Consider the following 54,927-nt stretch of genomic DNA (forward strand, 5'->3'; position numbering starts at 1 on the left):
TGCCGCCATAATGCGATCGCAGAACACCGCCACAGAGCGATCATCTCTACATTTCGCGGCGGTCGGTGTCGCTCATGCGTGTACCGGTGAACGATCCCCTTTCGGGACGATCCGGAGCGTCCTCGCAACGCTGCGCGTTCGTCGTGTTGCAACTCCTCGTCGTGCAGACATGTACAGAGTGGGGGGCGAGGGGGTGCACGTGGAGAAGGACGATCGCGACGTCTTCGAGGAGCTGTTCGCGGCGAACTTCGACGACCTGATCCGCTATGTCCGGCGTCGCGCCCCAGAGCAACTTGTGGACGACGTGGTGGCCGAAACGTTCCTCATCGCGTGGCGCCGGCGCGGGGACCTTCCCGCGCATCCGCGTCCCTGGCTCTTCGCCACGGCCTCGAACGTTCTGCGCAACGCCGTCCGGCGGGAGGCGCGCGAGCATCTTGTCGCTGAGCGCGTCTGGCTACCGGGCGCAGCCGATGCCGACAGCTCCGCCGAGATCGATGCGCTCCACGCGCTGCGATCGATGTCCGAGGCAGACCAGGAGGTGCTCGCCCTGCACGTCTGGGAGGACCTCTCGGACGCGGAGGCGGCGAAAGTGCTCGGGTGCAGTCGTGCCGCATTCTCGATGCGCCTGTCGCGGGCGAAGAAGAGGTACGCGGCGATCCTCGACCCGACCCGGCCGAGCCGCGCGCGGCTCACCGCGCTCCCCACGGAAGGTCTCTCATGACGCCCACCGACGAACTGCACGCCCTCAAGCGGGCCGACCCCGCACGCCGAGGAGACGACTCGGCCGACGCGGAGCGACTCCACGAACGCATCCTCGTCAGCATCGAGTCCGAGACAACACCCCACGAGAGCCCGAGGACGGATATCCGCCGGCGGCTGATCGTGGGCGTGTGCGCGCTCGGGTTCGCTGCGTCTCTCATCGCCGTCGCGGCGATCGCCGGTCGTCCAGCGGCTCCCGTCAGCACGGTGGCGCTGAGCGCAGGGGGGATCTCCCCTTCGGGCCTGGCGAGCTGGACGCCTGAACCGGAGGCAGGCGCACGCAGCTCCTCCGTCCTTGAAAACTGCATCGACACCCTCGACGCCAACTCGAACACCTCCGAGCCAGCTGACGTCGTGTCGGCGGACACACGGGGCACCGTCGAATCAGTGCTCGTCGAGAGCGGTCCCTACGTGGCCTGGTGCGTTGGAGAAAGCGCCACCATCCCGATGTATTTGCTGCTCGACGGCCCCGGCAACGCCACACAGGCTCCTTCATCCGACTCGGTCACACTCTTCGCGTCAGGAGGGCACCTCTCACCGGACGGTTACGGCTTCGCCGCGGGCGAGGTCGGTCAGGACGTCGCCAGCGTCACGCTGACCGAGGACGGTCATGAGGTCGCGGCGACCATCTCTAACGGGTGGTGGTCCGCCTGGTGGCCTAGTACCGACGACACCCTTCTCCTCGATGGACGCATCACCATCGAGAACGCGGATGGCGGAACGACGACGATCGGCGCTCAGACGCTCCAATGAGCCACCCCCTGACGGAACGGCGCACCCACGAGGTCACGCCCTACTCTCTCTTCATGGAGTCAGGAGTGCTGGTGCGGAGGGCGTCACCAGAGGACGTGAGGGCGATCGCTCGCGTTCACGTGCAGTCGTGGAAGGAGACCTACCGCGGCGTGATGAGCGACGCCGTGCTCGACGACCCCGCACTACTCGGCCAGCGTGAATACTTCTGGACGGCCGCGCTCACCGACCCGTTGTACGCGGGAAACAGGATCGCCATCGCGGAGCTCGAGGGCGCTGTTGTCGGTGTAGCGATGGCTGGACCCGCGCTCGACCGATTTTCCGGCGTGGCCGAGCAGCTGTACCTTCTCTACACGCTCTCCGAGGTGTATGGCCGAGGAGGCGGCGCGGCGCTCCTCGAGGCCGTCCTTGACCCGGACGTGAGTACAGGGCTCTGGGTGGCTGACCCCAACCCTCGGGCGCAGGCCTTCTATCGCCGGCACGGGTTCATCGCCGGCGACGCGAAGATCGAGGACGGCGTACGGGAAGTGTGGATGACCCGCCAGCGAGCAGCTGCCGCCGCCTACTGAGCGGTGGCGCGTCGGCGCCGACGTCGATCAAGTGCTCCGCGAGGCCGAGAAGATCACCTGATTCGCCAGAGCAGCTGACGACGCTGCACAAATTTCCAGTGGCCCCCTAACGCCCGAAGGACGGTCCGTTTGTGGAACAGTTCGGCGGCGTTCGCGTCGGCTGTGCAGGGGACCTTGAACATCTGAATGCCCACGGTCGTCTGCACGAGTGCCGGGATGGCGCGAAGCGATGTGCATGCGTCCGCGAGTAACGACAGCGCTCGGTGTCGCGTCTGCGTGTACCGGTGAACGATCCCCATACGGACAGCAGGGCCGACACGCGCGTGAGGACGACGCCGACCGAGCGCGTCGAGTAGTCCCGCCGATGTCAGGAGGGGTCGCGGTCTCCGCGCACTGTGAGGAACCAGGCGGTGTCGTTGTCCGCGTTCGATGCGGTGGCGTTGACACTCGATATCGGCTTCTCGCCGAGCGACGCGGGATCGATCTCGTGTGGGCCGTCGGCGCAGTCGATCGCGTCGAGGGTGGTCGTCGTCCTCGTCGCCGGTCCCCCAGCCGTGGAAAGCGATCCGATTTCGAGGTCGATCACTCCTTCGCCGAGGCAGTCGAAGGTGATCGCGGTCGGCAGCGCCGGCCTCTCGAGGGTGACGTCGACGCGGCCGCCGTCATCGTCGGCCGCGACGTTCAGCGAGAGGACCGCTACGACGTCGCGATCCGTTGCCACGTCCGCTTGGCGCCCTTCGCGCCACTGCGTGATGCGAGGATCTTCGCCTGGTACCGGTGTGCAGCCGGCGAGAGCCGCCACAAGAACAAGGCCAGCTGCTGTGTGGATGGGGCGGTGCCTCATTGCTCCACAGTAGAGGCACAGGACGCTGAAGAAGACCCATCATTACAGCGCCAGCGCTCCTCTCCTTCGCAGCGCGATACGGTGTGCTGACGAGGCACAGGGGGATGCGGTGGAATCGACGACGCGCCTGAGGCGGGTGGCCGGAGCGGCAGTGGCTGCGCTCACGATGACGCTCATGGCCGGGTGCTCCGGCCCCGACACCGAGGCGTACACCGATTTCGAGCGGGCGCAGGACGAGCGGGACACTCTTCCCGACGTCGGCACCGTAGGAGACGGCTACGACCCCGCCTCGATCCGTTACGTCGGGTCAGCCGACGGACTGGATGTCTGGATCGGGTCGCAGACCACGACCGGAGGCCGGTGCGTCATCGTGGACGGAGACGGCGACAACGAAGACGGAAGCGGCTGCGGGGATGAGCTGTCGCTGGGCGGAGCATGGGCCGTCCAGATCCACACCGACGGCGCCGGTCCAGACGACACCACTGGCCTCGATTGGACGAGCCTCGGCGAGAACGTGTCCATCCGCCGGTACTGATCACCCTGTTCCTCACGTCGACCGCGCGGACGAACATAAGAGAACGACCCCTACCGGCCGCCCGGTCGACCATCCCCTTACGGGACGGCCAGTAGGCCGACTCTCTCCCCGACAGAATCGTGCATCCGTGTCGCGCCATCAGGGGTGCAGGGTTGAGCCAGACTGGCCGAGTGTCAGCACTGCGCCAATGGGCGCCACTCCCCTTCGTCGCAGTCGCCATCATCACGACGGTGATCCTCACCGCTCTCCACCTGGTCGAGCTGTATGTGCTGACTACCCAGCAGCTCGCGCAGGACGGGACTGGGCAAAATTCCGCAGGAACAGTCGCGTTCTTCGCGGTCTACCTCATTCCGTCCGCCCTGATCGAAGGTGTGCTCATCGGGCTGGCCGCGTTCGCTGTCGCTCGGCTCCTGAAGCGCGGCCACCGAGTCTCGCAACGCGCGATCGCACCGCTCGTCGGCGTGGTCGCGGCGGTCGTCGCCCTCTGCCTGATGGTGGTGCCGTTGATCGGATACGCCACAGGTGGGCTTCTCCAGCTGGGCGCCGGGATCGCGGCCCTCCTCTCGGGCGAAGCTGGAAGCGGACCGGCGAATCTGATCGCAGCCATCGCGCTCGCCCTCCTCCTCTACGTCGGAGCCTTCACCCTGAGCGCACGCCGCCTCTTCAATACCGCTGCGGCCGGGGACCCTCACGCCCGCTGACATCTACAGCTCCTCGGATGATCCCGCTGGAAGATCCCCGAATGGGACGACTACGGATTATGCAGTCGGTGGAGATACTCCGTGACGCAGAGTATGTTTCGGGCATGGAAGAGATACGGGAGCCGCGGGTGTGGATCATGACGGTCCTGGCCAACGGACGAGCGCACGGCTACGGCATCGTGTCGGCGGTGCGCGAGCTCTCCGACGGCGCGATGACGATGAAGATCCCGACCCTCTACGCCGCCCTGGACCGTCTCGAGCGCCAGGGCCTTGTCGCCGCGGATGGTGACGAGGAGGTCAATGGGCGGCGGCGCCGATACTTCCGGCTGACCGACGCCGGTGCCGCTCGTCTCGCGGTCGACGCTGAACGCTTGGCGCAGCTCGAGCGCGCCGCGTCCAGCGCCGCACGCCGCCTCGGCCGGATCGCGCCAGCATGAGCGGGTCCGGCCTCGACGGCTACCGGCGGGCGCTGCGCTGGTACCCGGCAGCATGGCGAGAAGCTAACGCTGAAAGCGTGGTCGGCGCTTTCCTTGACCGGGACGACGCGACCGGAGCAACCGGACCGACACCACGTGACCGGGCCGAGCTCGCCCGAGCCGGCATCCGCGAGACCCTGACCGCCACGAGTCGGCCCGGACGACGCGCAAGCAGCGCGATAGGCATCGCGTTTGTCCTCGCCGCCTGGTCCTACGGATCGGTTGTCATTGAGGTCGGCGGGCGGGTCATGACCCTCGCGAGCGGCGGCAACGTTGACGCGATGGGACGCAGCTACGGAGCCCCCGTCCTCCTCGCGGCGGCACTCGTCGCTCTGGCCTGGCTATGCACGGCTATCACCGCATCGCGGAGCGGCCGACCACTCCTCGCCGCCGTCATCGGACTCTGCGGTCTCGGAGCCGCATGGACCACCTTCCACCTGTCGTGGTCGAGCCTCGTCCCGCCGCTCGAGCTCGGATCACCCCTCCTCACGATGGGGGTACTCAGCGTCACGGCTCTAACGGCAGCAGTCCTCGCTACCGTCTCGGCAGTGCGCGCCGGACTCCTCCAGAAGCCTGCGTCTTGGATCATCGGCGTGGCCGCCGCAGTCCATGTCGCCGGCGCGGCGCTTCTTGCGGCGCTCGACCGCCCGCTCACCGTCCCGGAGGTCCTTCTCGTCGTCGTGTGCGCACTTTTGACGCCGGCATACCTCGCTGTCACCGGCGTCGGCTTCGTATTCCTGAGCACAGGCACCACTCGCCAGCGGCGAGCATCACGACAAAGCGCCCGCACTACTCCCGAAGCGGCGGGGTCGAGGCAACTGCTGTGTCCAGCGACCGGTGACCCATCCCCTTACGGAACACGACCGCGCTCTATTTCCGAGGCTCGGCTACCGACGTCGAAACGCTGCATACAGCGCGCCGGCGATGATCAGAACACCGATTCCAACGAGGACCCAGGTACGAGGATCCTCATGGACGCTGGTGCAGACGCCCGGCGAGTTCACGTACTCCGCGCAGCTCCCCGACCGATCACCGGCAAGAAGGACCACCGCGATTAGAGCGACGAACGCAACCGCGAGCCACCACCACCGCACGCGCCGCCGAACCAGGGCACCCATGACGAGACTGTACGACGGCAGCGCTTCGTCGCGGGGGCTGCCAGGTCTCGATCGTCGTGATTGCCCGCCGCTCCCCCTCTCATCGGGGCCGACCGCCCCGATGCCAGCAGGCCAGAGGAGCGTCCGAGTGCCCCGGAGCGAGAGCGACCCGCTCAACCATCCCCTACCGGACGCTCGCTGGACCAGCCCTATACGAGACGACCGCACCTTGCCGGTGAGCAACGGAGGCCCAGGCGCTGGGTAGGCCAAGCTGCGGTCATGGCACCTGAGCTCGGGACCGGTCAAGACGACGCGAACAAGTACCAACCGTCGGATAAGCGGCGGACGTGGCGGTCTTGGTGGACCGTCGTGGCATTGAGCTGCGCCGCAGTCGCGTGCCCGCTGATCGGGTTTGCGCTCGGAGAGCCGGCGCGTGACTGGGTCAGGTTTCTAGGCTTGCTGCTGCTGTTCGCCGCGATCATGCTCGGTGGGTGGCTGGCGAACGAGGCGCGGCCACGAAATTAGCGACCGGCCAACGCTCCCCAAACGGGACGATGGGCTTGGGGGTGCGTCCGGGCCGAGCGAGAGCAAGGTGCGACGATGTGCTCATGGACGAAGCGGCGACGGTTGAGCGCGCTGACCAGCTATGGCAAGCGGGCCGCCGAGCGGCTGCTCTTGAACTCCTGAAGGCTCAGGTACGCCGCTCCCCCTCCGATACGGCGGTGCGGCTCGCGCTGATCGCGAGATACCGCGAACTCGGCGCTCCCGATCAAGCAGGACGCTGGGGACTCGCTTTGGATGGCGAGACTACGGACTTCGAGCGAGACAGGGCTGCTCGCCTGCTGGCAGGGGCGGGCCTTCGCGATCGCGATCTGCCCGACTTCCTCTCTCTGCCGTCTCGCGACCTTCCCCAAGAAGCCCTCGAGCTGCTCGCTCTGGTCGAGCACTATCGCGCGCGGTTCAATGAAGAACACCCCTACCAAGAGCCGCCGCCGCGAGACCGGCTCGAATTCGCTGCGTTCGTCCTCTGGCTCGCCGCAGTCGGCCTGGCCGTCGTTGCCTCGATGATCGTGTGGGGTGGCGCAGTGCTCGACACGCAGATGACCGCCTTCGCTCGATGGTCAGGTGTCGTCTGCGTCGGCATCGCGGCCCTTGGCTTCGTTGCACAGGGATGGCGGTATCTGCGCTCAGGGTCCCGCGTGCTCGGCTGGACCTGGCTCGTAGCAGCCGCGATCATCGCGATCGAACTCGCCGTCCTACTCCCGGCCGCGGCCCAGAACGCCGGAGAGCTTCTGTTCACCTGGGAGAAGTGAACCAACCGCACCACGCCAGGAACGCAACCACTGAGACACGCGGCGGCAGCGCTGAAGAGCGACCCGTTCAGCCATCCCCATACGGGACGGCGCCTCAAGGCGACGATGCGACGATGACAAGCCTGCGCCTCGTGCGGTTCCGGAGAAACTTGGGCGTCCCATCATCGTTTTGCGATCGGCCGGACATGTACGGAGTAAGGCGCGGAACTCGCCGGTGGACGAAGGGGAATCGTCATGGGGACTCGACTGGATGATCAGCTCGACAGCAGCGCACCGCCGGCTGTCGTCGGAGAGAGTGCGCACGCGGCGACGCGCGCGCTTGCTCGAGAGATCTCCGGATCGCAGGGCCGGCGGGTTCCGCGCCGAGGAGTTCTGATCGCAGGCGGGTTCCTCTCGCTCGCGCTGCTCGGCGGAGCATCAGCGGCAGTCGCGAGTCCGGAGGTGCGTCTTGCCCTCGGGTGGGTCCCCGATCGAACCATCGCCCTCACCTTCGCGCCACTGGACGGTACCGCCACTCAGAGCTGCACCGCGTACTTCCACGTCCAGACGGACGGCGGAACGCCGAGCGCCGCCTCCCTCGTCCGAGCACGCACCTTCATCGCGAACGTCGACACCGACTCCATCCAAATGGATGAGGAGATGCTGAAGTTCCAGCGGGAGAGCTTCGACGGCGTGGAACCTCGCCCCACGGACGTGAACCTCCAGATAAGCGCCTACGCATACGCTCTCGGCACCGCAATGGCGGACGACCTTCAGGCGAACGGCTACACCGAGGACAGCTACCTCATCTCGATGAGGACCGACACTGACTGCGGCGACGGGATCATGCAGTGACCCTGGCGAGCGACCGCCTCCGGACGCGATTCGAGGAGCTGGTCGAACTCAACGGCGACGCGCTCCTACGCTACTTCCTCCGTCGAACGGATTCGAAGGAGGACGCCGCCGATCTGCTCAACGAGACTCTGCTCACCGTCTGGAAGCGGGTCCGCGCGATCCCCGCCCCGGACGACGGGGCACGGATGTGGATGTTCGGTGTGGCGCGGAACGTGCTCTCGAATCACCGCCGAGGACAGGTTCGCCACCGGCTGCTCAGCGAGAAGCTGGCGCAGGACCTCCTTACGACACCAACACCGCCGGCAACGGAGGACGCGGTAGCCGTGCGAGACGCGATCGAACGGCTGCCGGCCGAGCTAGCCGATCTCGTTCAGCTGGTGCACTGGGACGGATTCTCCATCGCAGAAACCGCAGTCCTCGCGAACATCCCAGCCGCCACGGCTTGGGCACGGTACGCGCGAGCGCGACTCCTCCTCCGAACTCATCTCGCAGGTCCCGAAGGGCCGGAAACCGACATCGCCGTCTCCGCGTCCCTCCCGTCGCTCTGAACCATCCCCACACGGGACACCGGCGCGCACAAAGGCCGCGTCGACGTCCTCGAGACCCCGGGCGGCGGCGCGACCTTGCGCGTCGCCCCACCGCTCGCGGTCGTCACTGAGGTGTGAAGCCCTACACAGCGAAGCGCCGGCACGGCTCACGGCTAGGTTGGTCCATCCGGATGCGACGAATGTCAGTCGCGGTGACAGCGCTCGTGGTCCTAGCGGTAGTAGCGCTGATCAGCGCCTGGAGCATCCTGTGGGAGAGCACGATCTCTTCAGCGCGGTGCACAGTGACTCCGGAGCGACCGCTGGACCATCCCCATACGGGTACCTAGCCGCACAACACGGGGAGGCGTGGCTTGTTTCGTAGGCTGAGCGCATGAGGTCAGCACTTCGGAGCGCAGCCGGCGGCGCCGTCATGCTGATGGCCCTCGCCGGAGGTCTGGTCTCGCTCGGTTCCGGGTGGATCATCGATGGACGTGAGCCTCCAGCCGTTCAGTGCGAGAGCGGCCCGTACCCGCGAACAGGCGGACCGTTCCACGAAACGACCCGTATCACCGGATCGGTGACGATCTTGCCCCTCGGGGTGGACTGCACCTACGACGTCGACGGAGACGAGGTCGGCCCGCAGACTGTCCGGCACCCGAACATGCCCGCCACTGCAGGTTTCCTGGGCAGTGCGCTCACTTCCGCTGCTGGAGCAGCGCTCCTCGTCGTCCGGACCGGTCGGGCAGGACCCGTCTCTGCCGACTGATGCGCCCGATCCCGGCGACTCGCTCAGCCACCCCCATACGGGACAGTCCGCAACACAGTGGTGTCGCTGATCGAAGGTCGACGGGAAGTGTGGCTCAGAGGACGACCACGAACGATCGTGCAAAGGTCGAGGGATGGGCGATGAAGAACTGAACGGATCCATGAGAGAGGCTGACTCGAGCTTCGGACACGTCGGCGGCCGAGAGGCCCGGGAAAGTGATCGACCGGGGGTGACATCCAGGGTTTGGAGCGAGTTCGACGTCCTCGTTGAGGCGATCGCCATCATGACCAACTGGCGAAAGCGATCCTCGTACCGATGCACTGCTACCCGCCAGGAGCGCGGTCGTATCGAGACGTATCAGCTCGAATTTTGGCCCGGGCAGGCGTCGTACCTGTGCGTTGATGACCGGACTGGCGTGATCGACTCGCTCAACACGACGACCGACCGGTACATCGCAGCAGGCGACCCCCGGGACCTGACGACGAACCAGCTGATGCCAGAACCTCTCGCCGCTCGCCTGGGGTTTCCCCTGAACCTGCCCGTCTGGGGCCGGCCAAACGACGCCTACCGAATGGTCGGGGCGACCCGAGCGGACCATGAAACCGTGATCCGGCTTCAGCACCAGGCCGATGCCCATTTACTCGGAACCATGACAGTAGACCGTGAGAAGCGGCTCGTCACTCGTCTCGATACCGTGACTGAGGTCTGCCGCGACGAGAACATCGAGGTCGGCACGAGAGCCCTCACCGACCTCTAACGAGCTGCACCGAACTTCTTCACGGTCTACTCACGGCAGCGACCTCGCGCACGCGCTGCTGCGCATGCCCTGTCACAGCGGCCCTGCGCCTCCCAATCGGCCACTACACCCGCAGCGCTCGCGCCCAGGAGCGGGGACGCCGGGAAGCATGAGAGGGTCTCCCCTGACGGGCCGTCTCGCCGTCTGTCGCCCTCGTGAAGGGTCGCCGCCCGTCGCGGACCACTTCCCGGTCATCCAGACTGAGCGACGTGACCGACCAGCGAAACGCCACGGGCTTGAAGCCCCTGGCTGATGCCGAATTCTGGCCCATCATCGATGTGCTCGGCGGCCGGTACCAGCTCCGGACGATCGCGGCCGCGGAACGAGAACTGAGCCGACGGCCGGAGCTCGAGATCCTGCGGTGGGCGGAAACCGCAGCGCTCAAAGCTCTCCAGCTGGACAGCGCGATCGACTTCGGGAAGGACACGTTCTGGGCGCTTGGAGCGGTCATCGGCAAGGGCAGGGAGATCTTCAAAGCGGTCCTTCGAGACGCCGACGCCTACGAACCGAAGTGGATCAATGACAACTCGCAGAGCGTGCTCTTCATCGGCGGCGGCGCGATCGAACGCCACGGCGCTGACCCGCGCGTCATCACGTCCTTCACCCCTCGGCACGCGGTACTCGTGAAGGAGCTGTACCCAGCAGGTCCTCGGGAGTGACGCATAATCGGCGGGTGGCTGCGGAAGAGTGGTTCTCGAACGAGGAGTCGCCGGTGATGAGCGCCTTCCTCGGCGCGTTCGTGGCGCGTCTGAGGCTGCGCGCGGCCGGGTGGAACACGGACGTACGACCGGCCGACACCACCTTCGACGCCTCCCTCGATGAGGTCTGGTGCGGGATCCAGGTTCCCGGCTTGTCCGGGGACTTCACCGCTCTGTGGCTGGAATGCACGGAGGACGACCACGGCACGCCCAAGCTGGAGGGGTCGTGGGGTGTCCGCGATCTCGTCGCTGACGACTACGGCAGCGACCCGATCCGCGACCTCACCGTGCGCGGTGCCTCGATTGCGCCGGAGACGCTGGCTGATCTTGCCGCGCAGTGGTGTGAACGCCACCTCCGGATGGACATCAGCCGCGAAGAGTGGAAGCACCGTCGCTGGACCCGCCACGACGACTTCGGCCGCGTACCCCACGCGCGGCGACGTGGCATCCCGCTGCGCACGGTACTCGAGCGATCGAACGGCCGCGCGACGGGCCTTCACCTGAAAACTCACAAGCCCGCCTGACGACGTGGAAGGCGCCCGCGGCCTCCACATCTCGCTTGCCGCGTCAGCGGAATGTCCGGCTGATCGCGCTGCCCGTCTGGAACACGGTGATCCACGCGAAGAATCTCTGAAGGGGACGCAGCGGGAACGCGACGAGCCTCCGCCAGCCCGTCACTAGAGACCACGATCTGACGATCCGGACTCGAGCGCCGCCGGTCGTGCTCACCACGGTGAAATCGGTCAGAAGCGAGCTGCTGTGCGGAACATCGGGATACGCGAAGCTCCACGCGATCCGGTCCGGTCGGTGCGCTGCGACGAGTTCGATCCTGCGGCGGCTGAATTGGGGCTTCACCTTCATCGGCTTTCCGTCAGGAAGACGTCCGCGTGCGCGGCCGTGCCAGACCGCGCCGGGCGCGACGTCCTGGTCCGCACGATCGATCGATCCGACGATCATCTCCCAGTCGGGGACGCGTGCCGGGTCGGCGAGGAACTCCCACACCTCCTCGATCGGTGCTGGAACGAACGTCTCCGTCGACGCCGATACCCGCCCCTTCATCGTCGTCACGGTTCGTCCGACAGGCGCGTCGAACCGGTCGAGCTGCTCGAGCACGGCCCCGGGTGACGTCCCCAGGCGCCTGAGGATGTCGGCGATCAGTCCGCTCGGCTCGGACACGAGGTCTCGGAGCACGGCGGCGGCGTCACCGCCCTTCTTCCTTCCGCTGGAGCGAGTGATGAGGTCCATCGCGCGCCTGCTCCACTCGTACCCGGCCGTCTCATGGAACACGATCCGTCCGGTGTCGGGGAACGACGCTCGGATACCGAGGGAGGCCAGCTGGGCCGCATGCTGCTCCTCCACGGCGCGGCGGGCGGCGTCCAGGTCGATGCCCATGCCGCGCAGGGCTTCTCCGGCGGGTTGGTCGTTGATGACCAGGGCCAGGAACAGATGCTCGAGGTCGGCTACGCGGAGCCCGGCTCGGGAGGCTTCCTCCATAGCCGCGAGGGAGAGGGACTGAGTGGTCTGAGCGACGCGAGCGAGCTTGCTCATGCGTTCCTCCTGTGGATCGGGATCGTGGGGTCGACTCGTCTGGAGTGCTTCTTGTGGACGGCCTGCCGGGTGACCCCGAGCGCGTCGGCGATGTCCTGCCACGTCATACCCGCCCGCAGCGCGGCCTCGACCTGCTGAAGCTCCAAGGTGTCCGCCAGCACACGCAACGTCGCCACGGCTCGCAGCCCCGCTCTCGGGTCGCTGGTGTCGGCCGCCACTGCCGCGATCTGTGAGGACTTCATGCTGTCAACCTAGGTTGCTGACTTCGGCCTTGTCAACGTGGGTTGCACAAGGCTGTGCTCCGCCTTCTTCTTCGTCACCTTCGTGGTCGCCGTCGCCGTCGACCTGATCACGGGCCTCCCCGCAGAGGGTGAGGAGCGCGGAGGGCCGCAGAGAGCAGCGGAGCACCCGGTGGCCGGCGCTCGCCCCTGCGGCCGCTGCCGTGGAGACGACCCGCCGGAACGAGCCTTCACAGAACGCTCGCCTCGGCTCAGACTGGTGCGAGGACGCCGGTCACGCCCGCTCGACCACCGCTCCTCGGCGCGGTCCTCACCGAGAGGGCTGCCACGGGGAGCGCTCCGCGGAGGCGTGCCGTCTCCTGCAGAGGATCCGTCGAACCGACCCGGCCCGGAGAACACGGGTCGGACGAACCTGGAGGCGCGATGAAGGTCATGCTCGTGATGCGGTCCGACGGCAGCTACGCCGGAGGCGGTGCCCCCGAGGACTACGCGGCGTGGGAGGACTACGAAGCGGCACTGAAGGCGGACGGCGTTCTCGTCGAATCGGCCCGCTTCGCCGGCGGGGGCGTCTCCGTCGGGACCGATCTGTCCGCGGCGGGCGAGGAGCGCGGCGGTTCGTCCCCTTCGCGAGCGGAGGGTCCGTCCACCCTCGTCGGGTACTACCTCCTCGACTGCTCGGATCAGGACGACGCCGTCCGGTACGCCCTCCGCGCCCCCCTCTACGGCTCGGTCGAGGTGCACGAGCTCGCCCAGTACTGAGCTCGGGACCCGCCGTCGGTCGAGCACCCGTCCTCCACGAGGATCGGGACGCGCTCGGCTGCGAGTCGGTCCTGATCCTCTCGCGCCCGCCCCTGCCAGCAGGCCTCGACGCTCCGCCGTCCGAACTGGACGCGCCATCCGTGGCGAGCCGAAGTGCCTACGGCCCCTCGAGCCGCTGCGGTCCTCGGGGAACGACGGCGCCGGCACGGGGTGCTCGAGTCAGCGTCCCGAACGCGCCGGACGCGAGAAGTACAGCCACACCACGAGGGCTGCCCCCCACAGCAGGAACAGCGGATCCCACAGCAGCGCGTGACCGATCATGGCCGACTCGTCGTAGCCGCCGTCGAGTCGGATGATCCCGAGGAGGACCGCCCCGCTCGCCGCGACGTCGACCCCGCCGTAGAGAATCAGGAACACGCCCCCGACCCGGCTGACGCCCCGCCAGATCCGCACCCCCGGAATGCGTCCGTAGGCCGCGGCGACCGGCACAGTAGCGGCGGTCGCCTTCACGAGGCCGATCAGGCCGAGCAGCACTGCGGCTCCGACCGGCGACCGCTCCACCGCATCGACCGCCCACTGGCCGACGGTCGGCAGGAGGAATCGACCGCCGAACGCCCAGTAGAGGCTCGCGGCCGCGTGCAGCAGACCCGCGAGGCACGCGACGGCGAGGCCGACCCGTGCGATCGGTCGATCCCGGGACCCGGGAGGCTGGACAGTCACACCGAGAGGATGCAGCACGGACGAGAACGGGGTCCACGCCGCGCGTCCCTCTCTACCCCGACCACCGTCCGCGCTACCGGGGCGCGTCAGGCGGACTCGCGGAGCACCAGCTGGTGGCGGACGGTGCGTTGGACGTCCGGGCCGCCCGGGGGAGCTCGTCGGCGATCATGGCGAACGCGAGGTCGAGGGCGTGCCGCGCGAGCTCGTCGAGGTCGACGGCGAGGGTCGTCAGCGTCGGTGCGAGCAGCCGCCCGATCGAGAGGCCGTCGATGCCGACCACCCGGACGTCGCCGGGCACGTCGACGCCCGCCCGGCGGCAGGCGGAGAGCACGCCGAGCGCGCAGAGGTCGTTGAACGCGACGATCGCGTCGGCGACCCGCGGCCGGGCGATGATCCGCTCGGTCGCGTCCGCGGCCGCCTGGGCGGTAGCGCCCTCAGCGCGCACCACGGAGGCCTCGAGTCCGTGCGCGGCGAAGGCCCGGATCAGCAGCTCCGCTCGCCGGCTCGGCCGGCCATCCTGGGAGACGTCGACGACCACCGGATGCCGGACTCCCGCTCCGGCCAGATGATCGGCCAGCGCCTCGACCGCGTCGGAGTGGTCGAGCAGCACCGCGGCCCGCAGCGGGTCGCCGGTCGGGTCCAGCTCGACGACCGGCACGGAGCCGAGCCGCTCGATCCACTCCGCAGCACGATCGCCGGAGAAGCCGATCACCGCGTCGGTCTGCGCGCCCAGCGCCTGGACCATCCGGTCGGAGTCGGCGGCGAGACCCACGTCCGCGAGCGGTGCAGCGGTGGTCGTCGGCCTCGCGTCCTCGTCGTCGCAGAACGAGGCGATCTCGACGGCGTTGATCGCAGACCTCGAGCACCGGAACGCTCAGAGCCTGGTCGAGGGATCGCCGCAGCTCACCGGCCTCGGTGTCCCGGAGTCGACCTCGACGCCGAAGCGACTTGCTCTGGTCCTGGAGGACGACGCCCGACTGCGCGTTCAGCGGGACCACTACCTCGAGCTAGGGGAATCCTTCACCGCGTTCGAGACCGACGTGGCGCTGAACTCCGTGCAGATCACGGGCGACTCGGCCACGGTGACGTTCACCGGGAGCACCACCCTTCGGCGGAGTCCGTACGAGACAGGAGAAGCTGCTCCGGAGGACGCCTACTCCTTCCCTCAGGAGGCGACGCTACGGCTGCGCGCGGGCACCTGGTCAGTCGACACCCTCACCCACGAGACGGCGCACACCCCGGCAGATCTCCCGGAAACCGTCGCACCGGACGCCTCCCCCGCCAGCTGACGGTGCGTCCCCTTGGGTCGGATCGATCCGACCGCTCTCCGCCCACGCTGAGCGGCAGCCACCGCCATCGAGCGAGAGAGGGCGTGCTGAGGCGCATCGCTACGACCAGGAGAACGAAGGTCGCGAGGGCGACGGAGACACCCTGAGTGACGTGGAGGGGAGGGCGCGAAAGGATGGGCGCATGTCGACGAAGATCGAAGCAGCCCACCGCAAGCTCGTCGAGGCGCTCGAGAAGCACGCCGAGCTCTCCACCGGAAAGAAGAGCCGACGCGGCCGGATCGAAAGCGCCGCGGCCGACGTGAAGAGCGCTGCATCGAGGTACGCGGCTCTCGTGTCCTCGCGCACCGGCACGCAGAGTCCGTTCAGCGACATAGCGGACCCACGCCTGGACCGTCCCACGATCGCCTCACTCACGGCGGAGCGCGACGCGCTCATCCTCCGGCTGGCCCGGACTCCGCTCACGGCGTCCGACCTTCACGTGCCGCTCCCCGCAGTGGACCCGTCCTAGACACGTCTCACTGACGCGCGACTCGCTGGGGTGCTGAACGGTTCCGATTCATGGCGTGTTCACCGACGTGCCGGATCCTGATGCTCATGGATGCACGGGAACTGGCCTGGGGAATTCTGGCGTGGCCGGCCGTTGCGGTCCTCGCGCTGCTGCGAACCGCGGGCAGCTGGGATGTATCGGGCGGGTCCGCGGCAGGGCTCATCGCGGGCACGGCAGCTGCGTTCACTGTCGCGGGCGCACTCCTGTGGCTTCCCTCGAGTCTCTGGCTCGACCGGCGGACACGCCGCACCCCGCGCGTCGGGCAGGCGGCCGCGTTCCTGGGTCTGGGACTCGTGATCGGCGCCGCCGCCTCCACCGCACTGGTACTCGCGTCGGGAAACGCGACCTGGCCCTCCTCCGCGGGCCTCATCACGGAATACGCAGTCACGGCAGGCATCGCCTCCCTCCTCGGCCGGCTCCTCGCCACCACCCTTCGCGCGAAGAAGCTGCGGATCGTTCCGACGGCGGCGAATCGCGTGAACCGGTGAACGATCCGGGTCGTCGATCGATCAGCGTGCCAGCAGCAGTCCGATCGACCCGATGACGACCGGCACCACTGCAACGGCCAGGAAGAGGTAGGACAGCACGAGTCCCACCGCCGACTCCCAGCGAGGACCGTCGTGCCGTCGAGCCTGATGACCGACGACGACGCCGGCCAGCGGGAGAACGTACTGCAGCGTGGTCGCGACCCCGATGACCAGGGGATCGCCCCGCCACAGGTGAGCCGTCGCCAGGTATTCGATCGCGCACGACACGACGGCGAGAACGCCCAGCACGAACGCAGCCCGCGTCCACCACTGCACGAATCACTCCTCGCGCACGCCCGCCTCTCGGACCATGTGCCGGTTCGAACTCGGCGCGGTTCGACGAGCAGCGGGACGATCCGAGTCCGCATCTCCGGTCGCCGGGCCCCCCTCCTGCTCCTCGAGCAGGGGCCCGAGGGCGCGGTCGGCCGGGTCCGTGGGATGCACGACGTCAGCGACTCGCGCACCGCGTGTCACTCCTCACGGGATGATCCGACTTCGGCACGCCTCCGACCTGTTTTGTATACCGTCGGTGGCGGATGGCGTGAGTTCTTGCCTGGCTCGGTGAGCCGATCAGTACAGAGGGGGAGGTTGTAGCATCGTGGAAACCTGCACGAAATCGAGTCTGGGATACAAAAGAGGAGTCCTCGCGGTGACCATCACTCTGGAGCCGCACCACCCCTCGCCCTGCTGGGAGCTACACATGTCAGCTGTATCCCGCACCACCGCTCCGCCCGCTTCAGGCCACACGGTCGCCTCGGTCCTCGATTCCATCGGCTTCACCCGCGCGCAGTTCTGGATCTTCCTGCTGATCCTCGCCGGGGAGTTCTTCAACACCCTCGAGCAGAACTCGGTGGGCGCCATGGGCAGCCACATCAAGGAGACGCTGCAGATCGGCGACATCCAGCTCACGACGATCAACACCGCCACGGTCATCGGCGGACTGATCGGCCGAGTGCTGGCCGGCTACCTCGCCGACCGCTACGGCCGCCGGTTCTCGCTCAGCCTGAACCTGCTGATCTACACGCTCGGCGGACTGCTCAGCGCCGTCGCGATGAACTACGAGATGCTGCTCGTCAGCCGCCTGATCGTCGGAATCGGGATCGGCGGCGAGTTCATGATCGGCCTGGTCATGCTCTCCGAGATGGTCTCCACCCGCTTCCGCGGGACCGCGATCGGCGCCGTCAACGTCGGCGCCGGTGGCCTGGGCAACTTCCTCTCCTACGGCCTGTTCCTGCTGCTGCTCGGACCGCTGGAGACCCCGCTCGGCGGACCCGACTCGGTGTGGCGCTGGTCGTTCGTGATCCTCGCCGTCCCCGCGCTGCTGGTCGTCTTCTACCGCCGCAAGCTACCGGAGACGCCGCGCTGGCTGCTCTCGCAGGGCCGCACGGAGGAGGCGAACCGCTCGCTCGCGATCCTCGCCTCGAACTCGCTCACCCCCACCACCGACCGCCCGCCCGTCGAGCTGTCGCCGGACGACCTGCCGCCCGTGCGGATGTCCGCCTCCCCCGCCGCGGTGTTCAGCCGCCCGGTCATCCGCCGCACCGCCGCACTCGGCGTCGCGTCCTGGATGGCCTTCGGCTCGCAGGTCACGCTGAACTTCCTGATGCCGACCCTGCTGGTCGAGCGCGGCTATTCCGTCTCGGAGAGCCTGCTCTACACGATGATCATGAACATCGGCTCGCTCCTCGGAGCGACGACCGCGGCCCTCATCGCCGGTCGCGTCGGCCGCCGCACCGCCGTCGGCGCCGCGGGAGTCCTCGGCTGCCTCACCGCGCTCGCCTTCGCCGGCTTCGGCAACGGCACCGGGGCGATCCTGATCCTCGGCGCGCTCTTCCAGTTCTTCACGATGGTCACCAACACGACCCTCGCCACCTGGACCGCCGAGATCTTCCCGACCGCGATCCGCGCCTCCGGAGCCTCGATCGTCAACGGCATCGGCAACATCGCCGGAGCGGTCATGCCGTTCCTCGCCGTCGCGCTCTACGGCTCGTTCGCCTTCGCCGGCGTCTTCGGCCTCGCCGCCGTGATGTACGCGGTGCTCGTCGTCGCCTCCCGCTTCGCCCCGGAGACCCGCGGACGCTCGCTCGAGGACGTCAACGAGAACGCGATCGCCGCCGCCGCCCACTGACCCACCCACGCCCCCGGCGCTCCGGCGCCGGGGGCGTGACCATCCACCTGACAGCACCACAAGGAGCACCATGGACACCCTCACCGTCTCGGCCACCGCCAACGGACTCAACTACCTCCCCGAGTACGTCGCCGACGTCGGCGGCCTGTTCGCCGAGCGCGGCCTCGCCGTCACCGCCACCGCCTGCGACCCCTGGACCGGCGTCCTCGACAACCTCGACTCCTGCGCCGCCGACCTCGCCCTCGGCGGGCTCTGGGTCCCCGGGATGTACGCCGGCACCAGCCGCGAGCTGACCGTCGTCGGCCAGCTCAACCACCGCTTCCCGATGACGATCGTCGCCCGCGACGGCTCCGGACCGGTCGGGCTCGACTGGCTGGCCGGCAAGGTCGTGCTCGCCCCCGGCGCCGGCGGCAGCGCGCCGTTCGAGTTCACCGCCGGGCTGATCCGCGAGGCCGGGCTCGACGTCTCCGCCACCCGCTGGGCGCGCGATCTGTCCACGGCGATGATGCTCGAGCTCTACCGCGACGGCCTCGGCGACGCGATCGTGCTCGACCTGCTCTCGGCGAAGGAGCTCGTCGCGGCCGGAGGCGGGCAGATCGTCTTCCGCCACCTCGACGCGGGCGTGATGCCCAACAGCGTCTACTACACCCGCACCGACCGGGTCGAGGAGCTCGCCGACCGCACCGAGCGCTTCGTCGACGCCATCGAGACGGCGATGCAGAAGATCACGGCGGGCGAGGCCGGCGCCGAGATCGACGCGGTGCTCGCCGCACGCTGGCCCGACCGCGATCCGGTGCTCCTGCACGAGGCCGCCGACGAGATGGCCGCCGGCGGGGTCTGGGACACGACCGTGATCGACGAGGCCGCGTCCGACCGCTGGATGCGGATCCTCGCCGAGGCCGGGCTCGTCACCAGCGCCCCCTCCCTCGCAGAGCTCACCGGACGCGCGACAGTCGGCGCGCGCTGATGACGCTCGTCCTCGCCTCCGAGCAGATCGCCGCGCTGCTCCCCGACGTCGACGTGCTCGGCGCGGTCGAGCAGGTGTTCGCGGACCTCGGCTCCGGTGCGCTGCACCAGGGCGCGCCGACGGCCCTCGCGGGCGAGGACGACGGGCTGATCCTGCCGATGGCGGTCCGCTCCGACACCCTGGGCCTCGCGGCCGTGAAGCTGATGGCCGACCTGCCCGGCAACGCCGCGCGCGGGCTCCCGACGCAGCGCTCGACCATCCTGGTCACCTCCCTCGTGACAGGAGAGTGCGTCGCCGTCCTGGACGGAGCGCTGATCACCCGGGCCCGCACCGCCGCCGCCTCCGCGGTCGCCACCCGGCACCTCGCCCGGGCGGACAGCCGGGTGCTCGGACTGATCGGCGCCGGCAACCTCGCCGTCGCCCACGTCCGCGCGCTCCGGGCGGTGCGCGACCTGGACGAGATCGTCGTCTGGTCACGGTCGGACGCGACGCTCGACCGGTTCGAGGAGACGGTCGGGCATCCGGTGACCCGCGCTGCGGATCCGCGGGCCGTCGCCGAGCGCTCGGACGTGCTCTGCACGCTGACGCCGTCGGTCGAGCCGATCGTGCGCGGCGCCTGGCTGCACGCCGGCCAGCACGTGAACGCCGTCGGCGCCCGTCCGCGGCCGGAGCACCGCGAGCTCGACGCCGCGGCGATGACGATCGGCACGCTCGTCGTCGACAGCGCTGCCACGGCGCGGGCGAAGTCGGGGGACCTCGTCCTCGCGATCGCGGAGGGCGCGCTCGACGCGGCGGCCGGGCTGCTCGAGCTCGGCGACGTCGTGGCCGGCACCGCTCCCGGCCGCGTCTGCACGGAGGAGATCACCGTCTTCGACTCCGTCGGCCTCGCCGCGCAGGACCTCGCGGTCGCCGCCGCGCTGATCGATCTGGGGCGGCTGCGGGACGCGGGCAGCGAGATCCGGCTCTCCGGGGTCCCCGCGGCGGCGGGCCGCTGATGCGCATCGCCGTCGTCAACTGCAACACGACCGAGTCGATGACCGAGACGGCCGCCGCCCGCGCCCGGCTCGCCGTCGGGCCGGGCACCGAGATCGTCGCGATCACGCCGAGCTGGGGCGTCGCGTCGGCCGAGGGCTGGTACGACAGCTTCCTCAGCGCCGCGGCCGTCCTGCACACCCTCGAGCGGCTGCCGGCCGGCATCGACGGCGTCGTGATGGCCGGGTTCGGCGAGCACGGCCGCGAGGGCGCGCGCGAGCTGCTCGACGTCCCCGTCGTCGACATCACCGAGGCGTCCGCGCACCTCGCGATGCTGCTCGGCCGCCGCTACGGGGTCGTCACCACGGTCCGGCGCGCGGTCGGCCAGATCGAGGACAGCCTCACCACCGCCGGCCTGATCGCGCACTGCGCCGCGATCGAGGACACGGGCCTCGGCGTGCTCGAGCTGGAGGAGGATCCGCAGGCGACCCTCGACGCGTTCGTCGCCGCCGGCGAGCGCGCGATCGCCCGCGGCGCCGAGGTCGTCTGCCTGGGCTGCGCGGGCATGGCGGGGCTCGAGGAGCACGTCGGCGCGCGCCTGCCCGTGCCGGTCGTCGACGGCGTCGCGGCGGCGGCCGCGCTCGTCGAGACCCTCGTCCGGCAGCGGCTCGGCACCAGCCGGATCGACAGCTACGCCCGCCCGCTGCCGAAGGAGCGCAGCTGGCCCGGCTGAACGGCGGAGAGCGGCCGAGCGTGTTGAATGGTCGCACCGGCGTCGCGAGGAGGACCGTCATGACACTCGTCAGCACCGAGGAGTCGCTCGCGAGCCAGACCTACCGCGCGCTGCGCCGGGAGATCATCCTCGGCCACTACCCGCAGGGGTCTCGGCTCGTCGAGGCCTCGCTGGCCACCGAGCTGCACGTGTCGCGACTACCGGTGCGCGAAGCCGTGCCGCAGCTCGCGAACGAGGGCTTCGTGCGGATGCTGCCCCGCCGCTCCACCCGGGTCGCCCAGTGGAGTGTGGAGGACGTCGTCGAGCTCTTCGACGTCCGGCTCAGCCTCGAGACGCTCGCCGCGCGACTGGCCGCGCAGGCCGTCGCCGCCGGGGCGTCGCTGCAGCCGCTGCTCGAGGCGATCGACGCCGAGCACCGCGCCCTCGACAGCGAGGACTGGCTGGAGGTCGCCGAGACCTCGACCGTCGTGCACGAGGCGATCGTCGAGGTCGCCGGCAGCGCGCTGCTCACCTCGCTGATGCGCGCCGTCACCGGCCGGATGACCTGGCTGTTCTATCTCACCAGCGCCCGCGACCAGCGCCAGCAGTCCGACGAGCACCACGGCCTGCTCGACGCGATCCGCTCGGGCAACGACCGCCTCGCCGAGTCGATCGCTTTCACCCACATCGAGAAGGGCCGGGCGCCGTCGCTCGCGATGATCGCTGGACGGCAGCGACCGATGTGAGGAGGCGCTCCAGCGACCGGTGAACGATTCCCGGACGGAACGCCGGAGGCGATGCGGATGAGGCGAAGCGCGCGATCGCTCGGTAGCGCGCTCGCCACGCTCACGGAATGGTCGGCCTCTCTCCGTGGCACCGGCGAGCCGACGCTCGCTTCGATCGCGACCCTGCGCGGAGCGACGGCCGCTCTCTTCTTCGGGCTGGTCGAGCCCAGAGACGTGATGGCTCTGGCGGCGGGGTAGGTGTCGTCATCTGGATCGTCGTTGCCGCTGTCGGTGGGTACGTCGCTCCGCGGAGGCTCTCGGTCGGCCTGTCCTCGTCGCGTGGCTTCCAGCTGTGGTGAGCGCCCTCTCGTGATCCACGGCGAGAGGGGACGGGACATCAACGAGATGAGGCACGGCGTCGGCTCAGCGCCCAGACGAGCGCGCCCGCGAGGAGCACCGCGCAGGTCAGCCCGGCGACGTGCAGGACGAGCGACGGCACTCCGTTCTCGGGGAGCAGGAACCCGTAGGGCACCCATCCGTCGGTCGCTCCGCGGACGAGCACGACGACGACCCAGACGATCGGGTAGGGCAGGACCACCCACAGCCGGCGCCACGAGAGCGGTCCGTGATCGTTGACGACGATCCAGTCGAGGAGGACGAGCGCGGGGAGCACCACGTGCAGGACGGCGCTGACCCAGGGCGGGGCCGTCCCAGTACCGGGGACGAGGGTGTTGTAGATCACGGCGACGACGATCAGGTAGGCCGTCGCCGCGCCGCGGACGTAGCTCAGCCACACCGGCGTCGGACGGCGGGCGAGCGCGACCGATCCCGCGACGATCAGCACCGCGCTCGCGAGGAGGCTGGTCTGGTTCGTGAAGTAGCCGAAGTAGTCGAACGGATTCGGGTCGCCGGCCGCGATGCTCAGCGCGTAGGTGTGGAGGATCACCGCGATCGCGGCTGCGCCGACGGCGATGCGAGCAGCGCCCACGAGTGGGCGGGTCGATGCCGGGGAATTCATCAGGTCAGCCTAGGAGCCGTCGGGCTTCCTGATGACCGGCGACAGACACTCCCCTTTCGGAACGGCGCTGAGCATTTCAGGCGGAGACGCGACCACGAGGAAAGCGGTGACGTCGCTTAGCCTGAGCCGGTGGGGACGTTCTCGAAGGTGCGCAGCACGGTCGCGGTCGCGGCATGCCTGCTAGTCGTGACGGGATGCACGGCGCAGCCTGCACCATCGACTCCGCCTCCGGCGACGAACACGGACGACGGCTTCACCTCCCCGCTGACCGGCGATCTAGGCGTAGCGACGTTCACCGGGAGCGACGGGACAACCGGCGCCGTCCAGTTGAGCGCGGCGGACGGCCGGCTGGCCCTGGCATCCGACGAGCTCGTCATCCCCGCCGCGTCTTCCGGTTCCGCAGCGGTCATGGGGGCGCTCGATCCGATCGACGCGGATACCACCTGTTTCGACGTCGATTTCCCGATGCGTCTCGCGGACGCGGAGTCCGGGAAGCCCTATAAGGCGTGGCGGAACCTCGCAGAGTTCCGCGGCGACCCGACAGCGATCGATCAACTCGTTCTCACGACACGACCGCAGGACGACCCCGACTGCTCGACCAGAATCCTCGCCATCGCTGACGTCCAGTGGAACGTGCAGCCGCAGCGCAGCACCCTCGTCGCCCGGGACGCCGGCCCGCGTGCAGCAGCGCGTGGCGAGGTGTCATCCACGGACGGAAAGCCGACGTCGTACGCGGTCGCTCGCAACGACCTCGCAGAGGACGTCGCGGCACGATTCGACATGACGGCCGACGACCTGTTCTACCTCAACCCGTTCCGGTTCCCCTCGGACGAGATCCTCCGCGTCGGTGAGGACCTGAATCTCACCGTTGCCGCCCGATGACCGCGAGCCACTCGGTCGCCCTCGACGGAGGAGCGTGATGCTCGCCGTATCGGCCACGGCGCTCTTCCTGCCCCAGCTGCGGATACTGTCGCGGCCCGTCATCAGCTAGGGGAACCCGTGTTACTCGTGCTCCTCGCCGGCGCTCCCGCCGTGATCGGAATCCTGTGGCTCGTCACCCTCTCAGGCGACGGGTCCCAAGAAAAGGTGCGACGGGACACCTGCATCGGAGCCCTTGTCGTCAGCGTGCTGTTCATCGTCGGAGCCGTCGCCTACTGGTTCGTGCCGGTGGAGACGAGCAACGATGCTCAGGGGTCGTTCGGCGGTTCCGCCTTCGCCGTCGCCGCGCTGATCGTCAGCGGCATCATCGGCCTCATCCTCTGGCTCACGATGCCAAGAGGGACAAGGGTGGAGCGCGACTGACGCCCGGTCGCTGCTCGGACGACGATCCGATCGGGAGGAGTTCACGCCACCGGCCCCGCAGAGAACCGTCGACAGGGCGATGAGAATCGCGCCCTGCGTAGGCTGAGCGACAGATCGACGGACGGAGCAGCAGGAACCATGACAGACACGAACGCGATCGGCCGGCTATCGGCCACGGTCGCTGTGAGCGGGCTCGTTCTCGCCCTGGCCGGCTGCACGGCACCCCTCGATGGAACCTCCGTCACCAGCCCTTCGATGACGTCCACCGCTTCCAGCCTCCCAACGGGCAGCCCTACGGACGGCTCCGATACAACGGGCTCTCCCGCCGCACAGTCACTTCTGGAGCAGCTGCCCATCCGCACCTCGCTCGAGAGCGTGTCCAACGATGCGAGCGGTGATCTCCTGATCGAGGAGCGAGAGGACGGGACGGTGTGGCTGTCCCTCAGCGGGCTGAGCCTGACCGGAGCAGTGGAGCCGCGAGTCCTTCTCGCAAGCGCTCCACTCGAAGACAATGACGGCGAGTTGAGGTTCCCTGCGGACGCCGGAAGCGAGGTCGGCTCGCTGACAGCGGATGCCGACCAGGAATTGCAGATCATCGATCCCGACACGATCGGCAGTATCGAGAGCGTCCTGATCCTGGGTGTCGGTGATCCCGGCACCCGCCAGCTCGCAGCCGCTCGACTGTCGCCCTCCAGCACGGAACAGTGACGCCGCAGCGCCGCGAACGGAAGGCACCGCCAGGTACCGGCACCGGCCTCCGCGTGGAAAGCACGCTCGCCGCGCTCCCCTACGAGCTGTCCCGCGACATGAGCAGCTCCCGCAAGAACGAGCAGCACCCATTCGACCCGCCCCTTCGGCCGGCGGGGCACGGGGGAACGCCGGGTGCCTGATCCCCGCGCAGTCATTCTGGTGCCCTTGGCCATCGTCTGGTTCTTCGTGACCTACTGGCCGATCGTCTCCGTGGTGTTCGTCGTCCTCTTCGTCATCGTCGGGTTCGTGGTCCTCATGCGCCGTGAGGCGCGACGTGACGAAGGCTAGGATCTGCGCGACACGCTCCCGAAGGTCGCTGCGCTGGAATTTCGTATCCGTCGGCGTGGTGCAGTCCGCGCCGCACAGCCGTGGCCCTCACGCCACTCGTCCTCGCCCTCGTCGGCGTCGCGGTCGGCCTCGCCGTTGCGCCAGACGTCCCCGCGGGCTGGGTCGTCCTCGGGGTGACAGCGGCTGTCGTGGGATCGGCGATCCTCGGGTCCGCCGTCTTCCTCTTCGTCGACCGGAAGCGGCAGCCGCCCTCGCCTGTCGATCACGAGGAGAGCTAGACGGCATGATCGGCACATGGCCCGGAGATCGACTCAAGTCCTCATCGGAGGATTCGCTGTTCTGCTGGCGCTGGGCGCAGCAGGATCCGCCCTCGCCCTCGCGAACGCTACTGCGGAGCCGTACTACCCGAAAGAGGGTCTGAACGAGGAGTACGCCGAGACGCTGGTGCGGGACCTGACGACGGACGATCCGCAGACCGCGGTCATGGCTCACTTCCCAGCATCGAACCCGAACTCCGTCGCGGAGCTCGTCGCCGAGTGCTCCCCGGTCGCACAAGCTCAAGCCCAACCGACCGTCTACTCCGACGTCGTCCCGGTCAACGCGAGGGTGATCCTCGATGCACCCGGGCTCGCGCGCTGCGACATGTACCTCTCCTGGTCCGAGAGCCACGGCGAAGCGTGGTCAGTTCACCTCACGGACCCGCCGCCGCAGGACCCGCTTGCGACACCGATCCGCACACCGGAGACCTAGCCGCCCACCGTGAGGCGCCACTGTCGCGCTGTCCCGGTGGGATGATCGGCGCATGGCGCCGATTCTGAGGGAAGTGCATCTCTGGCCGCACACGGGTCACCCGGATGTCCGATGGTCTCCACCGCGCCCCCCGGACGAATCGGGCTGGCCCCTGCTCGAGATGGACGCCATTCTTCGAGGGTCGAGGAAGATCTCCGAACCGCTCGGAGAACGCCTGGCGGAGCAGCGCATAGAGATGCCGCGGGCGAGCATCCGACTTCTCCCAGGAGGAGCATCCGCGAGTACCGATCTCGAGGTCGAGATCTCTCGCATCGTGATCGACGGTGAGAACTCGGTCCACTTCGCGGTACCGGCGGGATTCCACAACCTCGATGTGCGGGCGCGGGACGAACTGGTGCTGACGATGTGGACGGAGACGCTGCGAAGGCTGGTGAGCAACCAGGGCGGCGATCCGGCCGCGGTGAGTCGAGCGACTGACGCTCTGAAAGGAATCGACTACGAGGAACCGCGTCGCGGGCCCTGGAAGCAGAACCCGGCTCGATCGCATCGCATGCGGCTGATCGGCGTACTCAAGGACGACGGCTACTTCCGTCTCCGTGTCGAAGTCGAGCACCTGGACGGAGGTCGGCCGCCGGTGCTGTCCGAGCCGATAGTCGGCGACTCCACCTTCTGGTCGTTCGATCGCGCTGCACGAGACCTGCGGTGGACGTCGAGCTCCTCCGTTGAAGGCGTATCGATTCCCGGCATCCTGCTCGGCGACCGAGGACGGTTCACCCTCGACGTCGCCACCGGTGCGGTCCACCAGAGCAGAGGGTTCACGACGGCGCTGCCGATCGAGTCGACCGGTCCCGCCGTCGGGGCGGGCTTCCGTTTCATCGAGCAGCCCGCTGACGACGTCTACGTCGGGTGGGGAGGAGGAGGCCCGGTGAACGATGTTCCCGCGGAATATCTCGCCGAGGTCGACCGGCTTGCTGACCGGCTCTGCTCACCCGAGTGGAAACGGTGGTGGCGCCTAGTCGGCGTGGACCACGTGAGTGGGTACGTCAACTACGAGCCACCGCGCGAGACGCCGATCGTCCGACTCGTGAACACAACACTGACAATGATCGTCAGGCGTTCTGTCGCAAAGATTCCTACCGGACCGAAAGCAGAACAGCTAGCTCGGCAAGACCTAGAAGCCGCGCTCACCCGTCTGGCCGCACGCCAGAACGTCGAGCTTCCTCCGCTCTGAACCAGACGCGAGTCATGCGCATACACCTCCACCTCAGAGGCCGAGCACAGCTGGGCGCTGCACACCCACAGCTACTGGAGACGTCGACCGGGACCGCCGCGTCTCGTGACCGATCAACCATCCCCGTACTGAACGCCGATCCATCATCTTCTCGTTCCTCTACCGTGCGGTGATCACCGCACCGCGCATCCCGAGCGCCTGGAGGTCGACCCCCGTCGAGGAGGCCGTCGCCTCTCCGGTATCGCCGTCGTAGACGACGGTGTAGACGTCCCACTTGTTAGCCGGAAACCCGTAGGGCGCGTCGTTCACGACAGGGGCGTGGACGCTCAGAGCCCACATCAGCGCCTCCGGTGAGATTCGAGTGTCGCCGCCGAGTCCCGGGGCGCAGGAGGACAGCTCCGCATACGTCGCCCGCACCGCGTAGATCGGGTACTGCTTCTTCTCCTCCGCGCTGAGCGTCGAGAGGCGACTTCCGGCGCCGTCGGCCAGGTCGAGCGCCGGGTTCGTCAGCTGCTGGACGTCGATCATCGGCCCGTAGGCGGTGTCATCAGTCGGGGGGCACGTCGGGGCCTCCGTCAGGAGTGACGACGGCTGGGGGTCCCGAGTCGAGGCCGGTGCCGCCTGCGTCTCAGTCGAGGTGGGCGTCGTACTCGCGGTTGCGTCGATGGTGACGGGGCCGGAGCGGATGCGCAGCGTGGTCGTGGTCTGCGTGAGGCTCACGTCCTCGGCGCCCAGCACGTCCACCAGCCACTGCTCGCCGTCAGTGCAGGCGACGAACGTCGTCGCAGGGCCTGCGGTGACGACCCAGACGGAAGGCTGCAGGCCGGCCGCTTGCAGATCGTAGGTGAGCCCGTTGCAGGGCTCGTTCACGCTGAGCTTCGATCGGCCGTCGATGCTGACGATGTGGAAACCGACCGGATGATCGAGCACCCATCCGCCTGATCCTTGATCACCGATGACCGCGGTGCTCTCGTAGGTGAGATTCGTCACGTCTTCGGCTCGCAGCTGCTCACCCGGGACCTGCGATGACGGCGGTGCGCCGGACACGGTGGCGCTCGTCGCGCATCCGCCGAGAAGGAGCGCCCCGGAGAGGCAGAGGATGCTGATGGGAAGGGGTCTCGCACGTCTGGTGATCACTGGTCGACTCCGTCCTGGTTCATGGGCAGGTCGGTGCAGTCGACCGGGGTGCTCATCCCCGTGAATATCCGGATCCCCCCGCCCTCCTGACACACCTGGGTTCCGGCGAGGGAGAACAGTGCAGCGTCCGTCCCGTCTGTGATGCCGTCGGTACCCGACCCCAGGAGTGCAGCGCATGCCGCGGCGAGTGACTCGATGGGCTCTTCTGCCGTCGTTCGGATCTCGCCCGACAGTGCGACGCCCTGCCCGTCCTGTTCCCAGCAGGTGACGGGCGCCGCGACCGGAGTGCCGCGGTCCGTCGTCACCGCAGTGACGACTGTCGCGCTGAGGACCGCGCCCGCGATGCCGGCGAGCGTCACCGCCGCGGCCTGGCCGAAACGTCGGCGGCGGCGGATCCGTTGCGCGAGGCGTGCGCTGATGCGCTCGAGCTGCTCATCGCTCAGGTCACGACTGTCCATGGTCCTCTGTCCGTTCCGTCAGGGTTCTCGTCAGGGAGGCCCTCACGCGCGAGAGCCGGTTGCGGACCGTCCCGTGGGACAGGCCGAGGGAGGCGGCGGCATCGCTGTAGCTGAGGTCGTCCTCGATGCACGCCGTCCAGATCGCGCGGTCGGTCGCACTCATCTGCTCGACCAGACGCCGCACGTCGAGCAGCCGGTCGCTCGTCTCCGCGTCGACGCCGCGAGAAGCGGTGTCGTCGGAGAGGGGCTGGTGGCGCCGGCGCTGCTCGCGGCGGTTGGTCGAGGAGCTGAGATTCCGCGCCGTCACCAGAAGCCACGGCAGCACCGACTCCCCCGCGATGCGCACGCTCGAGCGGCGCTTCCAGAGCAGGAGGAAGCTCTCCTGAACGACGTCCTCCGCCTGGCCGGCGTCCACGAGGAAGCTCCTCGCAGCCCGATGGACCGCGCGGCCGTGCATCCTGAAGAGAGCGTCCAACCCCGAAGGGTCACCGCCGCGCAGACGATCCACCAGCGTCGCCTCAGCAGCACCGACCATCCGACATCACCCCCTCAGTAGTGAATGCCCTCAGAGCACGGATTCGTCTCAGGCGTCACGGACGAACATCACCAGTCCCGCACTGCGCCTGTGAAGGATGCCCATAGGGGATGTCTCACTCACGCGAGGAGATGATGCAAGGAGCGCCCGGGTCCAGGTCGCTTCGGGCCGGTACGGTGACCGCGTGGACGACGACGACGAACGTCAGAACCTTGAGACACGGACCGAGATCGTCAGCGCCTTCATCAGAGCTGTCGAGAACCCCGAGAAGCTGTTCCGGGTGTGCGCGACCGTGTCGGGAGGTCGCGACGACGAGAGGGCAGCCGTCGCCGCAGAGTTCGAGGTCAGCGACGTGGTGGCCGACGCGATCCTCGACCTGCAGGTGAGGCGCTTCACGCCGAGGTCGATCGAGCAGATGCGGAACGAGCTGGCCGACTACGACCGTCGACTGGCCGAACTCGACCGCCCGTAGGACGATCCCGACACGGGACGCGTACAACGTTCTCGGGTTCGCGAGACTGGACCGGTGTCGACGCAGAAGAAGATCCGTGACGTCCTGCTCTCAGCGTGGGCGGGGGACGAGGCCGTTCGGATCTGGCGCGGCTCGAAGAGGGACGAGACGATCGAAGGGTTCGTCGTCGGAGTCGGTCGCACGTGGGCGCTCGTCACACCGATCACGACCGGAGGCTTCTTCGACGGCTATGCCGCGATCCTCCTGACCGACATCACTCGCGCCCGTCCCTACGACACGTGGGAGCACCGCTTCTCTCGAACACAGCCCGAGTGGCCGCCGAGGCCGCCGGCAGGCAGGCCGACGATCGATCTCGACAGCACCTCGGGCATGCTGGCGACCTTCCTCCGACCGGGTGTCGGGCTCTCCCTCGAACGCAGGAAACCTCGGGGCCCGCTCTGGGTGGGCGTGCCGAACGAGCTCACCCGGAGATGGTTCTACCTCTGGGAAGTCGACCCGAAGGCCGTCTGGCTCCCCGCGCCGCTGGGCTACAGACCTCGAACCATCACACTGGTCAAGACCGGCGACCGCTACCTCCGCGGACTGACCGTCGTCGCGGACCCTCCTCCGTCCGAGGACCTCCCCCACCACTGGACCGCCCGTTCGACAGCCGGGAGACGGCAGCAGTGAGGCGCGGCCCGCTCAGCCGTCCTGCCCGAGTCGGGCCGCCGGGGAAAGGATCGGTCGCCGAGACATCGAGAACCGGACGAGATCCGAGAGCCGACGCGGACTACGGGAGCTGTGGGGGCGCGACAGTTCGAGGAATCCACCGAGGGCACCTTCGAGGTAGACGATGCGCGTGCCGGCTCGGGCGCCACCGGTCATCCGGTGAGGTGTCCCGACCGGTCTCCAGCCGTGTCCAGCGCAGAGCTCGAGCACACGATCGAGGTCTGAGACCGTCAGCGCGATGTGCACCGTGCCGACCTGTGCGGGCGAGCCGGCGGACTCGAGCGGTCGAGGCGGGTCGTACTGCAGCAGCTCCACCCGGTGGGGGCCGAGGGTCACCGTCGCTGCGCGGAACGTCTCGCGGGCGAGCGTCTTCAACCGGGTCGAGCAGCTCACCGCCTCCGGGGTCATCACCGGGTTCTCGGCCCTGGTCGATCCCGGCAAGGTGGGGCTCGACGTCTGCGCCCTGGTGTTCGTGACGGTGCACCCGCAGTCGTGGCACCGGTTCCGCGAGGGCATCCTCCAGATGCCCGATGTCGAGTACTGCTGCATCACGACCGGCGAGCACGACGCGATGCTCCTGGTCCGCTCGCTCGACATCGGCGGCGTGCACGACTTCGTCACCGGCGTGGTCGCGGCCCGGCCCGAGGTGAAGTCGGTGGTCTCGGTCGTCGTGCTCGACGAGGTGGTGCGCAAGGCCTACCTGCTGCCCTCCGACATCCCCGACCGCTCCGGATCGACGAACCGGCTCGGCATGACGCGGTTCACCACCGCGGGGAACGGCCGCGACGCGGCGCGCTGAGCGTCAGACCTCGACGCAGATGCTGACGTGGTCGTCGCCGTCGATCTCGAACTGACCGACGTCGCTCGGATCGAGCCGAAGGCCCTCCGGCGTGGAGCGGGCGACTCCACGGACAGGACGTCGTCCGGTGTCTGCGAGGCGTCCGGACCTCCCCGGCCGCCTCGATGCTCCAGCGATTCGTCCGCGATCGGATTCTTTCGCGTACTCTCAAAACCCGTACGGGGAATGAATCGGGGCTCATTCGCAGCCGATTCGTATTCAGCATCTTGGGGGCGCAATGGATCCGCAGCAATCGGTGAAGAGTGATCGCGCCCTGTGCGCCCACGCGAGGAGCGACGGATGACGGGCTCAAGCACGGCAGGCGCCGTGGTGAAGCGCCCCGAGTCGCGAGAGTGGATCGATTTCGCCAAGGGCGTCGCGATCAGCCTCGTCGTGCTCTACCACTCGTCGCTGTTCCTGGGATTCTTCGACCTCGCGGGGTACGTCCCGAAGCTCCGCACCGTGCTGCTCTACTTCCCCATGCCCGTGTTCTTCTTCATCGCGGGCCTCACGGCCGCCCGGATGCTGACGTGGACGTTCGCCGAACTGTGGCGCCGCCGGGTGCTCGCGCTGGTGTACCTCTACCTGCTGTGGTCGTTCATCCGGGTCGCCTTCTACCTCGTCGTCCCGTTCTCACGGTCGGAGGCGACCTCGCCGACGGACCCGCTCAACGTGCTGGTGCTCCCCATCCTGCCGTCGAGCAGCTACTGGTTCATCTGGGCTCTCGCGATCTTCAGCATCCTCGCCTGGCTGATCCGCAAGGTGCCCCGGTGGATCCAGCTCTCCGTGGCCGGACTGCTCGCCGTCGCGGCGACGACCACCGGCCTGCTGGACACCGACAACATCGGCTGGGACCGGGTCCTCCAGAACTTCCTCTTCTTCCTCGTGGCGATGTTCATCCCCCGCACGTTCTACCGCTTCGCCGCTCGCGTGAAGCTCTGGCAGGCGCTCGCGCTCGCGGTGTCCTACCTCGGCATCATCGCGGTGATCGTCGTTTTCGACGCGAACCGCATTCCGGGCGTCATCCTGATAGCCAGTTCGGTCGCGATCATCGCGGGCATCGCCGGCTCCCAGTACCTCGTCAAGGTCCGCGCACTGAAGATCTTCGTCACCATGGGGCAGCAGAGCTTCCAGATCTATCTCCTGCACCTCTTCGTGATCGCTGTCGTCGTCGCGTTCGTCCCCCTGCTCGGCGAGACGAATGTCCCACCCCTCCCGGCGACGGTCTTCCCGGTCGCCCTGACGGTGTTCTCCCTCTGGGCGTCGCTGTTCCTCTTCCAGTCGCTGCGCCGCTTCTCCTGGTTGTGGGTGAGCCCGTTCAGCACCGGCAAGTCCCAGAAGAAGCGCCTCGCCGCCAAGACTGCGAGATCAGCCGGGGTCCAGCCCACCGCGGTCGAGTCCGCAGCTCCTCTCACCTCGGCCGACGAGCCCGCTGACGCAGGGAGTGCGGGCAGACCCGAGAAGGACTGACCGGCGAGCACCTTCCGGGCGACTCCCCGGGCGGCCCTTCTGCAGGCCCGAGTCGTCTCGGGCGCTGGTGAGTCCGCGTCAGACCGGGCCGGCCCGCGCTGCTCGGTCTCGGGCGAGCCGAGGGAGCAGTCGGACGAGGACGACCATGCCGACGAGTTCCACGAGAGTCTGCGTGACGACGACGACCGGCGCGAGCGCGAGCGGCGCCGGGAGCGCGAGTGCGAGGGGCAGCACGACGAGCGAGTTGCGGGTCGCGCCGCTGAACACGAGGGCGCGCGTCGCGGGCACGTCGAGTCGGAAGACGCGTCCAGCACCCAGCCCCAGAGCGGTCATGACCACGAGGAATCCGGCGTAGAGCGGCACGAGGACGAGAAGCCGGCCGGCCGAGGCGCCCACGGCGCCGGCCTGGGAGGCGACGACGGTGAAGAGCGTGGCCGTCATCAGCGGCACCATGAGCCCGAGCATCGTGGACTCGACGATCCGTCCGGCTCTGTGTCGGCGCGCCAGGGCCTGCACCAGACCGGCCGCGGACAACGGCACCACGATCAGCAGCAGGAACGCCCGCACGAACGGACCGGCGTCGACCACCGCCACCCCCGCAGGACCGATGACGAGCAGCAGATAGACGGGGAGGAGGAGGATCTGCGCGAGCATCAGCAGCGGTGCGGCGGCGAGCAGTCGGTCGGACGCTCCTCCGGCGAGGCCGGCGAACACGATCACGTAGTCGATGCACGGCGTCAGGAGCACCAGCAGGACCCCGAACAGCAGCACCGGAGTGTCGGCGACGAATCGGGACAGCCCGTAGGCGACGAGCGGCACGACGACGAAGTTCAGCACCCCGACCGCGGCGAGGAAGCGGCCGTCGCGCAGAGACCGTCCGATCGCGGCGAACGGGACCCCGAGGAACGTGGCGAACAGCAGCAGCGCGAGCACCGGTTCGATCGCGACATCGAGGTGGTGCGCGGCGGGCAGCAGCAGTCCGAGAGCGGCGCCGGCGGCGATCGCGGCGAGGTAGAGCGGGATCTGGCTGTGCTCGAGCCAGGCGACAAGCGCTCTCACGACAGCAGGCCGGCGAGAAGGAGGGGCACGGGTGCAACGGTAGAGGCTCGCCGCCCGGCTCACCGCCGTGGCCGAGACCACCCGCGAACTGCCGGCGCTGACCTGATCGCGCGTCGAGCGGAAGCACCGCCGCACAGTGAGTCCGCTGACGACCGCGACCTGGCGCGCCCGGGCGGATGATGGTCGGGTGAACCGCACCGATCGTCTCTACGGGCTCGTCGAGGAGCTGCGGGCGGTCTCGCCCCGGCCGCGGAGCGCGCGCCGTCTCGGCGAGCGGTTCGAGGTGTCGGTGCGGACCATCGAGCGGGACCTGTCCGCGCTGCAGCAGGCGGGTCTGCCGATCTGGGCGGAGCCCGGCCGCACGGGCGGCTACGTCATCGACGCGTCGGCGACCCTCGGTCCGGCCGGGTTCACGCTGGAGGAGGCCGTCGCCGTGCTGATCGGCCTCAGCGCGCTGCGGCGCAGTCCGTTCCGGCAGGCGGCCCGGACCGCCGCCCGGAAGACGCTCGCGGTCCTGCCCGACGACGTGGCCGCCCGCGCCGGCGCGGTCGCCTCCCGGGTGCACTTCCTCGAGAGCGAGGAGGAGGCGCCCGTCCCGGCGGAGTTCGCGACGGCCCTCCGAGCGGATCGTGTCGTCCGGCTCCGCTACCGCGACAGCAGCGGTGCGGAGTCGGTCCGCGACGTCGAACCGCTGGGCTCGATCGGGAAGGAGGAGCACTGGTACCTGATCGCGTGGTGCCGGCTGCGCGAGGGGGTCCGGGCGTTCCGCGGCGACCGGATGCTGTCGGTCGAGGTGACCGACGAGCGGCCTCCGCAGCGCACCCTCCGAGCCGAGGACCTCGCGCTCCAGTACGGACGACTGCGGTCCGTCGTCGACGACTGACCCGCTCCGGGGACGCCGACGACCGCCGCGGACCTCGCGGAGACGAGGACGATCTGCGGAAACACCGACAGGACGGTGTCGCGACGACCGGCGAGCCTGGTGCCTCCACCTCGTCCCCGCCCCTGAAGGAGCCCCATGCCGTTCACCTCCCTCCGCCTCGTCACCGACGACCTCGACGGCCTCGTCGCCTTCTACGAGCAGGTCATCGGCCGTCCGGCCGAGCGCCCGGCGCCGGTCTTCGCGCAGTTCACCGGAGCGGGCGCGACCCTCGCGATCGCCCACACCACGACCGTCGGGATGCTCGACGGCGCCGTCGTCCCCGCGTCGAACCGCTCCGCGCTGCTCGAGTTCGAGGTGCCCGACGTCGACCGCGCCTTCGCCGAGCTCGCACCCCGGAGCGAGGACGTGGTGCTCCCGCCGAGCACCATGCCGTGGGGCAACCGCTCCGCCCTCGTCCGCGACCCGGACGGGAACGTCGTCAACCTGTTCAGCAGGCCCGCAGGCTGACCGGTCGCGTTCCGTCGGCCGCGCCCGCTGGGCCCTGCCCGAGTGGCGGCCCGACGACCGGAGTGGGTCGCGACGCGTTTCAGAGAGCCGTTCCCCGCCGGGACGGCGTCATGACGCGCTGCCGGGCGCTGCGAGCTCGCCCGTGAGGTACTGCGCTCGACCGAAGCCGAAGGACCAGTCCGCCGCGGTGTTCTCGACGAAGCCGACGACGAGGTCGGCGCCGTCGACGCCGATCTCCTCCAGCGCGGCGGCGAGTGCGGCGAAGAACGTCTGCTTCTCGTCCGTGGTGCGTCCGGTCTGAGTGAAGATCTGGATGACCACGACCTGCTCGGACCTCTCGATGCCGAGACCGACGTCGAGGGCGGTGAGCCGGCCGGGCTTGTGCTCGGTGACGATCTGGAAGCGGTCGCGCTCCGGGAGGCCGTAGACCTCGACGAGGGTGCGCATCAGCGCGTCGCCGAGTGCGGTGATCTGCTGGTCGGAGCGGCCCTCGATCAGGTCGATGCGGATGAGCGGCATGGTGATTCCTTCGGGTCCGGGGAGGTCGTCGCACCGTAGCGTGCGGCCTGCGCCGACCTCTGCCCCTCCCCTGCGTCTCCTCTCAGCCGGGCGGCGTCGGAAGGATCGGGCAGCCTCTCCTTGCTGGCGCGTCAGCGGGGCTGGTGCTTGCATGGCCCTCATGTCGACCCCGTCCGCGCCTCCGCCCTCCTCGCCCCGCGCGGAACCTCACGACGGTGCGATCTCGGGGCGGCTGAACTGGTTGCGGGCGGGCGTGCTCGGCGCGAACGACGGAATCGTCTCGGTCGCCGCTCTCGTCGTGGGCGTCGCCGGCGCCACGACCGCCACGGCACCGATCCTGACGGCGGGCGTCGCAGGGGTCGTCGGCGGTGCGATCTCGATGGCGCTGGGCGAGTACGTGTCGGTGAGCAGCCAGAGCGACAGTCAGCGTGCACTGATCGAGAAGGAGCGCGTCGAGCTGGCAGAGGATCCCGCCGGGGAGCTCGAGGAGCTCGCCTCTCTCTACCAGGCGCGGGGCCTGACCCCGGAGACCGCGCATCGGGTCGCCCGCGAGCTGAGCGAGAACGACGCTCTGACCGCGCATCTGGACGTGGAACTGGGCCTGAGCGAGGAGGCGGTCGCCAGTCCGCTCGCCGCCGCCGGCGCCTCGGCACTGTCGTTCCTCCTCGGCGCCGCGCTGCCGCTGCTGGCGATCCTGCTTCCTTCGCCGGAACAGAGGGTTCCGGTGACCTTCGCTGTGGTGCTGATCGCCCTCGCCGCGACGGGGTTCATCAGCGCCCGGGTCGGCGGCAGCCGGGCTCTGCGGCCGATGATCCGCATCGTCGTCGGCGGCGCTCTGGCGCTCGCTGCCACGTTCCTGATCGGGTCGCTGCTCGGCACGTCCGGCGCGATCTGATGCCCCGGATCCTCCTCGTCGAGGACGACCCGCAGATGGGTGCCCTCGTCGAGCGGGGGCTGCAGGAGGACGGCTACGACGTGCATCTGGTCGACAACGGTGTCGATGCGCTGATCGCCTTCACGGCGGGAGACGTCGACGTCGCCGTCGTCGACGTCATGCTGCCGGGGATGACCGGGTTCGAGGTCTGCCGTCGGCTGCGCGAATCGGGCAGCACCGTCCCGGTGGTGCTGATCACGGCGCGGGACGCCGTCGAGGACCGGATCTTCGGGCTGGACTCGGGCGCCGACGACTACGTCACGAAGCCGTTCCACTTCGGCGAATTGAGCGCGCGGATCCGCGCGCAGATCCGCCGCCGGACCAGCGGCCCACAGCCTGTGGTGCAGATCGGAGCGCTGCGCCTGGACGCCTTGGCGGTGCGGGCGACCGTCCGCGACCGCCCTTTCGCGCTGAGCGTGAAGGAGTTCACCCTGCTGCGCTTCTTCGCCCTGCGGCCGGACGAGGTGCTGACCCGGACGGGGATCCTCACCGAGGTGTGGGGGTCGTCGGAGACGTTCGAGCCGACTCTCGTGGACCAGTACGTCAGCTACCTCCGCAAGAAGCTCGCGCTCGCCGATACGGGCCTTCGGATCACGACGGTCCGCGGCGCGGGGTACCGGCTGGAGCGCGCCGAGTGAGGCTGCTGCGCTCCCTCTCGATCCGCTCCCGGATCACTCTCGGCAGCCTCCTCGTCGCGCTGATCGGGGTCGGTGCGACCACCCTCGTACTGCACGCGCAGTTCCGCAGCATCGTCGTCGCCTCCGAGGTGACCCTCGCCGAGGGCGACCTCGCCCCGTACCTCGCCGATCTGCGATCGGAGCCGACCGAGACCCCTGACCCGCCGGCCGAGGGGATCCTGATCTTCGCGCGCGCTCCCGGCGGTGCGGTCCCCGTCGACACGATGCCGCACGACGTCCACGAGGTCCTGGACCGCAGCAGCGGCAACGACGGCGCCTCGACGGTCGTCACCGACGAGGACGTGCGGTTCACCGTCGTCTCGCGGACCCTCGACACCGGCGCGGGCACGTGGGAGCTCTGGGCGGCGCGCAGCGGCGCCGGCAGCGACCTCACCGTCGCGGCCCTCGACCGGACGCTGCTCGTCAGCGCCGCAGCCCTCGTGATCCTGTCCGCTCTCGCCGCATGGCTGCTCACCGGCGTCGCCCTGCGTCCGGTCGAGCGGATGCGCCGCACCGCCGCCTCGCTCGGCGATCGTGACGGAGGCGAGCTCCCCGTCGGCTCGGCGACTGATGAGCTGTCGGACCTGGCGGAGACGCTGAACGCCTTCCTCGCCCGGACGCGGGACACGGCGGATCGGGAACGGCAGATGGTGTCCGCGGCCAGCCACGAGATCCGCACGCCACTGGCCGTCGTCATCACCCAGCTCGAACTCGCGCACCGGCACTTCGGCGACGCTGACGCCCTCGAGACGGAGATCCGCGCCGCCGAGGGGTCCCTCGCTCGCCTGTCCCGGCTGGCGACGAACCTCCTGGAGCTCTCCCGCCTGGACGTCGCCCCGCCGGTCGCGGCGCGCGCGACGGCGCGCGAGCTGGAGACCGAGCTGATGGACTCCGTCGACCGGCTGAGGACGATCGCCGGAGGCGCCGGCCCCGAGATCGAGCTCGACACCGCGATCGAGCGGGCCGATGCGCCCTACCCGCTCTCGGCGAGCGCGTTCTCGCGGATCCTCGACAATCTCGGCGCGAACGCGATCGCTGCGACGCCGCCGGGAGGACTCATCACCCTCCGTCTGCGCCAGCACGACTCCGGCCTCGAGCTGCACGTCGAGGACACCGGGCACGGCGTGCCGGAGGAGTTCGTGCCGCACGCCTTCGAGCGCTTCTCCCGGCCCGACGAGGCGCGCACCAGCCGCGACGGCGGCAGCGGGCTCGGGCTCGCCCTCGTGGCGGCGCTCGTCGACATCGCGGACGGCTCGGTCGCCCTCGAGAACCGCAGCTCCGGCGGAGTCGCGGTGACGATGGTGCTGCCCGAGCGGTGACAGCCGGGCCCTCGACGACCGATCGCAGGAGGTCACCGGCTCCGACGACTGATCGCTCCGGCGAGCGAGCGCACGCACTGACTCCGCCCGGTCGGCGCCTCGCAGCTCGGCGGTGAAGCGGGGAGTGGGCTCCGAGGACGGGCGAGCGATCGTTCGAGGGCTCACACGAACGCGTCGATCCGGCGGAGCGCGCGGGACAGGCGCGTAGCGTCACGAGGACAGCACCCCTCGACCGAAGGCGCCCCCGATGAACGACTGGCAGATCAACGGCCTCCCTCTCCACCCGCTCCTCGTGCACGCCGTCGTGGTCCTGCTCCCCCTCGCCGCACTGATGCTCGTCCTCGGCAGCGTCTGGCCCGCCGCCCGCCGCAGGTTCGGGATCTTCACCCCGATCATCGCCCTGGCCGCGCTGATCGCCGTCCCGCTCACCACGCAGGCCGGCGAAGCCCTCGAACGCCGGACGGAGCCGTCCGCGATCCTCGAGCTGCACACGGAGCTCGGCGATCACCTGCTCCCCTGGGCCGCCGGCCTGTTCCTCATCGCCCTGGTGCAGTGGCTCTGGTTCCGCCGCACGCGACGGAGCGATGACCACTCCACCACCCGCCGCCCTGTCGTCGGGATCGTGCTTGCCGTCGCAGCGATCGCCGTCTCCGTCGGAGCCACCATCGACGTCGTCCGCATCGGCGACTCCGGGGCGCAGGCCGTCTGGTCCGACTCCACCACCGGCACCGACCAGGCACCCGCGCCCAGCGGCGACAGCGACGACTGAGTCCCCGACGGATCAGCGCTCATGCCCCTGCGACGGAGGACGCGCCTCCTCCAGCCCGCCCCGCCCGCTGGATGCGCGCCCGCACCAGCCGCTGCAGCAGCGCGGGGTAGAGCTGAACGGCGATCGTCGACCCGAGCAGCCAGGCCGTGCCGCCCGTCGCGCCCGTGGCCGTCGCGGCGAGGGCGAGCGCGAGCCCGACGGCCGTGCACGCGAGATGCACCGCCTCGGAGCGGCGGGTGTGCTGATCGAGTGCGGCCAGTCCCGCGCGCGTGCCGTCGAAGCCGCGCTCGCGGGTGACGAGGCGGTTCCACCCGACGACGTCGAGCAGCCGGCCGAAGACGCCGACCCCGAGCGCCCGCAGCACCGTCGGCTCGCGGCGCCCCACGTCGAACCAGGACTGCTCGAGCGGACGCGTGCGCCCGCCGAAGGTCAGGGCCGCCCAGCTGGTGAGGACCATCTGCGCGACCGCGGCGAAGATCGGGCGCGAGGGTCCGATCGCGTGCCAGGCGGCGGCGAGGAGGGCTGCCGCGACGGCGGTGAGGACGAGGCTCCGGACCACTCCCCCTCCCTCCTGCCCGTGCTGCGGTGTCGGACCCGACCACCGGCGCACGCCTCCCATGATGACCGCTGCCGGGCAGTCGCCGTCAGGCCGGTACCGAGAGGGTCGCCGTGAAGACCGGCCCCCGGCGGGCCGGGTGAACGACGTCGAGACGGTGACGGTCCCGCCTGCCCGGGCGAGGATCGCCCGGGTGATCGCGAGGCCCAGACCGGCACCGCCGTCGTCACGGGCTCACGCCGGGCTGGGTCGACCCGCGCCTCACCAGGACCGTAGGCAGGGTGATGGCAGCCGGGCGCTCCCCCTCGATCGCCTGCAGGAGGAGGCGGACCATCTCCGCGCTGATCCGCTCGAAGGGCTGCCGCATGGTCGTCAGCGGCGGGTCCGTCGTGAGGGCGACGGCCGAATCGTCGAATCCGCCGACGGCGACGTCCTCCGGCACACGCTTGCCGAGCCGGGCGAGTGCGTCGATAGCGCCTGCTGCCATGCGGTCGTTGGCGGCGAAGACGGCGTCGATGTCGGGATGCGCGGCGAGAAGCGCCTCCATCGCAGTGGCCCCACCGGCCCGTCCGTAGTCGCCGAACTCCACCGCCTCCGCACCGCCCACCTCCGCGCGGTAGCCCGCGAGCCGCGCGATCCCTCCCGTAGTGTCGGGCGGTCCGGCGATCGTGGCGATGCGCGAGCGTCCGAGGCTCCGCAGATGAGCGACCATCTCCCGCGCTCCCTCCTCGTCGTCGGCGGCGACGTAGCCCATGCGCTTCTCGTAGCCGACCGGCACGCCGCAGGCGATGGCCGGCACTGAGGATCTCTGGATGTCCGTGAGCAGCCGTGCGCCGACGTGGGCGGAGATGAGCAGGACCCCGTCGACGTGGCCCGCGTCGATGTAGGCGAGGGCTCGCCTCTGCTCGTGCTCCGTCCCCGCGAGGATGAGGACGAGGGCGACGTCGTGCTCCGCGAGTGCGGCTGAGGCGCCTCGGAGCAGAGTGGCGAAGTTCGGATCCTCGAAGAGCGAGCGCGCGTCCTCCGTGAGGAGGAAGGCCACCGTGTCGGTGCGGCTGCGGGACAGGCTCCGGGCGTGGGGATTGGCGCGGTAGCCGGTCCTCGTGATCGCCGCCTCCACTCGCGCGTGCGCTTCGGGGCTGACCCATCTTCCGCCGTTCAGCACGCGCGAGACCGTCCCGCGCGAGACACCGGCCTCGACAGCGACGTCCTGAATCGTGGGGCGTGAGGGCGTCCCGCCTCTTCCGCGCGAAGGCATCCGCGTCACTTCACCGCCCCGGCCGCCAGGTCGACCCGCCAGAACCGCTGCAGGACGAGGAACATCGCGATCAGCGGCAGGATCGAGAGGAGTGCCCCGGTGATGACCAGCGTGTAGAGCGCCGGCGCGGAGGCGCCCTGGTTGAGCAGCCCGTTCAGGCCGACCGTGAGCGGGAAGAGCGAGTCGTCGCCGAGCATGATGTACGGCAGCATGAAGTTGTTCCAGATCGCGACGAACTGGAAGAGGAAGATCGTCACCAGCCCCGGCAGGAGCATCGGAACGGCGATCCGGGTGAAGATCCCCATCTCCCGGGCGCCGTCGGTCCGGGCGGCCTCGATGACCTCCGTCGGCACGGCGGCCGCGGCGTAGATCCGCGCGAGGTAGATGCCGTAGGGGCTGATGATCTGCGGCAGCAGCACTCCCCAGAACGAGTTGGTCAGCCCCACCTCGGCCAGCAGGAAGTACTGAGGGATCGCGAGGATCACGCCGGGGACGAGGACGCCCATCAGCAGGACGGCGAAGACGCCCTTCCTGCCGGGGAAGTCGAACTTCGCGAGCACGTATCCCGACAGTGCCGATACCCAGGTAGAGGCCACTGCACCGACGCCCGCGTAGAGCGCGGTGTTCAGCATCCAGCGCCAGAACAGACCTCCCCGGTACTGCGCGAGAGCGACCACGTTGTCGATCAGATGCGAGCCGGGCGCGAGCGTGAAGGTGGAGAAGAGCTCGCCGCCGCTCTTCGTGGACGCCGTCACCACCCACAGCACGGGGAAGAGGCAGTAGACGGCGCCGATCAGCAGGATCGTCGTCGCGATCCAGCCCGGACGTCCGCGATCGGGGTCGCGGCGTGCGGTCCTGGACCGTGTCCGCCCGACGGTGCGGGCGGGGGGCCGCTGAAGGATGACGGGCACGGATCAGTCCTCCTGTCCGAAGGCTCGCTTCTGCACGACCCGGAGGAAGAGGAAGGAGACGGCGAAACTGGCGAGCGCGATCACGACGGAGGTCGCGGCGGCGGAGTGGATGTCGTCGCGGGTGAACGCGTCCCGGTAGACGAGCATCAGCGGGGACCAGGAGGTCGAGAGGCTGTTGGTCAGCGGTCGCAGCGTCGTCGGCTCGGCGAACACCTGCAGAGTTGCGACCATCGAGAAGAGCGCCGTCATCACCAGAGCGGGGGTGACGATCGGGATCTTGATGCGCAGCGCGATCTGCAGATCGCTCGCCCCGTCGATCCGTGCCGCCTCGTAGACGTCGGAGGGAATGGCCTGGAGGGCGGTGTGGATGACGATCATGTTGAATCCGACGCCGCCCCAGAGCGCGATGTTCGCGATCCCGAAGACGACGGCGCCGGAGGACAGGATGTCGGGGGCTTCCCCGCCCAGCCGCTCAATCACGTACGCGAAAGGCGAGACGGCCGGCAGGTAGAGGAATCCCCAGAGCAGCGAGGAGATGACGGCCGGTACGGCGTAAGGCAGGAAGATCGAGACCCTCGAGAACGAGACCGCACGGGCCCGCCTCGCGTCGAGGAGGAGAGCGAAGAGGAGCGCGAGACCGAGCATGCACGGGATGAGGACGAGCCCGTAGAGGAGCACCCGTCCGACGCTGGCCCCGAACTCCGGATCGCTGAGCGACCCGAGGTAGTTCTCGATGCCGGCGAAGACCTGCTTCCGGCCGCGGGAACCCAGGCCGAGCCCAACGGCCTGCTTCTTCTGGAAGCTGAGCATGACGGTGTAGAGGATCGGCGCGGCCATGAAGGCGGCGAAGAGCACGATCGCCGGTGCGAGCATCGCATAGGGAGCGAGTACTCGGGCGCGGAAGCCGGTGCCGAGTCGACCTCTCCTCGGCGGCGCGGTCGGGAGAGTCAGGGGTGGGGGAGCCATGCCGAGTCCTTCGGAACGAGAGCGGTCGGGAAGCGGCGCCGGATCCTCGCCGCCGGGAGGCGCGCGGCCCGATGGTGGACGCGGGCCGCGCACCGGTCACTCCACGGAGAAGCCGCTCTTCACGAGGTCGTCGGAGGTGATCCGCTGCATCTCGGCCACGGCGTCGACGAAGGCGGACCGCGTCCTCGCGGCGGCGGCCTTCGCGAACTCGTCGTTGTACGCGCTGAAGGCGACGTTCACGTTCGGCCCGTAGGTGAACGGAGCGACCGACTCGGAGGCGGCGGCGGCGATGTCGGAGAAGTCCCCCTGGGTGCTGAAGAAGTCGGGCGGGCTGCTGAGCGCTGCTCTCGCCGCCTCGGTCGCCGCCGGGTAGACGCCCGCGACCTCGGCGAGTGCCGCGACCGCCACCGGATCCGTGTTCAGCCAGGTCGCGAACTCGGCAGCGGCCGCGGTCTTCTTCGTCTGACTGGTGACTGCCGTGGTGCTTCCTCCCCAGTTCCCGCTGGAGGGGTTCGCGGCGTCCCACTGCGGCAGAGCTGCGGCGATCCACGCGCCTTTCGTGTCGGGGGCGTTGCCGCTGAGCACGCCGGGTGCCCAGACGGCGCTGATCCAGCCGACCTGCGAACCGTCGTTCAACCCTGCGTTCCACTCCGGCGTGTACATCGGCGTGTTGCCGATCGCCCCGGATTCGACGAGCTCTCCCCAGTAGGCCGCGACCTTCTCGGTCGGTCCGGCGTCGATGTCGACGCCCCAGCTCCGGTCGTCCGTCGACCACCAGGAGGCTCCGGCCTGCTGCGCGAGGCCGGCGAACCAGCCCGCGTCGTTGGAGGAGAAGGTGCCCAGGTGTCGGGCCGGGTCGGAGGCGTGGACGGCCTCCGCGGCCGCGGCGTACTCCTCCCACGTCGTCGGGACGCCGAGGCCGAGGCTCTCGAGGATGTCCGCGCGATAGTAGGCCATCATCGGACCCGAGTCCTGGGGGATCGCGTAGACGGCGTCACCTCCGAGCGTGACGGCCGACCAGGTGCCGTCGGAGAAGCTGCCCTCCAGATCGCCGGCGCCTTCGTCGGAGATGTCGGCCAGAGCATCCGCCGCGACGAGGGTGGGGATCTTCTGGTACTCGGCCTGAACCAGATCGGGGGCGCCGCTGCCCGCCTTGACGGCGGTGAGCAGCTTGGTGATGGCGGGGTCGCCGCCGTCCTGCTTGCTGACGGTGACCTGGATCTCCGGGTGGTCCTCGTTCCAGATGTCGACGACCTGATCGAGGTTCGGCGCCCAGGCCCAATACGTCAGCTCGACAGGGCCCGAGGCTCCGTCGTCGAAGCCGGTGGAGCAACCGGTGAGCAGGAGCGCTCCGGTGACAGCGGCGGCGGCGCCGAGGGAGCGGATCCTGCGGAACGGGATGTGCATTCGTCCTCCTTGAAGAAGCTGGTTCGTCGATCCCCGGCGCCTCCGCTCGGGAGGAGGACGGCGGCGTGCCCTGTGAGCGGTTACAGTTAGCCATACGTGTATGGTCCTGTCAACAGTGGCGCAGCCACCCGCACCAGGGCACGACACTGGGACCGCGCACAGCCGAAGGAGACAGCTCGCATGACCACCGCTACCGGCGACACCCCCTCCGCCTTCCGCTACCGGCTCCCCGGAGCCGACGGGCGTCCGCTCCCCCGGGCTCCGTGGATCCCGGGGCGGCCGGGGCTGCGTTACGGAGGCGACTACAACCCCGAGCAGTGGCCGCGGGAGGTCTGGGCGGAGGACGTCGCCCTGATGCGCGAGGCGGGCGTCGACCTCGTCAGCGTCGGGATCTTCTCCTGGGCACTGCTCGAGCCGCAGGAGGGCCGGTACGACTTCGGGTTCCTCGACGAGCTGCTCGATCTGCTGCACGGCGCCGGGATCGATGTCGACCTCGCGACCCCGACGACCGTCCCGCCCGCCTGGTTCTGGAAGGCGTACCCGGACGCCCACCCTGTCACCCGGGAGGGCGTCACCCTGGGCCGGGGCTCGCGCGGCATGGTCAGCCCGAGCTCGCCCGAGTACCGGGCGGCGGCCGTCGCCGTCACGGAGCAGCTCGCGCAGCGCTACGCCGCGCATCCCGCGGTGGTCCTCTGGCACGTGCACAACGAGTACGGCGCTCCGGTCAGCGAGGACTACTCCGACTACTCCGTCGCGGCCTTCCGCGCCTGGCTGCAGGCGAAGTACGCGACGCTCGGCGCTCTGAACGCGGCGTGGGGCACGCTCTTCTGGGGCCAGGTGTACGGGGAGTGGGACGAGATCGACGCGCCACGGGTCGCGGCCACCGTCGTGAACCAGACGCAGCGGCTCGATTTCGCCCGCTTCACCTCGGACGCGCTCCTCGCCTGCTTCACGGCGGAGCGCGACGCGATCAAGCGCTACTCGGACAAGCCGGTCACCACGAACTTCATGGCCACCACCTGCCCCTCGATCGACTACTGGAGATGGAGCAGCGAGGTCGACCTGGTCTCGAACGACCACTACCTGGCCGCAGAGCGCCACGACAACCATGTGCTGCTGGCGATGGACGCCGACCTCACGCGATCTTTCGCCGGAGGGCGTCCGTGGATCCTCATGGAGCACTCGACGTCGGCCGTGAACTGGCAGCCGCGCAACATCGCGAAACGCCCCGGTGAGCTCGCACGCAACGCCGCGAGCCATCTCGCGCGCGGGGCCGACGCGGTCCTCTTCTTCCAGTTCCGGGCCTCCCGGTACGGAGCCGAGAAGTTCCACTCCGCGATGCTCCCCCACGCCGGGGCGCGGACGCGGGTCTGGAAGGAGGTCGTCGAGTTCGGCGCCGACCTCGACCGCCTCTCAGCGGTCCTCGGCTCCGTCGTCCGGACTCGCGTCGCGATCCTGTGGGACATCGAGTCCTTCTGGGCGCACGATCTGGAGTGGCGGCCCTCGGTCGAGCTCGATCACCGCGAGCGGATCGAGGCCTTCTACTCCGCGCTCTGGAAGCGCGGTGTCACGGTCGACTTCGCCCACCCCCACTCCGATCTCAGCGGCTACGGCCTCGTCCTCGCCCCCTCGCTCTACCTGATGGACCGGACGTCGTCCTCGAACGTGACCGAGTACGTCCGCGCCGGCGGCACGTTCGCCGCCTCCTACTTCTCAGGGATCGTCGACGAGAACGACGCCGTGCACGAGGGCGGCTTCCCCGGCGCCCTTCGCGAGGTCCTCGGCCTCTCGATCCCCGAGTTCCTGCCGCTCCGCGACGGCGAGGTCGTCGAGCTCGACTCCGGAGCGCGAGGACGCGGCTGGACCGACGACATCGCCCTCGAGGGCGCGGTCGAGAGAGCGCGGTACGCCTCCGGACCAGCTGCCGGAGGACCGGCGATCACCCGCAACGTGCTCGGCGACGGATCGGCCTGGTACCTCTCCACGCGGCTCCGGGGCGACGACCTCGCGGACTTCGTCGACACCCTGCTCACGGACGCCGGCATCACTCCACCCGCCGAGACAGTGGAAGGGCTCGAAGTCGTCGTCCGCCACGGTGACGTCGCGGACTTCACCTTCCTCATCAACCATGCCGAGACGGACGCCGCGGTCGCGAGCCCCGGCACGCTCGAGCTCATCACCGGCAGCACCGTGGACGGGACCGTGATCGTTCCGGGGAAGGGCGTCCGGGTCGTGCGGCGGGACCACTGAGGATCGACCACCTGCTTCACTCCGAGGTCGAGACCTCGCGGGAACCGCGGGTGCCGCGAAGGTACTCGAAGGTGCGCAGGGATTCGAGGGGACGGCCGTCCGCAGCGAACAGGGCCTGGTTGTCCCAGGCCGATCCGCCGTGACTCCCGCCGACGTGGACCGGGTCGTAGCCCGCGGCGCGGCTCGTGGCCCATCCCGCGCCGAAGCGCTCCCAGAGCGACCGGTTCGCGGCGAGAGCCGATGGAGGACCGACGGGCAGCCAGGCCGGCTCCCAGTAGAAGACGCCGATGCCCGTCGATCCGACATCGCGCACTGCTGCGACGACATCCCGGAGAGCCGTCGCCTGGCCCTGCACACTGATCGGGTACCGGCTCGAAGAGGGAGCAGTGGCGATGACGTTCGGATGCCCGTCGCCGTCCGTCAGGGTGTACGGCCACGAGGTCTCGGCGACCATCACCTTCTTGCCGTAGGTCCGTGAGACCTGGGCCAGCACCTCGGTGAGGTTCGCGGTCGAGCCGTGCCAGTACGGATAGTAGGAGCTCGCGAAGACGTCGTAGCCGACTCCGAAGCGGTGGAGCCCGGCGGCGATCGCCGAGTACCGCCCGACGGATTCCGGGTTCGTGAAGTGCAGAGCGACAAGAGCATGCGGCAGCACTTCCCGCACGGCGGAAGCACCCGCTGCGAAGAGCGCTGCGAGGGAGGCGTCCATCGATGTGGCGTCGCGGGAGTAGCCGGCCATCCCGGTGTTCGTCTCGTTTCCGACCTGAACGACGCGCACGTCGACGCCGGCGTCCTCGAACCTCCGAAGCGCGCTGACCGTGAAGCCTCGCACGGCTGCTGCCGTCGCCTCCGGCGTCGAGCCGGCCCACGACTTCGGAGCCAGCTGACGACCGGGGTCCGCCCAGAAGTCGGAGTAGTGGAAGTCGACCAGCACTCCCAGTCCAGCAGCCGTGGCGCGTCTGCCGACCTCGACGGCTCGCCCGACGTCGACGTTCCCGCCGCCGTAGCCTCGGCCGCGGTCATCGAACGGATCGTTCCACACCCTGACCCGGACCGCCGTGACGCCCGCATCAGCGAGGACGGCGAAGAGATCCGCCGGAGAGCCGCTCCTCTCGCGGAAGACGACCCCGCTCTCCTCGAGGGAGAGGACGGAGGAGACGTCGACACCGCTGAGGAATCCCGTGGACATGCCGTCGACGCGGCTCACGACGACCGGGACACTCGTCGAGGCGGCAGGAGCGACTGGGGCCGGTGCGACCGTCCCGACGGTCAGGCAGGCGATCACAGCGGTGATCGAGAGGTGGAACGTTCTGCTTCGTCGCATGGTCGACCCTTCCGAGCGGTCCGTCACGGAGGAGGAGCCCCGCCGCCGCGGTCACGATCGCCGACCATAGGTTCGAGCGGCCGAGGGAACAACAGCCTTCTCCGTACAGGCGCGGCTTCCACCAGAACTGGCGCGGACGCGGAGACGTGACGACCCTTCCCAAAGGGCTTCACGACGATGAGCCGCTCCCCGCTCGCGCGCCGCAGTCTCACCCGGGCGCCCCGCACCGGGCATCCGCCGCCTTCTCGACGGCGCTTCCTTGACACCGCCGCCGGCCGGTCATCATCATGCAGTCACGACCGGCGGCGGCGTGCCACCGGCGACCCGACAGGAACGGTGCACCGATGCCCACCACGATCTTCGTCAACCTGGCCGTCGCCGATCTCGCCCGGGCGAGAGCCTTCTACGAATCGCTCGGCTACTCGATCGACGAGGGCTTCAGCGACGAGAACGCCGTCAGCGTGGTGATCAGCGACACGATCACCGCGATGCTGCTCACGCGGGAGTTCTTCGCGGAGTTCACCAGCAAGCCGATCATCGACGCCACCACCTCGACCGAGGTGCAGCTCGCCCTCAGCGCCGACAGCAGGGAGGAGGTCGACACGCTCCACGGGAAGGCCCTCGCCGCGGGGGCGACCCCGGCCGGCGAGCAGGACCACGGATTCATGTACTCCAAGAGCTTCGACGACCTCGACGGCCACCACTGGGACTTCGTCTGGATGGACCCGGCGGCGGCAGCGGGCGGCGCACCGGAACTGTCCGTCGAGGAGATCCGAGCGAACACGACGCACAGCTGACCCGCGACCCGCGACGCCGACGGTCGGCGTCCGCGACCCCGCGACGGCACGCCCGCGCAGTCACACTCCGTCACGATCCGACGCGCACTCCCCTCGGCCTGACAGGCTCCCGGCATCCGCCTTCCGGGCGTCTGGACAGGAGCACACCGTGACGATCACTGCACCGGCGACCACCGCGACCACTGCTGCGGCGAGCGCCGCGACCACGACCGCGGCGCCCGCACCCCGTGCCTCCGCGGCGGCAGGCTTCACCACGCGCCAGGTGCACGCCGGTGCCGCGCCCGACGGCGCCCACGGGGCGCGCGTCACTCCCGTGCACCTCAGCGCCGGCTTCGTGTTCGACAGCTTCGAGCACGCCCGCGAGAGGTTCGCCGGGGAGGACGAGGGCTACTTGTACACCCGCAACGGGAACCCGACCACCGAGGAGGTCGAGCGCCGGCTCGCCGATCTCGAGGGCGGTGCCGAGGCGATCCTGGTGGCGAGCGGCCAGGCGGCCACCGCCTCCGCTCTCCTGGGGATCCTGCAGGCCGGTGACCGGGTGCTCTCGTCGCGCCGCTTGTACGAGGGCAACCGCGGGCTGCTGGTGCAGAACTTCGGGCGGCTCGGGATCGGCGTGGACTTCGTCGACGACGCGTCCGACCTCGGCGAGTGGGAGCGCCGGATCGGACCCGACACCCGGGTCCTCTTCGGCGAGCCGATCCCGAACCCGAAGAACGACCTCCTGGACCTCGCGGCGCTGGCCGCGATCGCGCACCGGCACGGGCTCCCGTTCGTGGTCGACAACACGCTCGCGACCCCGTACCTCCTCCGCCCGATCGAGCACGGGGCCGACGTGGTCGTGCACTCGACCAGCAAGTTCCTCGCCGGGCACGGCTCGGCCCTCGGCGGCGTGATCGTCGACGCCGGCACGTTCGACTGGGCGGCGCGCCCCGCGCTCTTCCCGCACCTCAACCAGGAGGAGCGGTCGTTCGGCGGGCGCAGCTGGGCCGAACAGCACGGCCGACGCGCGTTCGTCTCCTACACGCGCGAGATCGTGGTCTCCCGCCTGGGACCGACGCCGTCACCGCTGAACTCCTTCCTGCTGCGGCAGGGCGTCGAGACGCTGTCGCTGCGAGTCGAGCGGCACTCGGCGAACGCCCTCGCCGTCGCCCGCTTCCTCGAGGGGCGGCCCGAGGTCGTGTCGGTGGACTACTCCGGTCTGGAGTCGAGCCCGTCGTTCGCCCTCGCGCAGCGCCTGCTGCCCCGCGGGCAGGGCTCCGTCTTCTCCTTCACCGTGGCCGGAGGAGAGGCGGGCGCGGCCGCCTTCATCGACGCCGTCGAGCTGTTCAGCCACATGACCCACCTCGGCGACGTGCGCTCGCTGGTGCTGCACCCCGCGTCGACCACCCACGCCGGGCGCACCCCCGCCGAGCGCGCCGCCGCCGGGATCCACCCCGGGCTCCTCCGGCTGTCGATCGGGATCGAGGACGTCGACGACCTCCTCCGCGACCTCGAGCGCGGGCTCGCCGCGGTGCGCGCACGCGCCCTCCCCGCACTCGCGGGGGTGTGAGCGTGGCGCGCCGTCAGCACTTCGGCTGGTTCTTCTCCCGCGGCTTCGGACCGCAGGGATGGGGGCACCCCTACCGGGAGTGGAACCACGACTGGACGAAGCCCGGCCTCTACCAGCAGTCGGCGCGCGAGCTGGAGCAGGCCGGCTTCGAGCTGATCGTGATGGAGGACGCCGTCTCGCTCGGCTCCCCGGAGACGCTCGATCTGCGGGTGCGGGGAGCGTACGGCGGGCCGAAGCACGATCCGCTCCTCCTGGCGCCGTACCTGTTCGCAGCGACCGAGCGGATCGGGCTCGCACCGACGATCAACGCCGGCATCACGCCCCCGTACCTCGCCGCCCGGCAGGCCGCGACGCTGCAGCACCTCAGCTCCGACCGCTTCGGGATCAACCTCGTCACCGACGTCGGCAGCGCCCGCCACGTGGGCCTGGAGCCGCTGTCGCACGACTCGGCCTACGACCGGGCCGACGAGTGGATGGCGGTCGTCCGCCGGCTCTGGCACAGCTGGGGCGAGGGCGCGCTGATCGCCGACCCCGGGTCGGGCCGCTACGCCGACGGCACCCGGATCGACGCGTTCCGGCACCGCGGGGAGCACTTCCGCGTGGACGGCCCCCTGAACGCCGTCCCCTTCGCGAACGGCGACCCGATCGTCGTCTCCCCCGGCGGCTCCCCCCGCGGGCTGGCCTTCGCCGGCATGCAGTCGGACGTGCAGCTCGCCCTCGCGCCGCTGGAGGCCCGGGCGGTCCGCGACTACCGGGCGCGCGTGCTCGCCGCGGCCGAGCAGCACGGGCGGACCGCGGACGACCTCCGCGTGCTCTTCGTCGTGAAGCCCGAGATCGTGTCGAGCCCGGAGGAGGCGGCGCGCGTCGTCGAGGCGTCGCGCCACCCCGACGAGGACGCGCTGCGGCGGATCGCGCTCGGCTGGTCGAGCGACTTGGAGACCGACCTCACCGGGCTGGACCTGGACCTCCCCGTCCCGCGGTCGGTGTTCGGCGAGCACGTCTCGCACGGCACCATCGCCGGCCTGTACGGCGGCACGGAGGACGCTCCGCTGCGGGAGCTGCTGACCAGGAAGGCTCGCAAGGGCCGGGTCGCCGACCGCGCCGGCTTCGTCGGCACCGCGGAGGAGTTCGCCGACTTCGTCGAGGAGCTCGGCGACGACGGCGGCAGCGACGGGCTCCTCCTCTCCGGAGACCTGCACCCGGTCACCCTGCACCGGATGCTCGACGACCTCGTCCCCGTCCTGCGGCGCCGCGGGATCCTCCGCGACGAGCTCGCCCCCGGCGGGACCCGCGCCAATCTCTTCGGGACGTAGGGGATCACGCCCCCGCCCCTGTCCCTCCTACCGAACGGCCGATCATGACGAACGAACCCGCCTTCAGCATCACCCTCACCCCCTTCGACGAGGACTACTCGCCGGCGGAGAGCTCCCGGATCACCACCAACTTCGCCAATCTGGCCCGCGGCGAGCGCCGCCGGGAGAACCTCCGGACCGCGCTGCGGATGATCGACGACCGGTTCAGCGAGCTCGCATCCGGCGACGATCCGGACCGTTACACGGTCGGGCTCGACATCGTCTCCGTCGGGCTGCGGCTCAGCGCGGACGGCGAGGACCGGGAGTTCCCCCTGCTGGAGGTCCTGCGCACCAGGATCCTCGATCGCCGCACCGGACGATGTCACCCGGGGACCCTGGGGAACAACTTCTCGTCCTACCTCCGCGACCACGACTTCAGCGTGCGGCTGCCGGCGGTCAACGCCTCGCAGACCGCCTTCACCGTCCCCGACGACTTCGGCGTCCTCCACGGCGCCCTCTTCCAGCACTTCCGGGACTCCGCGCAGTACGCGGAGCTCTCCTCGACGCCGCCCGTCATCTGCATCAGCGTCTCGACGAGCAGGACGTACCGGCGCACCGGGACCCGCCATCCGGTCCTCGGCGTCGAGTACCGGCAGGACGAGCTCTCGCTGACCGACCGGTACTTCGCGGAGATGGGCCTCGGGGTCCGCTTCTTCATGCCGCCCGGCAGCACGGCACCGCTCGCGTTCTACTGCGGGGGCGACCTGCTCGAGGACTACTCGGACCTCCAGCTCATCGCCACCATCAGCACGATGGAGACGTTCCAGAGGATCTACCGGCCCGAGATCTACGGTGCGCGCTCGGCCGCCGCCGACGTCTACCGGCCGGACCTGGAGCAGCAGGACTACGCGCGGCCCGCGGTCGCCTACGACCGCGAGGAGCGCGGCCGGCTCGCGGTCGAGCAGGGACGGTTCGCGGAGGAGCACCTGATGAGGCCGCACGGGGAGCGGCTGCGGCAGTGGGCCGCCGGGTACGCGGGAGCGGTCCGATGAGCGCGCGCGGATCCTCGACGTCTCTCCCGCTCCTGCCCACCTCGATCGCCGGCAGCCTTCCGAAGCCGTCGTGGCTCGCGCAGCCGGAGACCCTGTGGTCCCCGTGGAGACTGGACGGCGACGCCCTGGCCGAGGGCAAGCAGGACGCTCTGCGGGCCGCCGTCCACGAGCAGCACCACCGGGGCCTGGACATCGTCAGCGACGGCGAGCAGACCCGCCAGCACTTCGTCACGACGTTCATCGAGCACCTCGCGGGCGTCGACTTCGAGCGGCGCGAGACGGTGCGCATCCGCGACCGGTACGACGCGAGCGTGCCGACCGTCGTCGGCGCCGTGGGCCTCGAGAAGTCCGTGTTCGCCGACGACGCCCGGTTCCTGCGCGAGCAGACCGATCAGCCGATCAAGTGGGCGCTGCCCGGCCCGATGACGATGATCGACACCCTCTCCGACCGGCACTACGGGAGCCGCGAGAAGCTGGCGTGGGAGTTCGCGGCGATCCTCAACGAGGAGGCGCGGGCTCTCCAGGACGCCGGAGTCGACATCGTCCAGTTCGACGAGCCCGCCTTCACCGTCTTCTTCGACGAGGTGCAGGACTGGGGAGTGGCCGCTCTGGAGAGGGCGGCGGAGGGACTCCGCATCGAGACCGCCGTGCACATCTGCTACGGCTACGGGATCAAGGCGAACACCGACTGGAAGGCGACCCTCGGTTCGGAGTGGCGGCAGTACGAGGAGTCGCTCCCGCTCCTCCAGCAGTCCACGCTCGACATCGTCTCGCTCGAGAGCCACCACTCCCACGTCCCGATGGAGCTGATCGAGCTCGTCCGCGGCAAGAAGGTCATGCTCGGAGCGATCGACGTGGCGAGCGGGACCGTCGAGACTCCCGAGGAGGTCGCCGACACTCTGCGCCGAGCCCTCCGGTTCGTCGACGAGGACCTGCTCCTGCCGAGCACGAACTGCGGCATGGCGCCGCTCCCCCGCGACCTCGCCTGGGGGAAGCTCAGCGCGCTGAGCGCGGGAGCGGCGATCGTCCGCGAGGAGCTCGCGCCCTGACCGGCCCCGGGGAGACGGGTCGCGGCCGGCCCGTCTCCCCGCACGTCCCACCCGCCTCAGCCCTCCGCTCGCGCCTCCTGAGCCGCGATGTCCTTCATCGCCAGGTCCGCCCGGCGGAACTGATCCGTCTCCGGGAGCGCGAGGTGCAGTCCGGCGACGGTCGTGAGCGAGACCGTCACCTCGGCCACGGTCACGTCGAGGACGTGGCCGCCCTTCTCGCGGGCGTCGTCGACGTAGTGCAGGTGGTACCCGGGGACCGACACGGCCTGCTCGAACTGCGGAGTGCGGAAGCCCGCGATCGTGCCGCTGGTGTCGGCGATGCCGGTGACGCTCTGGTGCGCGGTCGCCTCGATCAGGGGAGGGTACGGCTCGGTCTGCTCGCCGACGGTCCGGGTGCGGACCTCGGTGAACCGGCCGTCGATCCGGAGGGCGACGGGGATGTTCCCGCCGTCGACCGCGTCGTCGATCAGCCGGGTGAGTCCGGCGAGACCGGTCGGCTCCTCCACCGTGAACGTCGTGGTCGCGTGGAAGGGCAGCACGGCCGCGAAGGGCGTCCTGTCGTCGCCGTCCGCCACCTGGACGGAGCCGTCGCTGCGCAGGTGGTAGCAGACGCCGTCTACGATCACCATCTCGCCGTCGAGGTGGTTGAAGGTGCCCAGCCCGAGGTCGCCGTGGGTGAGCAGCTCGCGGATCGTCAGGTCCCCGTCGTAGACCCCGGCCAGCAGCGCGGCCATGGTCGAGCTCTGGTAGATCGCGTAGTCGTCGGTCGAGTCGACCGTGTGGGTGCTCATTCGAAGGCGTCCTCGACCAGGTGGGCGGCGATGTCGACGTTGCGGCTGTAGTCGACCGCGACGTCGATGATCGAGACGCCCGGCTCGGCCAGGGACGCCCGGAAGGCCTCCTCGAACTCGGCGAGGCCGCTCACCCTCCTGCCCGTGGCGCCGAACGCCGCCGCGAACTTCTCGATGTCGTAGTCGCCGAGCTGGACCCCGGACTTGCGGCCGTACTTCAGCAGCTGCTGGAAGCCGACCATGTCGTAGGTGTCGTCGCGCATGATCACGTGCGTGAACGAGAGGCCGAGCCGCGTCGCCGTC

Annotated in this window: 66 protein-coding genes (1 of these 66 only partly in view); 45 read left to right on the forward strand and 21 right to left on the reverse strand. The window is 69.7% G+C overall.

Annotation, left to right across the window (positions count from 1 at the left end):
* Positions 1-199 precede the first annotated feature (199 nt).
* The 3 genes from C5D08_RS13000 to C5D08_RS13010 are packed head-to-tail and all read left to right on the forward strand — an operon-like array spanning position 200 to position 2,078.
* Positions 200-721 carry an RNA polymerase sigma factor gene (locus C5D08_RS13000; RefSeq protein ID WP_219815180.1) on the forward strand — a complete coding sequence of 174 codons (522 nt, stop codon included), beginning with the start codon at positions 200-202 and terminating at the stop codon, positions 719-721.
* Entirely contained in the window at positions 718-1,512 is a 795-nt protein-coding gene (locus tag C5D08_RS13005) for a hypothetical protein (protein WP_104277394.1), read from the forward strand. The genes C5D08_RS13000 and C5D08_RS13005 overlap by 4 nt, the downstream gene beginning before the upstream one ends.
* Positions 1,509-2,078, forward strand: a complete 570-nt coding sequence (locus C5D08_RS13010; RefSeq protein ID WP_258067404.1) for a GNAT family N-acetyltransferase — start codon at positions 1,509-1,511, stop codon at positions 2,076-2,078. The genes C5D08_RS13005 and C5D08_RS13010 overlap by 4 nt, the downstream gene beginning before the upstream one ends.
* 367 nt (positions 2,079-2,445) lie before the next feature.
* Here the strand turns inward: C5D08_RS13010 and C5D08_RS13015 are convergent, their stop codons facing one another.
* Positions 2,446-2,922, reverse strand: coding sequence for a hypothetical protein (locus tag C5D08_RS13015; protein WP_146086106.1), 477 nt, complete (start codon positions 2,920-2,922; stop codon positions 2,446-2,448).
* A 151-nt stretch (positions 2,923-3,073) separates the two neighbouring features.
* Here C5D08_RS13015 and C5D08_RS13020 point away from each other — a divergent pair, with 151 nt between their 5' ends.
* From C5D08_RS13020 to C5D08_RS13065, 10 genes are all read left to right on the forward strand, one after another.
* Positions 3,074-3,457 (forward strand): hypothetical protein, encoded by a 384-nt coding sequence (locus C5D08_RS13020; protein ID WP_104277396.1) that lies wholly within the window; start codon positions 3,074-3,076, stop codon positions 3,455-3,457.
* A 170-nt stretch (positions 3,458-3,627) separates the two neighbouring features.
* Positions 3,628-4,158: a hypothetical protein gene (locus C5D08_RS13025; protein WP_104277397.1), complete on the forward strand. Its 531-nt coding sequence runs from the start codon at positions 3,628-3,630 to the stop codon at positions 4,156-4,158.
* 59 nt (positions 4,159-4,217) lie between these two features.
* Entirely contained in the window at positions 4,218-4,595 is a 378-nt protein-coding gene (locus C5D08_RS13030; protein WP_219815181.1) for a PadR family transcriptional regulator, read from the forward strand.
* A gap of 77 nt (positions 4,596-4,672) precedes the next feature.
* A complete protein-coding gene (locus tag C5D08_RS16700; protein WP_146086104.1) occupies positions 4,673-5,692 on the forward strand; it encodes a hypothetical protein in 1,020 nt (339 codons plus the stop codon).
* A gap of 647 nt (positions 5,693-6,339) precedes the next feature.
* Positions 6,340-7,044: a hypothetical protein gene (locus tag C5D08_RS16705; protein WP_104355574.1), complete on the forward strand. Its 705-nt coding sequence runs from the start codon at positions 6,340-6,342 to the stop codon at positions 7,042-7,044.
* A gap of 234 nt (positions 7,045-7,278) precedes the next feature.
* On the forward strand, positions 7,279-7,878 hold the full coding sequence (locus C5D08_RS13045; RefSeq protein ID WP_146086103.1) for a hypothetical protein: 600 nt from the start codon (positions 7,279-7,281) through the stop codon (positions 7,876-7,878).
* The gene (locus C5D08_RS13050) at positions 7,875-8,426 is read left to right on the forward strand and encodes an RNA polymerase sigma factor (RefSeq protein WP_258067405.1); all 552 of its coding nucleotides are present in this window, start codon (positions 7,875-7,877) and stop codon (positions 8,424-8,426) included. Before C5D08_RS13045 ends, C5D08_RS13050 begins: the two co-directional genes overlap by 4 nt.
* A gap of 878 nt (positions 8,427-9,304) precedes the next feature.
* Entirely contained in the window at positions 9,305-9,928 is a 624-nt protein-coding gene (locus tag C5D08_RS13055) for a hypothetical protein (protein ID WP_146086102.1), read from the forward strand.
* Positions 9,929-10,176: 248 nt separating this feature from the next.
* On the forward strand, positions 10,177-10,626 hold the full coding sequence (locus tag C5D08_RS13060) for a hypothetical protein (RefSeq protein WP_104277402.1): 450 nt from the start codon (positions 10,177-10,179) through the stop codon (positions 10,624-10,626).
* Positions 10,627-10,640: 14 nt separating this feature from the next.
* Complete coding sequence (locus C5D08_RS13065; protein WP_146086101.1) at positions 10,641-11,189, forward strand: hypothetical protein; 549 nt, start codon at positions 10,641-10,643, stop codon at positions 11,187-11,189.
* A gap of 43 nt (positions 11,190-11,232) precedes the next feature.
* On the opposite strand, the gene C5D08_RS13070 is transcribed toward C5D08_RS13065, so the two are convergent.
* The gene (locus C5D08_RS13070; protein ID WP_104277404.1) at positions 11,233-12,213 is read right to left on the reverse strand and encodes an SRPBCC domain-containing protein; all 981 of its coding nucleotides are present in this window, start codon (positions 12,211-12,213) and stop codon (positions 11,233-11,235) included.
* A complete protein-coding gene (locus tag C5D08_RS13075; RefSeq protein WP_104277405.1) occupies positions 12,210-12,455 on the reverse strand; it encodes a hypothetical protein in 246 nt (81 codons plus the stop codon). Before C5D08_RS13075 ends, C5D08_RS13070 begins: the two co-directional genes overlap by 4 nt.
* A gap of 420 nt (positions 12,456-12,875) precedes the next feature.
* Here C5D08_RS13075 and C5D08_RS13080 point away from each other — a divergent pair, with 420 nt between their 5' ends.
* The gene (locus C5D08_RS13080; protein WP_104277406.1) at positions 12,876-13,211 is read left to right on the forward strand and encodes a YciI family protein; all 336 of its coding nucleotides are present in this window, start codon (positions 12,876-12,878) and stop codon (positions 13,209-13,211) included.
* A 219-nt stretch (positions 13,212-13,430) separates the two neighbouring features.
* On the opposite strand, the gene C5D08_RS13085 is transcribed toward C5D08_RS13080, so the two are convergent.
* Positions 13,431-13,931 (reverse strand): DUF3995 domain-containing protein, encoded by a 501-nt coding sequence (locus tag C5D08_RS13085; protein WP_258067406.1) that lies wholly within the window; start codon positions 13,929-13,931, stop codon positions 13,431-13,433.
* A 73-nt stretch (positions 13,932-14,004) separates the two neighbouring features.
* On the reverse strand, positions 14,005-14,703 hold the full coding sequence (locus C5D08_RS13090) for a substrate-binding domain-containing protein (protein WP_258067407.1): 699 nt from the start codon (positions 14,701-14,703) through the stop codon (positions 14,005-14,007).
* 19 nt (positions 14,704-14,722) lie between these two features.
* On the opposite strand from C5D08_RS13090, the gene C5D08_RS13095 reads away from it, so the two are divergent.
* The 3 genes from C5D08_RS13095 to C5D08_RS13105 all read left to right on the forward strand — a co-directional run bounded on the left by C5D08_RS13095 (position 14,723) and on the right by C5D08_RS13105 (position 16,255).
* Complete coding sequence (locus tag C5D08_RS13095; RefSeq protein WP_104277407.1) at positions 14,723-15,220, forward strand: hypothetical protein; 498 nt, start codon at positions 14,723-14,725, stop codon at positions 15,218-15,220.
* Between the two features lie 181 nt (positions 15,221-15,401).
* Entirely contained in the window at positions 15,402-15,728 is a 327-nt protein-coding gene (locus tag C5D08_RS13100; protein ID WP_104277408.1) for a hypothetical protein, read from the forward strand.
* An 86-nt stretch (positions 15,729-15,814) separates the two neighbouring features.
* Positions 15,815-16,255 (forward strand): hypothetical protein, encoded by a 441-nt coding sequence (locus C5D08_RS13105; RefSeq protein ID WP_146086100.1) that lies wholly within the window; start codon positions 15,815-15,817, stop codon positions 16,253-16,255.
* 21 nt (positions 16,256-16,276) lie between these two features.
* Here C5D08_RS13105 and C5D08_RS13110 read toward each other — a convergent pair whose 3' ends face one another.
* A complete protein-coding gene (locus C5D08_RS13110; RefSeq protein ID WP_104277410.1) occupies positions 16,277-16,570 on the reverse strand; it encodes a hypothetical protein in 294 nt (97 codons plus the stop codon).
* Positions 16,571-16,892: 322 nt separating this feature from the next.
* Between C5D08_RS13110 and C5D08_RS13115 the strand changes: the two genes are divergently transcribed.
* From C5D08_RS13115 to C5D08_RS13135, 5 genes are all read left to right on the forward strand, one after another.
* Positions 16,893-18,422, forward strand: a complete 1,530-nt coding sequence (locus C5D08_RS13115) for an MFS transporter (RefSeq protein WP_258065080.1) — start codon at positions 16,893-16,895, stop codon at positions 18,420-18,422.
* A gap of 70 nt (positions 18,423-18,492) precedes the next feature.
* Positions 18,493-19,389, forward strand: a complete 897-nt coding sequence (locus C5D08_RS13120; protein ID WP_104277411.1) for an ABC transporter substrate-binding protein — start codon at positions 18,493-18,495, stop codon at positions 19,387-19,389.
* Positions 19,389-20,384, forward strand: a complete 996-nt coding sequence (locus tag C5D08_RS13125) for an ornithine cyclodeaminase family protein (protein ID WP_104277412.1) — start codon at positions 19,389-19,391, stop codon at positions 20,382-20,384. Before C5D08_RS13120 ends, C5D08_RS13125 begins: the two co-directional genes overlap by 1 nt.
* Positions 20,384-21,094, forward strand: a complete 711-nt coding sequence (locus C5D08_RS13130) for an aspartate/glutamate racemase family protein (protein ID WP_104277413.1) — start codon at positions 20,384-20,386, stop codon at positions 21,092-21,094. Before C5D08_RS13125 ends, C5D08_RS13130 begins: the two co-directional genes overlap by 1 nt.
* A 59-nt stretch (positions 21,095-21,153) precedes the next feature.
* The gene (locus C5D08_RS13135; protein WP_104277414.1) at positions 21,154-21,819 is read left to right on the forward strand and encodes a GntR family transcriptional regulator; all 666 of its coding nucleotides are present in this window, start codon (positions 21,154-21,156) and stop codon (positions 21,817-21,819) included.
* A 376-nt stretch (positions 21,820-22,195) separates the two neighbouring features.
* Here C5D08_RS13135 and C5D08_RS13145 read toward each other — a convergent pair whose 3' ends face one another.
* Complete coding sequence (locus C5D08_RS13145) at positions 22,196-22,816, reverse strand: Pr6Pr family membrane protein (protein ID WP_104277416.1); 621 nt, start codon at positions 22,814-22,816, stop codon at positions 22,196-22,198.
* 129 nt (positions 22,817-22,945) lie between these two features.
* On the opposite strand from C5D08_RS13145, the gene C5D08_RS13150 reads away from it, so the two are divergent.
* The 7 genes from C5D08_RS13150 to C5D08_RS13175 all read left to right on the forward strand — a co-directional run bounded on the left by C5D08_RS13150 (position 22,946) and on the right by C5D08_RS13175 (position 27,137).
* Positions 22,946-23,698: a hypothetical protein gene (locus C5D08_RS13150; protein ID WP_104277417.1), complete on the forward strand. Its 753-nt coding sequence runs from the start codon at positions 22,946-22,948 to the stop codon at positions 23,696-23,698.
* A gap of 117 nt (positions 23,699-23,815) precedes the next feature.
* Positions 23,816-24,118, forward strand: coding sequence for a hypothetical protein (locus C5D08_RS13155; RefSeq protein ID WP_104277418.1), 303 nt, complete (start codon positions 23,816-23,818; stop codon positions 24,116-24,118).
* 138 nt (positions 24,119-24,256) lie between these two features.
* Complete coding sequence (locus C5D08_RS13160; protein WP_104277419.1) at positions 24,257-24,826, forward strand: hypothetical protein; 570 nt, start codon at positions 24,257-24,259, stop codon at positions 24,824-24,826.
* A 207-nt stretch (positions 24,827-25,033) separates the two neighbouring features.
* Complete coding sequence (locus C5D08_RS17395; RefSeq protein ID WP_258067408.1) at positions 25,034-25,156, forward strand: hypothetical protein; 123 nt, start codon at positions 25,034-25,036, stop codon at positions 25,154-25,156.
* Positions 25,157-25,236: 80 nt separating this feature from the next.
* Positions 25,237-25,434, forward strand: a complete 198-nt coding sequence (locus tag C5D08_RS13165) for a hypothetical protein (protein ID WP_104277420.1) — start codon at positions 25,237-25,239, stop codon at positions 25,432-25,434.
* A gap of 16 nt (positions 25,435-25,450) precedes the next feature.
* Positions 25,451-25,906, forward strand: coding sequence for a hypothetical protein (locus C5D08_RS13170; RefSeq protein WP_104277421.1), 456 nt, complete (start codon positions 25,451-25,453; stop codon positions 25,904-25,906).
* 52 nt (positions 25,907-25,958) lie between these two features.
* A complete protein-coding gene (locus tag C5D08_RS13175; protein ID WP_146086099.1) occupies positions 25,959-27,137 on the forward strand; it encodes a hypothetical protein in 1,179 nt (392 codons plus the stop codon).
* 159 nt (positions 27,138-27,296) lie between these two features.
* Here the strand turns inward: C5D08_RS13175 and C5D08_RS13180 are convergent, their stop codons facing one another.
* The 3 genes from C5D08_RS13180 to C5D08_RS13190 form a co-directional block, all read right to left on the reverse strand.
* Entirely contained in the window at positions 27,297-28,127 is an 831-nt protein-coding gene (locus C5D08_RS13180) for a hypothetical protein (protein ID WP_146086098.1), read from the reverse strand.
* A 143-nt stretch (positions 28,128-28,270) separates the two neighbouring features.
* The gene (locus tag C5D08_RS13185) at positions 28,271-28,633 is read right to left on the reverse strand and encodes a hypothetical protein (RefSeq protein WP_146087937.1); all 363 of its coding nucleotides are present in this window, start codon (positions 28,631-28,633) and stop codon (positions 28,271-28,273) included.
* An 85-nt stretch (positions 28,634-28,718) separates the two neighbouring features.
* Entirely contained in the window at positions 28,719-29,267 is a 549-nt protein-coding gene (locus C5D08_RS13190; protein ID WP_104277425.1) for an RNA polymerase sigma factor, read from the reverse strand.
* 184 nt (positions 29,268-29,451) lie between these two features.
* Here C5D08_RS13190 and C5D08_RS13195 point away from each other — a divergent pair, with 184 nt between their 5' ends.
* Together C5D08_RS13195 and C5D08_RS13200 are read left to right on the forward strand one after the other, a co-directional pair.
* On the forward strand, positions 29,452-29,739 hold the full coding sequence (locus tag C5D08_RS13195; RefSeq protein WP_104277426.1) for a hypothetical protein: 288 nt from the start codon (positions 29,452-29,454) through the stop codon (positions 29,737-29,739).
* 54 nt (positions 29,740-29,793) lie between these two features.
* On the forward strand, positions 29,794-30,408 hold the full coding sequence (locus tag C5D08_RS13200; RefSeq protein ID WP_104277427.1) for a hypothetical protein: 615 nt from the start codon (positions 29,794-29,796) through the stop codon (positions 30,406-30,408).
* A gap of 12 nt (positions 30,409-30,420) precedes the next feature.
* On the opposite strand, the gene C5D08_RS17540 is transcribed toward C5D08_RS13200, so the two are convergent.
* The gene (locus tag C5D08_RS17540) at positions 30,421-30,783 is read right to left on the reverse strand and encodes a VOC family protein (RefSeq protein ID WP_374954147.1); all 363 of its coding nucleotides are present in this window, start codon (positions 30,781-30,783) and stop codon (positions 30,421-30,423) included.
* On the opposite strand from C5D08_RS17540, the gene C5D08_RS13205 reads away from it, so the two are divergent.
* Together C5D08_RS13205 and C5D08_RS13210 are read left to right on the forward strand one after the other, a co-directional pair.
* A complete protein-coding gene (locus C5D08_RS13205; RefSeq protein WP_104277428.1) occupies positions 30,686-31,246 on the forward strand; it encodes an Lrp/AsnC family transcriptional regulator in 561 nt (186 codons plus the stop codon). The two genes, C5D08_RS17540 and C5D08_RS13205, sit on opposite strands and share 98 nt — an antisense overlap.
* Positions 31,247-31,585: 339 nt before the next feature.
* Positions 31,586-32,755, forward strand: coding sequence for an acyltransferase (locus tag C5D08_RS13210; RefSeq protein WP_104277429.1), 1,170 nt, complete (start codon positions 31,586-31,588; stop codon positions 32,753-32,755).
* 78 nt (positions 32,756-32,833) lie between these two features.
* Here the strand turns inward: C5D08_RS13210 and C5D08_RS13215 are convergent, their stop codons facing one another.
* A complete protein-coding gene (locus C5D08_RS13215) occupies positions 32,834-33,814 on the reverse strand; it encodes a bile acid:sodium symporter (protein ID WP_104277430.1) in 981 nt (326 codons plus the stop codon).
* 187 nt (positions 33,815-34,001) lie between these two features.
* Between C5D08_RS13215 and C5D08_RS13220 the strand changes: the two genes are divergently transcribed.
* Both C5D08_RS13220 and C5D08_RS13225 read left to right on the forward strand, forming a co-directional pair.
* Positions 34,002-34,697 carry a YafY family protein gene (locus C5D08_RS13220; protein ID WP_104277431.1) on the forward strand — a complete coding sequence of 232 codons (696 nt, stop codon included), beginning with the start codon at positions 34,002-34,004 and terminating at the stop codon, positions 34,695-34,697.
* A 135-nt stretch (positions 34,698-34,832) separates the two neighbouring features.
* Positions 34,833-35,204: a VOC family protein gene (locus tag C5D08_RS13225; protein WP_104277432.1), complete on the forward strand. Its 372-nt coding sequence runs from the start codon at positions 34,833-34,835 to the stop codon at positions 35,202-35,204.
* A gap of 108 nt (positions 35,205-35,312) precedes the next feature.
* Here the strand turns inward: C5D08_RS13225 and C5D08_RS13230 are convergent, their stop codons facing one another.
* Entirely contained in the window at positions 35,313-35,723 is a 411-nt protein-coding gene (locus C5D08_RS13230; protein ID WP_104223271.1) for a tautomerase family protein, read from the reverse strand.
* 160 nt (positions 35,724-35,883) lie between these two features.
* On the opposite strand from C5D08_RS13230, the gene C5D08_RS13235 reads away from it, so the two are divergent.
* The 4 genes from C5D08_RS13235 (at position 35,884) to C5D08_RS13250 (ending at position 39,422) form a co-directional block, all read left to right on the forward strand.
* Positions 35,884-36,618, forward strand: a complete 735-nt coding sequence (locus tag C5D08_RS13235; protein ID WP_104277450.1) for a VIT1/CCC1 transporter family protein — start codon at positions 35,884-35,886, stop codon at positions 36,616-36,618.
* Positions 36,618-37,295 (forward strand): response regulator transcription factor, encoded by a 678-nt coding sequence (locus tag C5D08_RS13240; RefSeq protein ID WP_104277433.1) that lies wholly within the window; start codon positions 36,618-36,620, stop codon positions 37,293-37,295. Before C5D08_RS13235 ends, C5D08_RS13240 begins: the two co-directional genes overlap by 1 nt.
* Positions 37,292-38,653 (forward strand): cell wall metabolism sensor histidine kinase WalK, encoded by a 1,362-nt coding sequence (locus tag C5D08_RS13245; RefSeq protein ID WP_104277434.1) that lies wholly within the window; start codon positions 37,292-37,294, stop codon positions 38,651-38,653. The genes C5D08_RS13240 and C5D08_RS13245 overlap by 4 nt, the downstream gene beginning before the upstream one ends.
* Positions 38,654-38,900: 247 nt before the next feature.
* Positions 38,901-39,422, forward strand: coding sequence for a DUF2231 domain-containing protein (locus tag C5D08_RS13250; protein WP_104277435.1), 522 nt, complete (start codon positions 38,901-38,903; stop codon positions 39,420-39,422).
* Between the two features lie 19 nt (positions 39,423-39,441).
* Here the strand turns inward: C5D08_RS13250 and C5D08_RS13255 are convergent, their stop codons facing one another.
* From C5D08_RS13255 to C5D08_RS13275, 5 genes are all read right to left on the reverse strand, one after another.
* Entirely contained in the window at positions 39,442-39,981 is a 540-nt protein-coding gene (locus C5D08_RS13255) for a hypothetical protein (RefSeq protein ID WP_104277436.1), read from the reverse strand.
* A gap of 223 nt (positions 39,982-40,204) precedes the next feature.
* Positions 40,205-41,236 (reverse strand): LacI family DNA-binding transcriptional regulator, encoded by a 1,032-nt coding sequence (locus C5D08_RS13260; protein WP_104277437.1) that lies wholly within the window; start codon positions 41,234-41,236, stop codon positions 40,205-40,207.
* Positions 41,237-41,241: 5 nt separating this feature from the next.
* Complete coding sequence (locus C5D08_RS13265) at positions 41,242-42,051, reverse strand: carbohydrate ABC transporter permease (protein ID WP_258062243.1); 810 nt, start codon at positions 42,049-42,051, stop codon at positions 41,242-41,244.
* Between the two features lie 99 nt (positions 42,052-42,150).
* Entirely contained in the window at positions 42,151-43,113 is a 963-nt protein-coding gene (locus C5D08_RS13270) for a carbohydrate ABC transporter permease (RefSeq protein WP_104277438.1), read from the reverse strand.
* 96 nt (positions 43,114-43,209) lie between these two features.
* On the reverse strand, positions 43,210-44,520 hold the full coding sequence (locus C5D08_RS13275; protein WP_104223279.1) for an ABC transporter substrate-binding protein: 1,311 nt from the start codon (positions 44,518-44,520) through the stop codon (positions 43,210-43,212).
* Positions 44,521-44,700: 180 nt separating this feature from the next.
* Between C5D08_RS13275 and C5D08_RS13280 the strand changes: the two genes are divergently transcribed.
* The gene (locus C5D08_RS13280; protein ID WP_104277439.1) at positions 44,701-46,770 is read left to right on the forward strand and encodes a beta-galactosidase; all 2,070 of its coding nucleotides are present in this window, start codon (positions 44,701-44,703) and stop codon (positions 46,768-46,770) included.
* A 16-nt stretch (positions 46,771-46,786) separates the two neighbouring features.
* Here C5D08_RS13280 and C5D08_RS13285 read toward each other — a convergent pair whose 3' ends face one another.
* Positions 46,787-48,094 carry a glycosyl hydrolase 53 family protein gene (locus C5D08_RS13285; RefSeq protein ID WP_104277440.1) on the reverse strand — a complete coding sequence of 436 codons (1,308 nt, stop codon included), beginning with the start codon at positions 48,092-48,094 and terminating at the stop codon, positions 46,787-46,789.
* 344 nt (positions 48,095-48,438) lie between these two features.
* On the opposite strand from C5D08_RS13285, the gene C5D08_RS13290 reads away from it, so the two are divergent.
* The 5 genes from C5D08_RS13290 to C5D08_RS13310 all read left to right on the forward strand — a co-directional run bounded on the left by C5D08_RS13290 (position 48,439) and on the right by C5D08_RS13310 (position 53,833).
* On the forward strand, positions 48,439-48,891 hold the full coding sequence (locus C5D08_RS13290) for a VOC family protein (RefSeq protein ID WP_104257611.1): 453 nt from the start codon (positions 48,439-48,441) through the stop codon (positions 48,889-48,891).
* Between the two features lie 262 nt (positions 48,892-49,153).
* Complete coding sequence (locus C5D08_RS13295) at positions 49,154-50,440, forward strand: O-acetylhomoserine aminocarboxypropyltransferase/cysteine synthase family protein (RefSeq protein WP_104277451.1); 1,287 nt, start codon at positions 49,154-49,156, stop codon at positions 50,438-50,440.
* Positions 50,441-50,442: 2 nt separating this feature from the next.
* Positions 50,443-51,753, forward strand: coding sequence for an LLM class flavin-dependent oxidoreductase (locus tag C5D08_RS13300; RefSeq protein ID WP_104277441.1), 1,311 nt, complete (start codon positions 50,443-50,445; stop codon positions 51,751-51,753).
* Positions 51,754-51,797: 44 nt separating this feature from the next.
* Positions 51,798-52,784: a putative oxygenase MesX gene (locus C5D08_RS13305; RefSeq protein ID WP_104277442.1), complete on the forward strand. Its 987-nt coding sequence runs from the start codon at positions 51,798-51,800 to the stop codon at positions 52,782-52,784.
* Positions 52,781-53,833: a methionine synthase gene (locus C5D08_RS13310; protein ID WP_104277452.1), complete on the forward strand. Its 1,053-nt coding sequence runs from the start codon at positions 52,781-52,783 to the stop codon at positions 53,831-53,833. Before C5D08_RS13305 ends, C5D08_RS13310 begins: the two co-directional genes overlap by 4 nt.
* 56 nt (positions 53,834-53,889) lie before the next feature.
* On the opposite strand, the gene budA is transcribed toward C5D08_RS13310, so the two are convergent.
* Both budA and alsS read right to left on the reverse strand, forming a co-directional pair.
* Complete coding sequence (gene budA, locus C5D08_RS13315; protein WP_104277443.1) at positions 53,890-54,624, reverse strand: acetolactate decarboxylase; 735 nt, start codon at positions 54,622-54,624, stop codon at positions 53,890-53,892.
* Positions 54,621-54,927, reverse strand: partial view of an acetolactate synthase AlsS gene (gene alsS, locus C5D08_RS13320; RefSeq protein ID WP_104277444.1) — the 3' end only. 1,370 nt of this gene lie beyond the right edge of the window; 307 of the gene's 1,677 nt are visible here — the last part of the coding sequence; the start codon falls outside the window, past its right edge; the stop codon is at positions 54,621-54,623. The genes budA and alsS overlap by 4 nt, the downstream gene beginning before the upstream one ends.

The organism is Rathayibacter sp. AY1B6, assembly GCF_002932755.1.
GTDB lineage: Bacteria > Actinomycetota > Actinomycetes > Actinomycetales > Microbacteriaceae > Rathayibacter.

Excerpts from the sequence above, each read along its gene's own strand:
- C5D08_RS13005 (WP_104277394.1), top strand. The coding sequence starts at position 718 with ATGACGCCCACCGACGAACTGCACGCCCTCAAGCGGGCCGACCCCGCA.
- C5D08_RS13010 (WP_258067404.1), top strand. The coding sequence starts at position 1,509 with ATGAGCCACCCCCTGACGGAACGGCGCACCCACGAGGTCACGCCCTAC.
- C5D08_RS13015 (WP_146086106.1), bottom strand. The coding sequence starts at position 2,922 with ATGAGGCACCGCCCCATCCACACAGCAGCTGGCCTTGTTCTTGTGGCG.
- C5D08_RS13030 (WP_219815181.1), top strand. The coding sequence starts at position 4,218 with ATGCAGTCGGTGGAGATACTCCGTGACGCAGAGTATGTTTCGGGCATG.
- C5D08_RS16705 (WP_104355574.1), top strand. The coding sequence starts at position 6,340 with ATGGACGAAGCGGCGACGGTTGAGCGCGCTGACCAGCTATGGCAAGCG.
- C5D08_RS13045 (WP_146086103.1), top strand. The coding sequence starts at position 7,279 with ATGGGGACTCGACTGGATGATCAGCTCGACAGCAGCGCACCGCCGGCT.
- C5D08_RS13055 (WP_146086102.1), top strand. The coding sequence starts at position 9,305 with ATGGGCGATGAAGAACTGAACGGATCCATGAGAGAGGCTGACTCGAGC.
- C5D08_RS13070 (WP_104277404.1), bottom strand. The coding sequence starts at position 12,213 with ATGAGCAAGCTCGCTCGCGTCGCTCAGACCACTCAGTCCCTCTCCCTC.
- C5D08_RS13075 (WP_104277405.1), bottom strand. The coding sequence starts at position 12,455 with ATGAAGTCCTCACAGATCGCGGCAGTGGCGGCCGACACCAGCGACCCG.
- C5D08_RS13080 (WP_104277406.1), top strand. The coding sequence starts at position 12,876 with ATGAAGGTCATGCTCGTGATGCGGTCCGACGGCAGCTACGCCGGAGGC.
- C5D08_RS13100 (WP_104277408.1), top strand. The coding sequence starts at position 15,402 with ATGTCGACGAAGATCGAAGCAGCCCACCGCAAGCTCGTCGAGGCGCTC.
- C5D08_RS13105 (WP_146086100.1), top strand. The coding sequence starts at position 15,815 with ATGGATGCACGGGAACTGGCCTGGGGAATTCTGGCGTGGCCGGCCGTT.
- C5D08_RS13120 (WP_104277411.1), top strand. The coding sequence starts at position 18,493 with ATGGACACCCTCACCGTCTCGGCCACCGCCAACGGACTCAACTACCTC.
- C5D08_RS13125 (WP_104277412.1), top strand. The coding sequence starts at position 19,389 with ATGACGCTCGTCCTCGCCTCCGAGCAGATCGCCGCGCTGCTCCCCGAC.
- C5D08_RS13130 (WP_104277413.1), top strand. The coding sequence starts at position 20,384 with ATGCGCATCGCCGTCGTCAACTGCAACACGACCGAGTCGATGACCGAG.
- C5D08_RS13135 (WP_104277414.1), top strand. The coding sequence starts at position 21,154 with ATGACACTCGTCAGCACCGAGGAGTCGCTCGCGAGCCAGACCTACCGC.
- C5D08_RS13145 (WP_104277416.1), bottom strand. The coding sequence starts at position 22,816 with ATGAATTCCCCGGCATCGACCCGCCCACTCGTGGGCGCTGCTCGCATC.
- C5D08_RS13160 (WP_104277419.1), top strand. The coding sequence starts at position 24,257 with ATGACAGACACGAACGCGATCGGCCGGCTATCGGCCACGGTCGCTGTG.
- C5D08_RS13170 (WP_104277421.1), top strand. The coding sequence starts at position 25,451 with ATGGCCCGGAGATCGACTCAAGTCCTCATCGGAGGATTCGCTGTTCTG.
- C5D08_RS13175 (WP_146086099.1), top strand. The coding sequence starts at position 25,959 with ATGGCGCCGATTCTGAGGGAAGTGCATCTCTGGCCGCACACGGGTCAC.
- C5D08_RS13190 (WP_104277425.1), bottom strand. The coding sequence starts at position 29,267 with ATGGTCGGTGCTGCTGAGGCGACGCTGGTGGATCGTCTGCGCGGCGGT.
- C5D08_RS13205 (WP_104277428.1), top strand. The coding sequence starts at position 30,686 with ATGTGCACCGTGCCGACCTGTGCGGGCGAGCCGGCGGACTCGAGCGGT.
- C5D08_RS13210 (WP_104277429.1), top strand. The coding sequence starts at position 31,586 with ATGACGGGCTCAAGCACGGCAGGCGCCGTGGTGAAGCGCCCCGAGTCG.
- C5D08_RS13225 (WP_104277432.1), top strand. The coding sequence starts at position 34,833 with ATGCCGTTCACCTCCCTCCGCCTCGTCACCGACGACCTCGACGGCCTC.
- C5D08_RS13230 (WP_104223271.1), bottom strand. The coding sequence starts at position 35,723 with ATGCCGCTCATCCGCATCGACCTGATCGAGGGCCGCTCCGACCAGCAG.
- C5D08_RS13235 (WP_104277450.1), top strand. The coding sequence starts at position 35,884 with ATGTCGACCCCGTCCGCGCCTCCGCCCTCCTCGCCCCGCGCGGAACCT.
- C5D08_RS13240 (WP_104277433.1), top strand. The coding sequence starts at position 36,618 with ATGCCCCGGATCCTCCTCGTCGAGGACGACCCGCAGATGGGTGCCCTC.
- C5D08_RS13250 (WP_104277435.1), top strand. The coding sequence starts at position 38,901 with ATGAACGACTGGCAGATCAACGGCCTCCCTCTCCACCCGCTCCTCGTG.
- C5D08_RS13260 (WP_104277437.1), bottom strand. The coding sequence starts at position 41,236 with ATGCCTTCGCGCGGAAGAGGCGGGACGCCCTCACGCCCCACGATTCAG.
- C5D08_RS13270 (WP_104277438.1), bottom strand. The coding sequence starts at position 43,113 with ATGGCTCCCCCACCCCTGACTCTCCCGACCGCGCCGCCGAGGAGAGGT.
- C5D08_RS13275 (WP_104223279.1), bottom strand. The coding sequence starts at position 44,520 with ATGCACATCCCGTTCCGCAGGATCCGCTCCCTCGGCGCCGCCGCCGCT.
- C5D08_RS13280 (WP_104277439.1), top strand. The coding sequence starts at position 44,701 with ATGACCACCGCTACCGGCGACACCCCCTCCGCCTTCCGCTACCGGCTC.
- C5D08_RS13285 (WP_104277440.1), bottom strand. The coding sequence starts at position 48,094 with ATGCGACGAAGCAGAACGTTCCACCTCTCGATCACCGCTGTGATCGCC.
- C5D08_RS13290 (WP_104257611.1), top strand. The coding sequence starts at position 48,439 with ATGCCCACCACGATCTTCGTCAACCTGGCCGTCGCCGATCTCGCCCGG.
- C5D08_RS13305 (WP_104277442.1), top strand. The coding sequence starts at position 51,798 with ATGACGAACGAACCCGCCTTCAGCATCACCCTCACCCCCTTCGACGAG.
- C5D08_RS13310 (WP_104277452.1), top strand. The coding sequence starts at position 52,781 with ATGAGCGCGCGCGGATCCTCGACGTCTCTCCCGCTCCTGCCCACCTCG.
- budA (WP_104277443.1), bottom strand. The coding sequence starts at position 54,624 with ATGAGCACCCACACGGTCGACTCGACCGACGACTACGCGATCTACCAG.